56 protein-coding genes (1 of these 56 running past the window's edge) are annotated in these 57671 nt (G+C 38.6%); 50 read left to right on the top strand and 6 right to left on the bottom strand.

Annotated features, from left to right (window positions below; genetic code table 11):
* The 20 genes from flhB to C3945_RS06490 all read left to right on the top strand — a co-directional run.
* Positions 1-413: the 3' portion of a flagellar biosynthesis protein FlhB gene (gene flhB / locus C3945_RS06585; RefSeq protein ID WP_161878902.1), read on the top strand. It extends 658 nt beyond the left edge of the window; 413 of the gene's 1071 nt are visible here — the last part of the coding sequence; the start codon falls outside the window, past its left edge; it ends in the stop codon at positions 411-413.
* A gap of 68 nt (positions 414-481) precedes the next feature.
* Complete coding sequence (gene flhA / locus C3945_RS06580) at positions 482-2524, top strand: flagellar biosynthesis protein FlhA (protein WP_161878926.1); 2043 nt, start codon at positions 482-484, stop codon at positions 2522-2524.
* A gap of 33 nt (positions 2525-2557) precedes the next feature.
* Positions 2558-3274, top strand: coding sequence for a sigma-70 family RNA polymerase sigma factor (locus C3945_RS06575; protein WP_161878901.1), 717 nt, complete (start codon positions 2558-2560; stop codon positions 3272-3274).
* Positions 3267-4043 carry a flagellar hook-basal body complex protein gene (locus C3945_RS06570; protein ID WP_161878900.1) on the top strand — a complete coding sequence of 259 codons (777 nt, stop codon included), beginning with the start codon at positions 3267-3269 and terminating at the stop codon, positions 4041-4043. The genes C3945_RS06575 and C3945_RS06570 overlap by 8 nt, the downstream gene beginning before the upstream one ends.
* Positions 4044-4070: 27 nt before the next feature.
* Entirely contained in the window at positions 4071-4847 is a 777-nt protein-coding gene (locus C3945_RS06565) for a flagellar hook-basal body protein (protein WP_161878899.1), read from the top strand.
* A 26-nt stretch (positions 4848-4873) separates the two neighbouring features.
* A complete protein-coding gene (gene ftsE / locus C3945_RS06560; RefSeq protein WP_161878898.1) occupies positions 4874-5590 on the top strand; it encodes a cell division ATP-binding protein FtsE in 717 nt (238 codons plus the stop codon).
* Between the two features lie 156 nt (positions 5591-5746).
* The gene (locus tag C3945_RS06555; RefSeq protein WP_161878897.1) at positions 5747-7279 is read left to right on the top strand and encodes a methyl-accepting chemotaxis protein; all 1533 of its coding nucleotides are present in this window, start codon (positions 5747-5749) and stop codon (positions 7277-7279) included.
* A gap of 197 nt (positions 7280-7476) precedes the next feature.
* Complete coding sequence (locus C3945_RS06550) at positions 7477-9096, top strand: putative bifunctional diguanylate cyclase/phosphodiesterase (RefSeq protein ID WP_161878896.1); 1620 nt, start codon at positions 7477-7479, stop codon at positions 9094-9096.
* 386 nt (positions 9097-9482) lie between these two features.
* Complete coding sequence (locus C3945_RS06545; RefSeq protein WP_161878895.1) at positions 9483-11072, top strand: sensor domain-containing diguanylate cyclase; 1590 nt, start codon at positions 9483-9485, stop codon at positions 11070-11072.
* Positions 11065-11490 carry a type IV pilus modification PilV family protein gene (locus tag C3945_RS06540; protein ID WP_161878894.1) on the top strand — a complete coding sequence of 142 codons (426 nt, stop codon included), beginning with the start codon at positions 11065-11067 and terminating at the stop codon, positions 11488-11490. Before C3945_RS06545 ends, C3945_RS06540 begins: the two co-directional genes overlap by 8 nt.
* Before the next feature lie 5 nt (positions 11491-11495).
* Complete coding sequence (locus tag C3945_RS06535; protein WP_161878893.1) at positions 11496-11957, top strand: PilW family protein; 462 nt, start codon at positions 11496-11498, stop codon at positions 11955-11957.
* A complete protein-coding gene (locus C3945_RS06530; RefSeq protein ID WP_161878892.1) occupies positions 11935-13461 on the top strand; it encodes a pilus assembly PilX family protein in 1527 nt (508 codons plus the stop codon). Before C3945_RS06535 ends, C3945_RS06530 begins: the two co-directional genes overlap by 23 nt.
* An 11-nt stretch (positions 13462-13472) precedes the next feature.
* A complete protein-coding gene (locus C3945_RS06525) occupies positions 13473-15098 on the top strand; it encodes a GspE/PulE family protein (RefSeq protein ID WP_161878891.1) in 1626 nt (541 codons plus the stop codon).
* Between the two features lie 12 nt (positions 15099-15110).
* Entirely contained in the window at positions 15111-16142 is a 1032-nt protein-coding gene (locus C3945_RS06520) for a type IV pilus twitching motility protein PilT (protein WP_161878890.1), read from the top strand.
* 18 nt (positions 16143-16160) lie between these two features.
* Positions 16161-17366 carry a type II secretion system F family protein gene (locus tag C3945_RS06515; protein WP_161878889.1) on the top strand — a complete coding sequence of 402 codons (1206 nt, stop codon included), beginning with the start codon at positions 16161-16163 and terminating at the stop codon, positions 17364-17366.
* A 202-nt stretch (positions 17367-17568) separates the two neighbouring features.
* The gene (locus C3945_RS06510; protein WP_161878888.1) at positions 17569-17913 is read left to right on the top strand and encodes a type II secretion system protein; all 345 of its coding nucleotides are present in this window, start codon (positions 17569-17571) and stop codon (positions 17911-17913) included.
* Positions 17914-17966: 53 nt separating this feature from the next.
* Positions 17967-18722 (top strand): prepilin peptidase, encoded by a 756-nt coding sequence (locus C3945_RS06505; protein ID WP_161878887.1) that lies wholly within the window; start codon positions 17967-17969, stop codon positions 18720-18722.
* 48 nt (positions 18723-18770) lie between these two features.
* Positions 18771-19826, top strand: coding sequence for a type IV pilus biogenesis protein PilM (pilM, locus tag C3945_RS06500; RefSeq protein ID WP_161878886.1), 1056 nt, complete (start codon positions 18771-18773; stop codon positions 19824-19826).
* Positions 19823-20371: a hypothetical protein gene (locus C3945_RS06495; RefSeq protein ID WP_161878885.1), complete on the top strand. Its 549-nt coding sequence runs from the start codon at positions 19823-19825 to the stop codon at positions 20369-20371. The genes pilM and C3945_RS06495 overlap by 4 nt, the downstream gene beginning before the upstream one ends.
* Positions 20362-20904 (top strand): hypothetical protein, encoded by a 543-nt coding sequence (locus C3945_RS06490; protein WP_161878884.1) that lies wholly within the window; start codon positions 20362-20364, stop codon positions 20902-20904. The genes C3945_RS06495 and C3945_RS06490 overlap by 10 nt, the downstream gene beginning before the upstream one ends.
* 95 nt (positions 20905-20999) lie before the next feature.
* On the opposite strand, the gene C3945_RS06485 is transcribed toward C3945_RS06490, so the two are convergent.
* Positions 21000-21545, bottom strand: a complete 546-nt coding sequence (locus C3945_RS06485) for a DUF6512 family protein (protein WP_237585504.1) — start codon at positions 21543-21545, stop codon at positions 21000-21002.
* A gap of 164 nt (positions 21546-21709) precedes the next feature.
* On the opposite strand from C3945_RS06485, the gene C3945_RS06480 reads away from it, so the two are divergent.
* From C3945_RS06480 to arcA, 12 genes are all read left to right on the top strand, one after another.
* On the top strand, positions 21710-22969 hold the full coding sequence (locus C3945_RS06480) for a tetratricopeptide repeat protein (RefSeq protein WP_161878882.1): 1260 nt from the start codon (positions 21710-21712) through the stop codon (positions 22967-22969).
* Between the two features lie 43 nt (positions 22970-23012).
* Complete coding sequence (locus C3945_RS06475) at positions 23013-23579, top strand: ReoY family proteolytic degradation factor (protein WP_161878881.1); 567 nt, start codon at positions 23013-23015, stop codon at positions 23577-23579.
* Positions 23580-23599: 20 nt separating this feature from the next.
* Positions 23600-23944, top strand: a complete 345-nt coding sequence (locus C3945_RS06470) for a nucleotide pyrophosphohydrolase (protein WP_161878880.1) — start codon at positions 23600-23602, stop codon at positions 23942-23944.
* 54 nt (positions 23945-23998) lie between these two features.
* A complete protein-coding gene (locus C3945_RS06465; RefSeq protein ID WP_161878925.1) occupies positions 23999-25210 on the top strand; it encodes a CCA tRNA nucleotidyltransferase in 1212 nt (403 codons plus the stop codon).
* 35 nt (positions 25211-25245) lie between these two features.
* Positions 25246-28050 (top strand): helicase C-terminal domain-containing protein, encoded by a 2805-nt coding sequence (locus C3945_RS06460; protein ID WP_161878879.1) that lies wholly within the window; start codon positions 25246-25248, stop codon positions 28048-28050.
* Positions 28051-28143: 93 nt separating this feature from the next.
* Positions 28144-28617 (top strand): cell wall elongation regulator TseB-like domain-containing protein, encoded by a 474-nt coding sequence (locus C3945_RS06455; RefSeq protein ID WP_161878878.1) that lies wholly within the window; start codon positions 28144-28146, stop codon positions 28615-28617.
* Positions 28618-28673: 56 nt separating this feature from the next.
* A complete protein-coding gene (gene asnS / locus C3945_RS06450) occupies positions 28674-29969 on the top strand; it encodes an asparagine--tRNA ligase (RefSeq protein ID WP_161878877.1) in 1296 nt (431 codons plus the stop codon).
* A 92-nt stretch (positions 29970-30061) separates the two neighbouring features.
* Positions 30062-30778 carry a DnaD domain-containing protein gene (locus tag C3945_RS06445; RefSeq protein ID WP_161878876.1) on the top strand — a complete coding sequence of 239 codons (717 nt, stop codon included), beginning with the start codon at positions 30062-30064 and terminating at the stop codon, positions 30776-30778.
* A gap of 30 nt (positions 30779-30808) precedes the next feature.
* Complete coding sequence (nth, locus tag C3945_RS06440) at positions 30809-31468, top strand: endonuclease III (RefSeq protein WP_161878875.1); 660 nt, start codon at positions 30809-30811, stop codon at positions 31466-31468.
* Between the two features lie 154 nt (positions 31469-31622).
* Complete coding sequence (locus C3945_RS06435) at positions 31623-32885, top strand: aminotransferase class I/II-fold pyridoxal phosphate-dependent enzyme (protein WP_161878874.1); 1263 nt, start codon at positions 31623-31625, stop codon at positions 32883-32885.
* 21 nt (positions 32886-32906) lie between these two features.
* Complete coding sequence (locus C3945_RS06430; protein WP_161878873.1) at positions 32907-33251, top strand: YtxH domain-containing protein; 345 nt, start codon at positions 32907-32909, stop codon at positions 33249-33251.
* Positions 33252-33375: 124 nt separating this feature from the next.
* Positions 33376-34611 carry an arginine deiminase gene (arcA, locus tag C3945_RS06425; protein ID WP_161878872.1) on the top strand — a complete coding sequence of 412 codons (1236 nt, stop codon included), beginning with the start codon at positions 33376-33378 and terminating at the stop codon, positions 34609-34611.
* Positions 34612-34669: 58 nt separating this feature from the next.
* Here arcA and C3945_RS06420 read toward each other — a convergent pair whose 3' ends face one another.
* Complete coding sequence (locus tag C3945_RS06420; RefSeq protein ID WP_161878871.1) at positions 34670-35101, bottom strand: DUF2188 domain-containing protein; 432 nt, start codon at positions 35099-35101, stop codon at positions 34670-34672.
* Positions 35102-35188: 87 nt separating this feature from the next.
* Between C3945_RS06420 and C3945_RS06415 the strand changes: the two genes are divergently transcribed.
* The 4 genes from C3945_RS06415 to C3945_RS06400 all read left to right on the top strand — a co-directional run bounded on the left by C3945_RS06415 (position 35189) and on the right by C3945_RS06400 (position 39207).
* Entirely contained in the window at positions 35189-36022 is an 834-nt protein-coding gene (locus C3945_RS06415) for a methyltransferase domain-containing protein (protein WP_237585503.1), read from the top strand.
* A 409-nt stretch (positions 36023-36431) separates the two neighbouring features.
* Complete coding sequence (locus C3945_RS06410) at positions 36432-37460, top strand: D-alanine--D-alanine ligase family protein (protein WP_161878870.1); 1029 nt, start codon at positions 36432-36434, stop codon at positions 37458-37460.
* A 30-nt stretch (positions 37461-37490) separates the two neighbouring features.
* Positions 37491-38675 carry a tRNA epoxyqueuosine(34) reductase QueG gene (gene queG, locus C3945_RS06405; protein ID WP_161878869.1) on the top strand — a complete coding sequence of 395 codons (1185 nt, stop codon included), beginning with the start codon at positions 37491-37493 and terminating at the stop codon, positions 38673-38675.
* Positions 38676-38697: 22 nt separating this feature from the next.
* Positions 38698-39207 (top strand): tRNA (cytidine(34)-2'-O)-methyltransferase, encoded by a 510-nt coding sequence (locus C3945_RS06400; RefSeq protein ID WP_161878868.1) that lies wholly within the window; start codon positions 38698-38700, stop codon positions 39205-39207.
* A gap of 245 nt (positions 39208-39452) precedes the next feature.
* Here the strand turns inward: C3945_RS06400 and argS are convergent, their stop codons facing one another.
* Complete coding sequence (gene argS / locus C3945_RS06395; protein WP_161878867.1) at positions 39453-41147, bottom strand: arginine--tRNA ligase; 1695 nt, start codon at positions 41145-41147, stop codon at positions 39453-39455.
* Between the two features lie 318 nt (positions 41148-41465).
* On the opposite strand from argS, the gene argR reads away from it, so the two are divergent.
* Both argR and C3945_RS06385 read left to right on the top strand, forming a co-directional pair.
* Complete coding sequence (gene argR, locus C3945_RS06390; RefSeq protein WP_161878866.1) at positions 41466-41933, top strand: arginine repressor; 468 nt, start codon at positions 41466-41468, stop codon at positions 41931-41933.
* A 169-nt stretch (positions 41934-42102) separates the two neighbouring features.
* A complete protein-coding gene (locus tag C3945_RS06385) occupies positions 42103-43617 on the top strand; it encodes a phosphomannomutase/phosphoglucomutase (protein ID WP_161878865.1) in 1515 nt (504 codons plus the stop codon).
* A 69-nt stretch (positions 43618-43686) separates the two neighbouring features.
* On the opposite strand, the gene zwf is transcribed toward C3945_RS06385, so the two are convergent.
* Complete coding sequence (gene zwf, locus C3945_RS06380; RefSeq protein WP_161878864.1) at positions 43687-45126, bottom strand: glucose-6-phosphate dehydrogenase; 1440 nt, start codon at positions 45124-45126, stop codon at positions 43687-43689.
* A gap of 226 nt (positions 45127-45352) precedes the next feature.
* Between zwf and C3945_RS06375 the strand changes: the two genes are divergently transcribed.
* Positions 45353-46666, top strand: a complete 1314-nt coding sequence (locus C3945_RS06375; RefSeq protein WP_161878863.1) for a DEAD/DEAH box helicase — start codon at positions 45353-45355, stop codon at positions 46664-46666.
* Between the two features lie 123 nt (positions 46667-46789).
* On the opposite strand, the gene C3945_RS06370 is transcribed toward C3945_RS06375, so the two are convergent.
* Positions 46790-47590, bottom strand: a complete 801-nt coding sequence (locus C3945_RS06370) for a DUF1189 domain-containing protein (protein WP_161878862.1) — start codon at positions 47588-47590, stop codon at positions 46790-46792.
* A 184-nt stretch (positions 47591-47774) separates the two neighbouring features.
* Here C3945_RS06370 and C3945_RS06365 point away from each other — a divergent pair, with 184 nt between their 5' ends.
* The 4 genes from C3945_RS06365 to C3945_RS06355 all read left to right on the top strand — a co-directional run bounded on the left by C3945_RS06365 (position 47775) and on the right by C3945_RS06355 (position 51973).
* Positions 47775-48383, top strand: a complete 609-nt coding sequence (locus C3945_RS06365) for a superoxide dismutase (RefSeq protein ID WP_202623311.1) — start codon at positions 47775-47777, stop codon at positions 48381-48383.
* Positions 48384-48537: 154 nt separating this feature from the next.
* On the top strand, positions 48538-48717 hold the full coding sequence (locus C3945_RS11955; protein WP_237585502.1) for a hypothetical protein: 180 nt from the start codon (positions 48538-48540) through the stop codon (positions 48715-48717).
* A 1-nt stretch (position 48718) separates the two neighbouring features.
* Positions 48719-49450 carry an ATP-grasp domain-containing protein gene (locus tag C3945_RS06360; RefSeq protein WP_237585501.1) on the top strand — a complete coding sequence of 244 codons (732 nt, stop codon included), beginning with the start codon at positions 48719-48721 and terminating at the stop codon, positions 49448-49450.
* 345 nt (positions 49451-49795) lie between these two features.
* Complete coding sequence (locus C3945_RS06355; protein ID WP_237585500.1) at positions 49796-51973, top strand: peptidoglycan D,D-transpeptidase FtsI family protein; 2178 nt, start codon at positions 49796-49798, stop codon at positions 51971-51973.
* Positions 51974-52101: 128 nt separating this feature from the next.
* Here C3945_RS06355 and rpmG read toward each other — a convergent pair whose 3' ends face one another.
* Entirely contained in the window at positions 52102-52251 is a 150-nt protein-coding gene (gene rpmG, locus C3945_RS06350; RefSeq protein WP_161878860.1) for a 50S ribosomal protein L33, read from the bottom strand.
* Positions 52252-52503: 252 nt separating this feature from the next.
* Here rpmG and C3945_RS06345 point away from each other — a divergent pair, with 252 nt between their 5' ends.
* The 7 genes from C3945_RS06345 (at position 52504) to C3945_RS06315 (ending at position 57355) form a co-directional block, all read left to right on the top strand.
* Positions 52504-52857, top strand: a complete 354-nt coding sequence (locus C3945_RS06345; RefSeq protein WP_161878859.1) for a hypothetical protein — start codon at positions 52504-52506, stop codon at positions 52855-52857.
* A gap of 45 nt (positions 52858-52902) precedes the next feature.
* Positions 52903-53406, top strand: a complete 504-nt coding sequence (locus C3945_RS06340; RefSeq protein WP_161878858.1) for an endolytic transglycosylase MltG — start codon at positions 52903-52905, stop codon at positions 53404-53406.
* 103 nt (positions 53407-53509) lie between these two features.
* A complete protein-coding gene (locus C3945_RS06335; RefSeq protein WP_161878857.1) occupies positions 53510-53839 on the top strand; it encodes a hypothetical protein in 330 nt (109 codons plus the stop codon).
* A 136-nt stretch (positions 53840-53975) separates the two neighbouring features.
* The gene (locus C3945_RS06330; RefSeq protein ID WP_161878856.1) at positions 53976-54683 is read left to right on the top strand and encodes a rhomboid family intramembrane serine protease; all 708 of its coding nucleotides are present in this window, start codon (positions 53976-53978) and stop codon (positions 54681-54683) included.
* Between the two features lie 19 nt (positions 54684-54702).
* Positions 54703-55689, top strand: coding sequence for an ROK family glucokinase (locus C3945_RS06325; RefSeq protein WP_161878855.1), 987 nt, complete (start codon positions 54703-54705; stop codon positions 55687-55689).
* A gap of 60 nt (positions 55690-55749) precedes the next feature.
* A complete protein-coding gene (locus tag C3945_RS06320) occupies positions 55750-56868 on the top strand; it encodes a hypothetical protein (RefSeq protein ID WP_161878854.1) in 1119 nt (372 codons plus the stop codon).
* Between the two features lie 82 nt (positions 56869-56950).
* Positions 56951-57355, top strand: coding sequence for a rhodanese-like domain-containing protein (locus C3945_RS06315; protein ID WP_161878853.1), 405 nt, complete (start codon positions 56951-56953; stop codon positions 57353-57355).
* Positions 57356-57671: the final 316 nt, after the last annotated feature.

The raw sequence follows: 57671 nt of genomic DNA, 5'->3' as shown, positions 1-57671 counted from the left end.
TGTCTATGCAAGAAATAAAAGATGAATACAAAGAAATGGAAGGGGACCCGCAAGTGAAATCTCAGCGTAAAGCGAGATACCGCAGCATGCTTGCCGGGAACCTGAATGATGTGAAGGAAGCAACGGTTTTGATTACCAACCCGACCCACTTCGCGATTGCCATCAGGTACGATAAAGAAAAAGATCATGTCCCCATTGTATTAGCAAAAGGCCAAGATTTGATGGCTCTGAAAATGAGGGAATTGGCTAAAGAGTCAGCTATTCCCATGATTGAAAACAAACTATTGGCTCGTGCTTTATACAAAGTTGTCGAACCAAATGATCCGATTCCTGCTGAGATGTATCAAGCTATCGCCGAAATATTGGCATTGATCTTCCAGGCAGAAGAACGTAAAAAACATAAGATATTATAAAGAGTAATGAGAAAGTAAAGGTGAAATGCTAAGTGAACAATCAGGCAGTCAATACTAAGGAAACAAAGATGGCCAATTCATTAAATATAGGGATAGCGTTTGTCGTCGTATCCATCATTGGTATTATCATTATTCCGATGCCACCATTCTTGTTGGATATCCTATTAGTTATTAATATCGCTTTAGGTATAACGATCCTAGTACTGACCCTGTTCACTCACTCAGTTCTTGAATTCTTGAGTTTCCCTACGATGTTACTCATTACCACCATGATTCGGTTAGCCCTTAATATCAGTTCAACACGACTGATTCTAAGCGAAGGTGATGCGGGTGCTGTTATTGAAGCCTTCGGTGGATTCGTTGCGGGTAACAACTTTATAGTAGGAGCCGTTATTTTCATTATCATCGTTCTCGTTCAAATGCTTGTCGTTACCAACGGTGCCAGTCGAGTAGCGGAAGTATCCGCACGATTCACCTTGGATGCTATGCCAGGGAAACAGATGGCTATTGATGCGGATTTAAATTCTGGATTGATTAACGAGGATATGGCGAAGTTAAGACGTTCCAATCTAGAAAAAGAAGCCAATTTTTACGGAGCCATGGATGGTGCAAGTAAGTTTGTAAAAGGGGATGCGATTGCGGGTATAGTCATTACATTAGTGACATTATTCGGTGGAATCGCCATACACACTCTTCAAGGCGGTTACACCATTGTTGAAGCCATTAATCACTTTGGACAGTTAACGATTGGTGACGGCTTAGTTAGTCAAGTCCCCTCACTATTAATATCAGTTGCATCCGGTATTTTAGTCACTCGAACGTCTAACGAAAAAGGCTTTGGCGATACGATTAGTGGCGAATTATTCAGTACCCCACAAGTCTTATACATTGTGTCGTTTCTTATGGTGTTGTTTGCTCTAGTTCCAGGCTTTCCTTTTATTCCTTTTATTTTATTGGGTGTGGCTATGGGAGTTAGTGGTTACTTAGTTAATGAAAATCAAAAAACGAGCAGAGAACTAGAAGCTACTATGGCAAGTCAAGCTGCCACTCAAAGAGAAGTGGAGCCGGTTGAAGAAACAGCGTCTTTATTCCAAGTAGACCGCATTGCTGTTGAGATAGGATACGGTTTGATTCCATTGGCAAATGAAGATCAGCAGTCGAATCTAACTGATCAAATCGCTGCCATTCGTAAACAACTATCTTATGAATTAGGCATTTTATTGAATCCGATTCGCATCCGAGACAATTTACAATTAGGCCAGCACGATTATGTGATTAAAATCAAAGGGAACGAAGTAGCGGCGGGGACTCTTTACCCTGATAAGTTTTTAGTGGTAGAACCAGGCGGTATCGAAGAAGAAATTAGTGGTATCGAAGCGATAGAGCCGGCCTTTGGACTGGACGCTTTATGGGTTACTGATAAAAATAAAGAAATCGCTGAATTACATGACTACACCGTTGTGGATCCTTTGACCGTTTTAATTACCCACGTAAAAGAAGTCATGAAAACTAATGCAGACGAGCTACTTGGCAGACAAGAAGTCAAAGAGCTGCTTGAAGGTATTAAAGATAATTACAATGTGGTTATTGAAGAGTTGATTCCAGATATTATGCAGTTAGGTGATGTTCAAAAAGTCTTGCAGCGTTTATTAAAAGAAGCTGTGCCAATCACTGACTTAGTATCCATCCTCGAAACCTTAGCAGATTACGGCAATACGGTTAAGGATTCGGAAACATTAACAGAGTACGTTAGACAAACATTGAAACGCACAATTGTAAAAGAACATATGGATGCTGAAGGAATCTTACATGTCGTCACCGTCCATCCCGATACAGAAGAGAGAATCAGTGCGACCATACAAAAATCTACTCAAGGATCGATCCCTGTTTTGCAGTCCCAAGAAGTGAATCGCTTGTTTGATAGTATTAATGAACAGACTCATTTGATGAGTGCTCAAGGGATTCCTTTTGTTATATTAACGACACCAAAAATTAGACCAGCTATGAAAAATCTTTTGACGTTTAACTTTCCTGAATTGGCTGTCATCTCACTCAATGAAATACCAAATGATGTTGCTATTGAGAGTGTTGGCATGGTATCGATGGCATGATGATAAAGGTTCAAAAAGGAATGGAGGGATAAAATGGAAGATACTCAACGAAATGAAACCATCATGCAGTATATGCCGCTTATTCATAAAGTCGTGCACGGATTAAAAATAAATAACAAAGAATACGATCATGACGACCTAGTCAACATTGGTGTTATCGGCTTAATGAACGCGATTGAACGATACGATGAGACGTTGAATGTCCCATTTATTAACTATGCGTATACACGAATTAAAGGGACCATCATTGACGAAATCAGAAAAACCTCTCGAGTTTCAAGAAACAAGATCAAAGCAGTGAATGATTATTATGCTGCAATTAATACAGTACAACAAACCTTACTGCGCACGCCGACTGAAAAAGAAATTTGTGGTCATATGGGTATTACTGATGAAGAGTTAAGAAAAATATACGAATCAGTCCATTCCTTAGCTGATATATCGTTGGATGATATTCTATTTGAAGATGCTTCGAACGAAAAAAATTTGCTAGAAGTATTAACTGATGATAATGCCATTAAAGCAGAAGATAAGATAATTAAAACCGAGCAACTTGCTTTTATGGAGAAAGCTATTACCCTGTTATCTGAACGGGAACAGCAGATGCTTCAGTTGATTTATTTTGAAGAGTTAAGCATGAAAGAAGTGGCCTATATCTTTGACATATCGACTCCTCGAGTATCTCAAATTCACGGTAAAGCCTTATTAAAACTAAGAGAATCATTTGGAAAGGTGTTTGACAATGATTAGAGGAATGACAACCGTCACTAACAGTTTCAATGTCTTGTCTGAAAAACAGAAGAACTTAGCCGCTAATGCAGCCAATACGCTGACACCGGGTTACAAGTCACAACAACTCGTTTCAAGCACGACACCACAAGTCGCTATACATAATTATACTGAAGGTATTGAAGCCAATAAAAGAAGAGAGGTTGGGGAGCTTGTTTTCTCGAACCAACTAGATGAAGCGGTCAGAGACTTTTCAAGCGGAGGTCTTCAACTAACTGAAAACACGACTGATTTAGCCATTAATGGTGATGCCTTCTTTACAGTGGAGAATCAAGCTGGGGAGCGGTTTTACACTAAAAATGGAAACTTTAGAATAGATGACCAAGGGGGCCTTGTGACTCAAGAGGGCTATCAAGTCCTAGGGATTCAACCTGATGGCACCATTACTCCAATAACGGTAGGCACTGATATGGAGCAATCCTTTACAGTAGATGCTTACGGGTTTGTCCATACAGGTACGAATGCACCTCAATTTTTATTTCTCTCTCAAGTTGACGACCAAGCAGCCTTAACCAGTAATGGAGGATCACTTTTTCAAGGTGGAAATGGTGTACCAGTAGGAGATGGATTCACGATTGAACAAGGCTATATCGAATCATCCAACGTTGATATGGTAGATGTCATGACCAGTATGCTTCAGATATCCAGAGAATTCGAAGCCAATCAGAAAGTGCTTCAATCCGTTAATGATACGTTGACTCGTGCGACTCAAGAAGTAGGACGTACCTAATCAATTTAAATGAAGGAGGGAAAAGGGTTGAGAATACCTTATACGATTTCAAGAAACGCGATGCAAGCACAGCAGAATAAAATGAATACCATCGCTCATAATATAGCAAATGTTAACACAATAGGGTTTAAAGAAAGCACCGTTCAATTCACAGAATTGGTACATAATGCTGCTACAGAACAAGATGTTAGGTTATCTCCCGATGCAAACCAAGCCAGCAATGGCGTTGGTATTCGAATCGGTGAAGCCAAACAAACCCATAGTCAAGGGAGCCTTGTAGAATCTTCTGACCCCTTTCATCTATCGGTTGGAGGCGCAGGATTCTTCGGAGTCAGAAATGACGATAACGAATTAATGCTGACAAGAGACGGTGCGTTTCATTTAAATGAACAAAACCAATTGGTTAACGACCGTGGCGATTACCTTGACATGACTGCTTTTATTCCGGTAGAGCAGTGGCAAAAAGATCAATTAGCTGTCGATAAAACAGGAGAAGTAACCATGGTTATGAATGGTCAATCGGTTTTAGTCGGCCAAATCCCGCTTTATATGCCAACAGATTCAGGTGCATTGACACCGGCTGGTGGAAATATGTATCGACTGGCAGAAGGAGCAAACCTCCTCAATTCAGCTGAGAACCCTGAGTCCTTTGGGCAACTCTTAAGTGGATACACAGAAGGGTCCAATGTTGATTTAGCTCAGAGCTTTACTGACATGATTATGACTCAAAGAGCATACGCCATGAATGCAAAAGTTGTCCAGAGTATAGACGAGATTTACTCACTCATTAATCAGTTTAATTAAGAGTGATGGACTGAAGGAGATAGAAGATGATTCGATTAAAACAAGTCTCAAAAACATACAAAAATAAAGTGACTGCCTTAACGGACATTTCGTTGACTATTGATCAAGGAGAATTTGTTTACTTAGTCGGTCAAAGTGGTTCTGGTAAGTCATCCTTGATGAAGTTACTATATGGGAAAGAATACCCAACTCAAGGTTATGTTGTTGTCGGTTCGCGAGTCGTTAACCAGATAAAGGCGAATCATCTCCATCTATTAAGAAGAGAAGTTGGTATTGTTTTTCAAGAGTTTCATTTATTGCCTCAAAAAACCGTGTATGAAAACGTTGCTTACGTATTAGAAGTAACGGGTCATTCGACTGCATCTATTGAAGAAAAAGTAATGGATGCTTTAACGACTGTTGGCTTAAAACACAAAGCATTGGATTTCCCTTCCCAATGTTCTGGTGGCGAACAACAGCGTGTAGCTATTGCTCGAGCGATAGTCCATCGTCCGGGAATTTTAATCGCTGATGAACCAACAGGAAATCTGGATCCGAAAACGGGTTATGATATGTTAAAGCTTTTGCATAAAATCAATAAAACGGGAACGACCGTCATTATGGCTACTCATGATTACTCCTTTGTCGAGCGGATGCCTTCTCGAGTCATTGAGTTGAATAAAGGAAAAATAAAAAGTGACCGGTCAAAAAATCACACGTTACTTTTATATAGCATGAAAACGGGCGACTACTTTGTCGTCTAATACAATAAACCCAATTACAGGACACAACCTGTAATTGGGTTTATTTGTCTTTAGATTAACTCCTGTCAACTGGATAAAAAATGTAAAGCGCTCTTAATTGTTTAGTTTGTTAGCCGATAATACTAATTAGGAAGTATATTGAAAGGTGGAAATCGAATGAAGCTAGCTGCACTACCCATCCAGACAGAAAAGAGGGTCGAGAAGGGACCTTTATCTCTGAAGGAAAATTACAATCAGAAAGCCACACGTATTCTTACATATTTAATTATTGGCATGGTGATAGCTGCTTATCCCGTTATTTATTTATTCTCAAGGCTCGATTGGCTTACATACGAGAGTTTTATCTCTTTTGTTTCTTATACACTTATCGTTTTAGTTTTACTCTTTCTAAGTCTTAAGCTAACTGGAAAACGACAGTCTGGCAAATTTATTGCGGTTACTTTAATGTATGCTTTACCGTTGATGATAGCTTCGACACTGTATACACAAACAGTTTGGAGTGTCTTGTTTCTTTATGTTATTCTCTCAACGATTTACTTAGACAAACGAATTTTTCTTTTGTCCAGTGTGCTTGGTCTGGCTAATTTAGGAGCCCTTATTGTGTTTAATTTAATGGCTATAGCCAATCCTGTTGAGTATAGCATCATGGGTGTTTTATATGTGTTCAGTTTAGTCGCTACTGGAGTCGTCGTTTTTAATGGTGACAAACTGATTCAACAAATTGAGAAGGCTATATATGAATCAGATAACCAATCCCTAGAGTTAACTCAACTCATTAATACTGCCAGCAGTACGGCCCGTCAGCTACATACTAGTTCAGAAACATTGGAATCAACAAGTACATCAATCGAAGCTGCGTCAAAAGAAGTCACACGAGCCATCGAAGACATGTCCGAATCCACTAGTATTCAAGCAGAAGACACGGAAAAAGGTGCTGAAAAGGTTGTTGAATTAGGTAAATTACTCCAAATTCACTCTAAACATATGGTTGAATTAACGCAGAAAACACGCGAAGCCAATACCTTAAGAGAAACCAGTATGAATAACATGACATCATTGACTGAAAATACTGAACAAAGTATCGAAAATGTCAGAGAAATTGAAACAATGATCCGATCAACTTCTAATTCAGTCGAAAAAATAGAGCTAGCATCTGCTGAAATAGCAAGTATCTCAGAGCAAACGAACCTGTTAGCATTGAACGCATCTATTGAAGCTGCTCGTGCTGGAGAAGAGGGAAGAGGTTTTGCCGTCGTAGCTGAAGAAATTCGTAAGCTAGCGGAACAGTCTAATCAATTTAATGAAGAGATTGTTGATGTCATTAGCAATTTGACCAATCAAGCTAAGGAAGCAGTTGGATCTGTAAACGTCTTGCGGTCTATTACAATTGACCAACAAAATAGTTTGGATGATACAAATAACCAGTTTGATTCCTTATCAAAAGCGATTTTAACCCTGCAATCTGTTATTTTTGCTGTGGCAGAAGTCGGAGACAATATGAAAGAACAGACAGAAGAACTGATTACGGTCATGCAGAATCTTTCAGCGACTTCTGAGGAAAATGCCTCAACCATAGAGGAAATTTCTGCATCACTAGTGACAACGCATAATGATTTCGCCTTAATTTCTAAAGAGCTACATGATATGACTCAACAAGTGATTGAATTGGAAGAGGCTATCGAAAAGTGACAGAAATGAGTATAAAGACACATTTTTTCTAATTACCTAAGTATTTTCTTCTTTAGTATTATATAATGCACTTACTTACACGGAGATAGTGGCTAAGTGAAGGTTTAATATCGGAAGAGAATAACAGAGCTATACAGAGAATGATACTCATAGTTAATGGGTTTCTTTCAATAATTATCTAAGGAGTATTTATTTATATGATAACAGTCCTGATAAATCTAAACCTACCTTTGCACCACTCGCTTAAAGCCAATACTATCATTCAATTGTTATTATTGTTCTTAATCTTGCTGGCTGCTTATCAAGTGAGTCGCATGAGAAACAATGAAAAATACATCCTTGGGCTTTTACCTGTTAATCTTGACTTGACGAAGAAAGATGGACCTGGAATAAAAAAGCCAACTGCTAAATCATGGATTAAAAAGCTTCAAAGTAAATACAGAAAATTGAGTAAAAAAGAAAAAGAGTTATTGGAAGTTGTTAACCGTAAGCAAGAAGAGTTACATCAAGTAACGTATTTTGATATTCTGACTCAATTGCCCAATCGAACGAAAATGACGGAAGAATTTGAAAAACGACTCAATAATCATACAGAATGCTCTAAATACGGAGCGACGGAAGACATTGCTATATATATATTGGATATTGACCGTTTCAGAACGATAAATGAGTTGTACGGAAGACATGCTGGGGATCAAGTACTGATAAAAGTTACAGAGCGTTTAAGAAACCTTCTAGGGGAAGAAGCCATTATAGCACGAGAGAGCGAAGACGAAATATTTATTATGCTTGACTGTGGCACCGAGGCGTCTTGTAAAGAAACAGGTCGAGCGATTGTTGATCTGTTTACCCAACCGTTTAAAGTTGAAGAGTCAACATTTTATGTTACGGCTAGTATAGGTATCAGCCGTTACCCAGACAATGCGCAAGACATGGAAGCTCTTCTCCAACAAGCTGAAATAGCCATGTACAAGGTGAAGCGGTCTGGAAAAAACAACTTCCACTTGTTTGAAGCGAGTGATGCGGCTGCCATTGAAAGAAAACGCCGAATTGAGTTTGGCCTAAAAGAAGCATTAGCCAAAAATGAATTGTATTTGGCTTATCAGCCGAAAGTCATAATGGAGACGGAAGAAATGTATGGCGTCGAAGCCTTGCTTAGATGGGAGCACCCTATTTTAGGGACTGTTCCTCCAATGGAGTTTATTCCTGTAGCTGAAGAAGCCGGGATTATTAATGAAATTGGTTACTGGGTCATACATGAAGCCGTTCGACAAACGAAAGTGTGGCAAGAGAAGAATTTATTTTTACATATTTCTGTCAACGTTTCTGCCTTACAGTTAGAGGATCAATATTTTGGAAACAAAGTTAAAAACGTTTTAGAATTGTACGATCTCGATCCGTCTTACTTTATTGTTGAAATAACAGAGAGTGTGATGACAAAAGGTGAACAAGCTAATCGTATCATTCAAGAGTTACACGGATATGGCATTAAGGTTGCCATAGATGACTTTGGGACAGGGTATTCTTCTTTGAGTGTATTGAATAATGTATTAGTTGATATGGTTAAGATTGATAAATCTTTCATTGATCACATTGCCAGCAAATCAAATACAGCTTCTTTGGTAAAAACAATGATTCAAATGGGTAAAAGTTTAGATTTTAAAATCATTGCCGAAGGTATTGAAACGATTGAGCAATTAGACTTTCTTAGAGAAAATCTTTGCGAGTATGGTCAAGGTTACTATTTCAGTAAACCTGTTACGCCATGTGAAATTCTCAATCTATCTGCTGATAATAACGCTATGAAGATGATTTAATCTTCATAGCGTTATTTAGCCATATTAGTGAACAATTTATTACAAGTTATTATGAATAAATACTCACTTAATACAATTAGCATTAATTAATACCCTAACCTGTATATAGTGTACAAAAAGACCTGAAACTGGTGACGAAGCTGAAAATATCTCTAATTACGAATAATTGACTATGCCTAAAAAGAACTATAAACTAATAATAGAACTTAAATTCTAATTAATTATTCATAAAAGTGGTGGAGGCAAAGACAATGGTGTCAGAAAGAAAAAAAAGAAACGTATGGCTTACATATTTAATCATTACTCCAATAATTTATTACTTATCATACACTTTAGCCCCTCACACTCATTCTTTATTAACTATTGAGTTCGGACTGTTTTTGCTGATGGGAATACTTGTAGCTTGGTACCCAATTAAAACGGAGCACTCGATTTTGTTCTTAATTAACGGCGTGTCAATAGCTGCCTTAGTCGTTTTCGGACTAGTTGGTGAAATCATTGTCTCCAGCTTTTCATTGGTGGCACTTATGATTAAAAATGATATTAAAAGAGATGAACATTACCGTTATCCATTAAATTTGCTCATGTTTCAATTTATATCTGTTTTTTCGGCCATAGCCTATTATGTTGTAGATGGATTAATATCGGATCCACTATCTAATCGAATTAGTTTTATGGCAATCGTCGCCTATATGATAGCTGATATAGTCGCTAATCAAATCGCTATGTACTTAATTGAAAGTAAATTTTATAACAAAGAAACGGTCACATTTATTGATGAAGATTTTCGCTTCGCAATAATTACCAGCATGTTCATTGTGCCATTATCCTTTATATTGATTTATTTATATCAAGAACTAGCTATTAATGGTATTTTAATTGGTTCATTGCCCTTCATCACGGTAACGATAGGTGTCAATATCTACTCAAAAAGTAAGGAGAGTAACAATTATCTAAAAGAAGTGAATAAGTTCTCTCAATCTTTAAATGAGAAGAAAAATGTTAATGAAGTCATTGATACCTATTTATACTCGTTGCTTTCTGTCTTTCCTTCTGACGGCTTATCCTATTTCTCTTTAACAAGTAAGGATGAAGCTGTTCGTGAACGCTTATATTCAAAAGAGCATGGACTACAGTTGGTAGAGGAGCTCTTTCCTATATCGGACAAGTCAATTATAAGTAGAGCAGCAAGAAGCAGCGAGATACTTTGTTTTGACAGAAGTTCAGAATGGAAAACAAATTGTTTACGAGACATTGACTATATTGCTGAAAGTGCTTTAGTTTTGCCTGTGAAAAATCAAGATCAAATAGTCGGTATCATTTTATTAAGCCATAAAACAAAGAATATGTATAGCGAGTTAATCGTTTCTCTAATTAACCTTTTTCATCAATATTTTACAGTAGCCTTAGATAATGCATTTCAATATGAAGCCCTTGAAGCACATGCTGAAACGGATTACTTAACCGGCCTGGCTAACCTCAAAGGCTTTGCTAAAAAGCTAGAAAAAACAATGAACAGCGATTCTGTGGAAACATTCTCTCTTATTGTCTTAGACTTGGATAAATTTAAGAAAGTTAATGACTGTTACGGTCATCAAGCAGGAAATGAAGTCTTAACACAAGTATCTAAATTATTGGCTACTTATATGACTGATGACACCTGTGTTGCCAGATTTGGAGGAGAAGAATTTGTCATTCTCTTGCCGAATTATACGAAATTACAAGCTTGGGAATTTGCGGAAACCTTAAGAGCGAGACTGGAGCAGTTACCCTTGACCATCAAACAATCCATTCATTCCACTGAAGAAGTCACTCTTTCAGTCACTGCGAGTTTCGGTTTATCTAATTATCCAACAGATAGTAAAGATACAGATGTGTTACTCACCTTAGCTGATAGAGCAATGTACATCGGATCCAAACAAAAAGGAAGGAACCGAGTCACTGCAGCCCGCAAAGGGGGCAGAGAATATGCATAAACAGTTAATTGAAAATGAAGACGGCGTGACATTGGTAGAGCTGCTAGCCGCTCTGGCCATATTAGCAATCATCGTGACATCCTTTTTAGCCTTCTTTATTCAATCCGCTAAAACATCTAGTCAAGCGAGTGACGTTAACGAAGCTACTTTTTTAGCCCAACAGCAAATGGAAGAAGTGGTTTATTATTCATCTAACTTTACGTTTAAAGAAACCGAGAGTGGGTTAGGGTTGTTAACAGATTCGGGTATTTATTTTAAGAAGACATCTGTTGATGGCTACTTAATTAGAACGGAACTATCTAAAGATAATAGCGAAACGTTTAAAGATGCAGAGCTTTACAAAGTACTCATCACAGTTTACGAAGGAAGCACATTGAGAGCTCAGATGGAAAACCGATTGCCATTCAATAAGGAATGATAAAAATGAAGCGATACTTGAAAAAAGAAGATGGCATTACCTTAATTGAACTATTGGCCAGTATAACCATATTGTCTGTCGTTATACTATTAGTCGGCTCTGTTCATCTGTTTGGGCAAAGGCAATTCGTGAGCCAGACTGAATCCAATAGACAAGCCAATGACTTAAGGTATAGTTTAGCGATGATATCTAGGGATGTTCGTTCAGCAAATGACTTTGAACTTGTGGCAAGTCATCATATTGTAGTAGATGAAGTCAGTTATAAAAAAGAAGGCTCAACTTTACTGAGAAATGGTTCAATTCTAAGTAATCGTGTCGGACAATTTGAGGTCGTTCCAAGTAAGGATCAAACTGATACCTATGTCATTACCATTGCAAGCAGTTCAAATGATTTAAACCAAAGCGAAAGATACTCCACAACCATTTACCTCAGGAGGGGTTCAAATGTTCAAGCGACTGAAGAATAGATTCTTACATGACGAAGAAGGCAGTGGTTTAATTATAGCCCTCATGACACTCATGGTACTTTCAGTGCTAGGAGTGTCATTAGGGACGATAACGATTAGCGGTTATAAGATGAGTGACACGAACCGCGATTCATCATCAGCTTATTACATAGCAGAAGCAGGAGCTAATATGGCTTATGAGGAGATGGTAGAACTCGTTAATGAGGCATATCCAATAAGTACTTCTAAAGAATCTTTCTTTCTGTTATTAGAGAAAAAAATTAATGAGAAAATTAATGGGAACAAGTATACAGATTTTGCTAAACAGTTCGGTGAAAGTCCTTTGGCATTGATAGAATTAGATGGATTAACAGGCGATAATCCAAGAACTGTAAAAGTATTATCAACTGGAAAAGTTGGAAATAATACCCGATTAGTAGAGAAAAAAGTTGATATAACTTGGCATGATAAAAACACTGGAATTAGTTTTCCCCCAATACCGTTAAATGCTGCAATAGTGGTGAAAAATAAGCTAGAATTGACAGGTGGAGCATCTATACATGGAGATGTACATATCGACTCTTTAAGTTCTGAAGCTATTTATATCGACGGAGGAGCGAGTATTTATAATGGTGCAACTTTTCATCACCCGTCAGCCAATGGAAACAGTTTATTCCGCTTGCCAGATCATTATGGACGTAAAGATCAATTGATAATAAATAGTAGAGCAGCACCTTTACCGTGGGAACAATATGAAAATATTAGCAATCAGTTTCCCGAAATACCCATATTTCCTTATATATCTAATAAAAGTATATCCGATACAAGGGGACACAATCATCATCAAGTTCAAAGAAATGGCGATCTTCGTATAAATAATTATTTAGCAAATGGTTATCCTTTTAATAAGGAAAATAATTATAATAATGTTTCAATAAGGACAATGACAATTACAGAGAACAATAGGTTGAAAATAAATACTAATGGGAAAGATTTATCAATTGTTGTTGAACATTTTGACATTTCTAACGGACATATAGATATTGTAGGAAACGGATCAGTCACGTTTTATGTGACTGACAAGATATCTTTTGGATCAGGTAGTACTATAAATAAAGACGGCAGAGAAAATCAAGTAAAAATATATTATGCTGGTAGTCATTCTGTAAATATGGGAGGGTCTCAGCATCTAAATGGATCGATATTTACGAAAAGATCTTCTATAGATATAGGAAGTGGAGCGAGCGTCAAAGGCGTCATCGTAGTTGGAGGTAATTCTGTTAAGTTCAGTGGAGGAACACATTCTAATACTTTCTTGATTGCTCCTAAAGCGAATCTAATAGTTGAAGGTGGAGCAACAATATCTGGAATTGTTATTTCTGAGAAGGCTGTATTATCCGGAGGAACAAAAATTGAGTATAAAGCTTATGATTTTAATAAGTTTCCATTTACAATCAGCAATTCTAGACCAGAACCTGGTGAGAGTGACTTGATTAGCTCGCAACCCACTATAGAAGCAAGATAAGGAGGGACAACATGCCTGTACAAAAACGAAAAAAACTAGGTGATTTACTCAAAGAATCCGGTTTAATCACTGAATTCCAAATTGTTGAAGCTCTTGAACAGAAAAAAGATAATCAAAAATTAGGCGATGCATTGGTTGAACAAGGGTACATTACTGAGAAACAATTACTTGATGTTTTAGAAATTCAATTAAAACTACAAAGTGTGTCTCTCTACCAGTATCCAATCGATCAAACCTTAATCGAATTAGTTTCAAAAGACTTTGCACGCTCGAATTTACTATTGCCAGTTAGAAAAGAGAATGCTCGATTAATCGTTGCGATGCATGACCCTCTGGATTTCTTTGCAATAGAAGATTTAGAATTATCAACTGGATACTCTGTGCAGCCGGTTATTGCGGCAAAGGACGACATTTTACAGACGATTAACCGGTTGTACGATAGCAACGATGTAAATGTGGAAGACATTGCAGGTGAAGATGCACCGGCAGTCAGAATATTTGATCAATTGCTTGAAACAGGCGTAGCGATGCATGCATCAGATATCCACTTGGATCAACAAGAAACTACCGTAACAGTAAGGTACCGGGTAGATGGCGTTTTGAGAAATGACCGCACGTTACCTAAATCATTGATGAGTTCCTTAGTCGCTAGAATTAAGATTTTAGCTGGTTTAAACATTACCGAAACGCGTTTGCCACAAGATGGACGGATCAGTACTGTAGTGATTGATAAGAAAATTAACTTACGTGTAGCCACACTTCCAACGGTATTTGGTGAAAAAGTAGTTATACGAATTCTTGATATGTCTAATGTCTTCAATAAAGTAGCAGATATTGGTTTACAGGAAGACACCTTAAAAGCGTATCAACAATTAATTGAACAACCTTCTGGTTTGATTTTAATTACTGGACCTACTGGGTCGGGTAAATCATCAACCTTATACGGTTCAATCAATGAGTTAAACAGTCCCAACATTAACATCATTACGGTGGAAGATCCGGTTGAGTTCCAACTGGAAGGAATCAACCAGGTTCAAGTAAACAGCGCCATTGGCTTAACCTTTGCGACAGGTCTACGTTCCATCTTAAGACAAGACCCGAATATTATTATGGTCGGAGAAATAAGGGACAGAGAAACAGCTGAAATTAGTATTCGGGCCTCGTTAACGGGGCACTTAGTATTTAGCACCTTGCACACAAATAGTGCAATCGAAGCGATTCCTCGTTTATTCGATATGGGAGTTGAACCGTATTTGGTTGTCTCGTCTCTTAGTGGAGTCATGGCTCAACGATTGGTTAAAACTGTCTGTAAGGATTGTGCAGAAACACGTAAAGCAAGCCCAATTGAAAAGGAAATCTTTGAGAGAAGACATCAGACGATTGAAGAAGTGACCGTTGGCAAAGGTTGCGACCGCTGTAGACACACCGGTTATCGTGGCCGTATGGCGATTCACGAACTAATCGTTGTAGATGATTCAGTGAAGCAACTCATGATGGAGCAAGCGTCTATGCAAAAAATTAAACAGCACGTGAAAGATAAAGGTGTTCGGTTTTTAATTGATGACGGCTTAGAAAAAGTTAGACAAGGTAAAACAACCATCGAAGAAGTGCTCCGAGTGGCTTCTTTAGATGAATAGAGGAGCACGTATATGGAAAGATTAAATCAACTGCTTATTGCGGCCAATTACAAAGATGCGTCAGATGTCCATTTAGTCGCTGGCTCTCCTCCAGTTTTTCGAATTAATGGAACCTTAACTCCGCAGAAGCAAGACAAACTGATGCCGGAAGATATTTATATAATGGCCAAGGCTATATTAAATGATAAATTGTGGGATCATCTGCAAGATAAACGTGAAGTGGATTTGTCCTACGGTATAGCTGGAGTTTCTCGTTTTAGGGTAAACATTTTTTATCAAAGAAACGCCTTATCTATGGCTTTTCGAGTCATCCCTCGAGAGATTCCATCATTAGACAGCTTAGGGTTGCCTAGGCAACTAAAAGAATTGGTTGGAAAACCACATGGCTTAATCTTGGTGTCTGGACCAACAGGGAGCGGCAAAAGTACTTCGCTCGCTTCGATGATTGACTACATGAATCAAGAGATGAATCGACATATTATTACATTGGAAGACCCCATTGAATACTTGCATTCACACAATAAATCGATTATTGAACAAAGAGAAGTCGGTTTTGATACCTTATCCTTTAAAGAAGGACTAAGAGCGAGCTTGCGACAAGATCCTGATGTTATTTTAGTAGGAGAATTAAGAGACTTTGAAACAATTTCAACGGCTATCACAGCTGCAGAAACGGGTCACTTAGTTTTAGGAACCTTACATACTCAAGATACGACTGGCACGATTGACCGAATTATTGATGTGTTTCCTGCTCATCAAAAGAACCAGATACGTTCCATGCTAGCGAACGTCTTGCTTGGTGTTTTATCTCAACGTCTTTTCCCAACCATTAACCGTACCGGGAGAGTCGCTGCAAGTGAATTACTAATTAATAACCCTGCGATAAAGAACTTAATTCGCAATGAAAAAATGCATCAGATTCCAAATATCTTACAAACAGCAAGAGACCAAGGGATGCATACGATGGAAATGAGTATGAAGCAATTGATTCAAGAAGGGCAAATCAGTCAATTGGAATTGCTGCCTTTCATTAGCGGGCTATAACCGGAAAGGAGCATGTCTGTGGCAACTTATGCATATAAAGCAAAGTCTAAAGATGGGAAAACCATTAAAGGACGGATCGAGAGTTATTCAAAAAAAGAAGCATTGAATGAGTTAAACCAGATGAATTTAATTGTTTTTAATGTCGAACCGTTAAACTCCATCCTATATAAAGATATTGTGATTGGCACACCGTTAAAGCAAAAACAATTTGTTCTGTTCTTAAGACAGTTTGCGACCTTGATTGAAGCAGGTATTTTGCTAGTGGACGCCATTGTCTTACTAGCAGAACAGACCGATAGTAAACCTCTAAAAGAAGCTTTAGAAACCCTCTCTGTTGATTTACAAGAAGGGATTCCTTTATCAGAAGCGATGAAAGCATATCCTAAACTGTTTCCAGATTTGCTGGTTCAAATGATTCACTCCGGAGAAGTGAGCGGACAGTTAGAAGATGTATTGGACCGCATGGCTACTTATTACGAGAAACAGCACCGTATTAAACAAAAAGTATCAACGGCTTTAACGTATCCAATAGTGGTAGCAAGTTTTGCCATTATTATAACGGTCTTTTTGTTAATCGCTATTGTTCCAATTTTTGGTGATATGTTTGCTTCCTTTGGATCGGAACTACCACTGATTACTCAATTAGTACTAGGCTTAAGTCAATTCATCCAACGATTTTGGTGGATCTTTGTCCTCTTACTCATTGCTTTAGTGGTTACTTTTAATTATATGAAGAAAAAAGAGCATACAGCCTATTACTTGGATAAATTAGCTTTAAAAATTCCAGTTATAGGTGTCTTCATTCAGAAAGCCACAATGGCTCGAATGACTCAGACTTTAAGCTCCCTAATCAGTAGTTCTGTCCCCATACTTCAAGCAGTAGATGTTACCAGTCAAGTGGTTGGGAATAGAGTGGTAAGAGAAGTGCTTGATGAAAGTAAGAAGTCTTTAGAACAAGGCGAATCTTTAGCAAAACCAATGGAAGAACACTGGGTCTTTCCACCCTTAATTAGTCAAATGATTCGAGTGGGGGAATCGAGTGGGGCACTAGACGACATGCTCAAAAAAGTAGCGGACGTCTATGATCAAGAAGTCGAAGAAGCGTCTGACAAACTTCAGTCACTAATTGAACCAATACTCATCATTTTCCTTGCAGTTATCGTTGGTTTTATCGTCTTATCTATAGTCGTTCCAATGTTCAGTTTATTCGACACAATTCAATAAAAATACATGAAAGTTGGTGATAACGTATTGTAAGAAGATTCGTTTAGTATTATAATTATGCCAGTAGGAGATGCTATAAACGCTTTAAGTTAGTACATATGCATCAAATACTAATTGTAGACATGTAACTTTATTCATGTTTAGAAACATCATTATGTGCTAAATAGAGAATAATCGACTAATATCAAGGAGGAAAAATCAAATGAGAAACAAATTGAAGCAACTGATGAATAAAGAAGAAGGATTTACACTGGTTGAGTTACTAGCCGTAATCGTTATTTTAGGAATTATTGTGGCCATTGCTATACCAGCTATAGGTAATTTAATAAGCGGCGCAACGACTGATGCTCAAGCTGCAGACGAAGCACTTGTGTTGGATGCTGCAAGATTGTATAGAGTTGATAATCCGACCGCTAGTGAAGTGAATGAATATCAATTGCAAGAGGCTGGTTTTTTAGAAACAAGAAACGGTGAAGAATTAACTTCTACTGAGACAGGTAGAACAATTACCTTTGACACAAATGGAAGAGCAACTTTCAAGGAATAATATAATTTAAGGCCCGCTTGCGGGCCTTTCATTCTACATAGGAGATTAAACAGATGACAGGACTTTTTAGCTTTTTCTTTTTCATATACGGACTGGTTTTCGGATCGTTCTTCAACGTGGTCGGCTTGCGGGTTCCTAGTAAGACGTTGTTTTCACAGACGCGGTCTTATTGTGACACGTGTAACCGCACGCTTAGGTGGACAGAACTGATACCGGTTGTGTCGTATGTTTTTCAAAGAGGAAAATGCCGAACGTGTCATCAACGGATCTCACCGCTTTATCCGATTATGGAGTTATTGACCGGTCTTTTATTTTTCATGACGTATTATTATTATGGCATATCATGGCATATGGCTTTGGGCTTACTGTTGATTGCCCTCATTATTCCTATCACCGTTTCAGACATTGTTTACCGTAAAATCCCTAATCAACTCTTGCTTCTGTCTGTACCCATATTTTTCATATACCGTTTTTTCTTTCCTTTAGTCCCTTACTGGTCTTCCTTTCAAGGCGCATTATTAGCCTTTGCCTTAGTCTTTTCGATTATTTTGTTATCAAAAGGTGGAATGGGAGCAGGGGATTTGAAATACTTTACCTTGCTGGGCTTTATCTTAGGTTGGCAGCAGTTTTTACTTTTATTTTTCTTGTCCACTCTATATGGAGCTTTGTATGGTTCTTTAATAATGGTAATCAAAAAGGCTTCAAGAAAGTCACGAATCCCATTTGGTCCCTTTATCGGCATGGCAGCTATGACCGTTTACTTTTATGGTGAGCCACTCATTAATTGGTATTGGAATTTATTTAGTTAATGTTACTCGTATCCCTGTCTCTCACGTCTGTTGTTTGGAGGAACTATTATGTTATTCAAAGCTAAACCTCATTTATATTTGCGCTTTTATGAAAAAAGTATCAGCTACTTGTCTATTGATCCTCAAAAACGGACAATCGTGGACAAGGGCTATTTGATATTTGATACACCCCTTCTTCAAGAGGGAAAGGTTACCAATCCGATTTTGATTAAAACGAGATTGGATGCTTTGGTTAAAGAGAAAAAGTGGAAGAACACGAAGGTATCTATTTTACTTCCGGATGATTTTGTGACGATTCGCTTTGAAAAAATCCCTAGTCAATTGGACGGCTCTGAAGTGAAAGATTATTTGGATTTACATATTAATACATCGATTCGTCTGCCTTTTGACCATCCAAAAGTTGATTTTGAAATTGTTGAAAAGACGGAAGAGAATCAAACGGTTTTATTGGTTGCCTTTCCAGGCGAGGAAGTTAGAATTTATCTGGATTTACTACAAGATATTGGATTAAAACCAGAAGTCGCGGATATATCATCCCTTAGCGTTTATCGAGTGGTAAAAGAATTGGACACGCTATCGATTAAGTCATCAGATCACGTCATGCTTTTACAATGGCACCCTTTAGATCTGTCTATCACCGTATTTAACAATGATATTCCACAGTTTAACAGACAGACTCGCTTGTCTCGACTGTCTGATTCTTGGTCCATGACTGAAGATGGCATATGGACTTGGAAGCAGTCTAAAGACCTGTTACAGGACAATTTAAATGATCAACTAAATGGCCTTGAACGCTTTATGGAATTTTACCGCTACTCTGTTTTAAATGGAGAAGGGACAATCGATTCCGTTGTACTCACAGGAAGCTATCCTCATTTAGATCTAGTTAAAGGCTTATTAGAAGAGCGATTCCCTCTAGAAGTGCATACACTCTCGATGCCTGACCAATTAACGCCAACTGATGCAGGTTTATATGGCTTATCTTTAAAACAAACTAAAAAAGAAAAGTCAGTAGTTAAGTCAAAAGAGAAAAAAACTCATTCATTTAAGAAGCCTTTCGCCACTCTTGAGCAAACGCAAGTGAAGGAGGAGGGCGAAGGATGATTGAAGTTAACTTTTTTGAAAAGAAAGAGACGAACGTTCTCCCGTACTTAATTTTGTCTGGATTCGTTGTAGGCGTGATAGTACTGTTAACCTACTTTCTTTTTCTATCCGCTCATTATAATCGAGTCGATGCTCAAAACGTTCAAATCATGCAGCAACAATCTGAACAAGTTGCCTTATCTAGAGACATTCAACAGATTGAACGCTTAACGACTCAAAACAGAGAAACAATAACGATTCTTGATGAACAAACCTTTCCAGTAGCTTTTGCCACGGAACACGTGTCGTCCTTTATACCGAATGAAGACACCCAATTAGTGATGTTGAATGTGACGACCACAGGGCAAATCATGTTGAATCTAGAAGCTGTAGGAGTTGAAGAGAGTGCTTCGATTATTGAAGAATTGGAATCAGTCTCTTATATTAATCGAGTGAATGTCACTCGACTTCAGCAAACATCGTCAGAAGAAGGCTTGTATGAAATTGATTTAACCATTGATTATGATGAAAGCTTATTGAAAGAGGAGGCTCTTTTATGGCAATAAAGTGGAATAGAGAATCCTTTATAGTCTCTTTATTAACCGTTTTGATATTAGTTGCTGTTGGTTACTACGGTTATCATGTGCTCGTTGCCCCGTCTCAAGCTAGTGCTGAAAGCTCCACTCGCATTGTGGAGGATCAAACGCGATTGCTAGAGCAATACCCAGCTGAAGAAGCAGTTTTAGCCGACTATCAGGAAGCATACGATGAGACCACTCGATTTTTACCTGACGTTGAGGCAATAAACGAAGTTTTAGTTATTTTAAAAGCAACGGCTGATCGTTACGAGCTTGAGTTAATGCACACGAATCGAGTTAGCGACAGGGAGCCTATAGAAAACGTTGTGGATGACTTTGTCAAAACCACCTATCAAGTGGAAGTGACGGGTAGCTCACCAGAAGCCATTAGGCAATTTATTGAGTCGTTAGAGACTGAAGACCGCATGTGGGCTGTGACTAATGCGACGATTCAAAAAAGCGGAGAAGAGAGCTACACCGGTTCATTGATGACTGATTTAATGTACCGCTTGTCAGAATAGCGACGAAATAGACCAAACGCCCGAGTTCTTTACAGGCGCTTGGTCTCTTTTTAAATACCATTGTAACGATTTAATCTATACCTTTTACAATCTAATTAGCCACTAGGAGGAATGAAAAACGGGACATCTGGTTGATTAAAGGTAAACCAGACGAATAATCCAGCGAGTGCTAAAAGGATGCCAATTGAAAGCAATAAGTATACCACTCGTGGTTGCACGGCTTTATAGACATGAATCGCAATAAGCTGAGCAATAGGAACAGCAATAAAAAGAGAGCCAACATCAATAATAGACGAATGGACATCAAACGCTTCTGTCCATGTGTAGTACCAACCCACGATAAACACCATGCTAATAATTATAGAAACAAGTGCGGCAGTAAACCATTTTGAGATGGATAATGACTTTCTATCACGGAAGATTAGAAAACCAACTGTCCACCATAAAAGCAACGGCCAATAAACGAGTTTGAGATGCTCCCAAATGCTTTCATTGATAGGAGTAAAGATTCCCGCCAATGTATTCTCTCCTGTCCATTCATAGACAAAGTGTAAAGGAATGGATGCTAAACAAACAACGACAATTCCTATCCAGTGATAATGCTTAACAAATGGGGTATCTCTATTCATATTCAGTTTCATCACCGATTCATCAGTCCTGTCTCTTCTTTAGTCTATTTTAAAAGAAACGTGATAAAATGACAGCGAAAGCCATTTTAAGTAAAGCTCATAAAATCTAACATGACGTTAACCCTCGTGTATGATAAGATAAAAGAAACATGAACGAAGAAAAAGGAGCTTGTCTCGTGTCATACTCAAATAAAATGATTGAGGCTATTCAAAACGAAGATTTGACTAAAGCGGCTGATTATTTACACTTAGCTTTAGAACATGATCAAACGGAAGAGTTGTATGCATTAACTGAAACACTCTTTGATTTAGGTTTTTTAGAAGAAACAAAGACAGTTGCGCTTCATTTGCTTGAAAAAGAGCAAGATGATGCAATGAAGTTGACGTTGGCGGAGTTAGCCATTGAAGAAGGTAAAGAATTAGAGGCTTTTGACTGGATTGATCAGGTCGAGAAGAACAGCCCATATTATCCGCAGGCACTACTTGTATCAGCCGATTACTATCAAGTACTCGACTTGCCTGAAGTATCTAGACAAAAACTGAAAGAAGCAAAAACACTCCTTCCTGAAGAACCGGTCATTGATTTTGCCTTAGGTGAATTGTATTTCTCATCTGGCGAATACCGGGATGCCATTACGTCTTATGAAGAACTCTTGATTAAGAATCACACTGAATTTGCTGGAATTAGTATTTATAGCCGTTTAGGCAATGCCTACGGAGCAATTGGTGAATGGGAAGAAGCAGAAGATTATTTAAAAGAAGCCATTGAGTTGCAGGAAACAAGTGACCACTTATTCCAGTTGGGCTACATTTACTTCCAACAAAAGGAATACGATAAGGCCAATGATTTATTTTTGAAAATCAAAGAATTGGATCCGTCTTATACTTCGGTTTATGTCTTTTTAGCAGAAGGTTATATTCAGCAAAATAAAGAAAAAGAAGCACTGGAAATAGTGAAAGACGGCCTGTATTACGATAAAGAGAATGCATCGCTTTACAGTATGGGGGCCGAAGCAGCTGTTAAATTGGGTGACGAAGAGGCGGCTGAGGACTACTATGGTAAAGCTATCGAACGTGATCCGGAAAATATCTCTTTGGTTCTTCACTTAACGAATTTGCTTTTAAGTCAAGATAGACATGAGGATGCTTTAATCTGGCTTGAGGATAAATTAAACAGTGGTGAAGAGGACCCTCAACTCTATTGGAATAGTGCCTTGGCTTATAATGAAACAGAAGATTTCAGCAAAGCCAAAGAGTATTATGAAAAAGCGTATCCGTATTTAAAGGACAATGCAGGCTATTTAAAAGACTACGCTTTGTTTTTAAGAGAAGAAGGCGATCAAGATGCCTTTAGGAAAGTAGTTCAAAATTACCTCGAACTGAATCCATCCGATATTGACATGATTGAGTTGATTAACAATGAAGAAAACTGGTAAATTTGCTATACTATAAGTAGCAAGAGAAGAGGGGGGAGCTGCAATGTATAGTCGAGTACAGTTAAAAGAGAAAAAGAAATTCTTGAAATGGTTTCTACAACGCTACCAGATGAAACGCAGAGAATCGATGTGGATTTTAAACTATTTACTCAACCATGACATTGTGTTAAACAAGACACGCTTTGTCGAAGATGTGGAACACACTCCTCGCGGTATTAGAATGGCTACAGTGGGAACAGAAGACGAACCGTTTCGGTTTTTTAAAGACGGACAGGTATTCGACCACCCGGAACAGGCTTTTCACGAAGTGAGATTAAATTGGCACACTGATTTATATATTGAGTTGGTATTTCAAGATGCCATATTGTCTCCGGAGTATGCAGCTGTGTTAGAGGATAATCCGTTTTCCAAATGGAACGACCGGATACCGAAAGAAGTTGACCAACAAGTAGATGAAGCCATTGATTATGTTTACTTGCAAGAACAAAGACAGCTATTAATGGATGACATCGATAAAGCATTAGAAACAGATAACCGAGACCAATTTTATACATTGGCTAAAGAACTGAGTGCATTAGAACGCCAGTTAGAAAATGGTGTATCATCCTAAATCATGACAGGAGTGGAGTAATGACTGATTTAAATGAGATGCAAAAACGGGTCGATGACTACATTAGTCAATTTAAAGCAGGTTATTTCTCTCCTCTTGGTCAATTAGCCAGATTAACCGAAGAAGTCGGCGAGCTGGCTAGAGAAATCAATCACACTCATGGTGAAAAACAAAAGAAGTCGACTGAAGATGATAAGGCCTTGGAAGAAGAATTAGGAGATGTTTTGTTTGTCTTAATCAGCTTGGCAAATTCTTTAGATATTGACTTATCCGAATCATTCAATTTAACAATGGATAAATTTACAACACGTGATCACTTTCGCTTTGAACGAGTGGATGGTCATCACTCGACTGAACCAAACTGAGACCGCTCATAAAGGAGAGACAGGGTGACAGAGCTATTCTGGTCACCCGTTGTTATGAAAAAAAAGTTACCCATTACTGGGGAGTTTAAACGTGCTTTGCCAGTTGTCAAACGAATCAAAGAAGCGGGCTATGAAGCCTATTTTGTCGGTGGCAGTGTCAGAGATGCCTTGCTCGGTTTGCCGGTGAATGATGTCGATATTGCGACCAGTGCTTTTCCTGAAGAAATAAAACATCTTTTTAAAAAGACTGTAGATGTGGGCATCGAACATGGAACGGTGATGGTGCTACTCGATGATGACAGTTATGAAGTCACGACTTTTAGAACCGAATCGGCGTATCAAGATTTCAGACGACCTGATTCGGTTACTTTTGTGCGCTCTTTAAAAGAAGACTTGAAGCGCAGAGATTTGACGATTAATGCCTTTGCTATGGACGAAGAAGGGAATATCCAAGATTTCTTCGATGGTGCCAAAGATTTAGACGATCAAGTGGTTCGTGCGGTTGGAAAAGCTGAGGAACGATTTAATGAAGATGCCTTAAGAATGATGCGTGCAGTCCGCTTTGCTTCTCAGCTTGGTTTCCATTTAGAAGCAGATACGTTCTATGCGATTGTTGTGAATGCTCATCTACTGGAAAACATAGCAGTGGAGCGTATCCGAGTTGAATTTGAAAAAATGGCAAAAGGAACATACTTATTCCAGGGCATGGAAGCGTTTGTTGAAACAGGCTTATACAGCTATTGTCCGGGCTTGAAACACACTAAACACGATTTGAGACGCTTTGCCAACTTACCTAACCAACTGACTAGTAACCGACAAGTCTGGACATACTTAATGTACTTTCTAGAGATGAATAGCAGCAAAGAGGCAGTCGCTTTTATGAAAGGGTGGAAATTATCCAATCAAGTTATTCATGAAAGCACTCGCTTACTTGAATTGATAAGGTGGAGACAGCATTCGTCTTTCACTGCTATTCAACTTTACGATTACAGTCCTGAACTGGCTTTAGAAACAGAACGGATGATAGCTGATTTAGGCTTTGAAGCATCAATTAGTCATGTTGAAGAGATGATTGACCACTTACCCATACGGTCACGTCAAGAGTTAGCCATTAACGGTAAATACTTAATGAATGTGACAGGCAAAAAAGGTGGCAAGTGGTTAGGCGAAGCCATCCGAAAAGCTGAAGAAGGCGTCGTGATGGGTCACATTGATAACGAGACAGATAGTATTATCAACTGGCTAAACTTAAAAAATGAGCAATGAGTTGTTATTTTTAGACAGTAGGAAGGAGGAGACGCATGAAAAAAGACCAGCTGTACGCCATTGTGGATATTGAAGCAACGGGAGCCAGTATTGGCCGAGATGAGCGGATGATTCAATTTGCGTGTGTATTAATGAAGAATAATGAGATCGTGGAAACATTTGATACCTTTGTCAACCCTTCCCGAAAAGTAAATAAAGTCGTCAGAGATTTAACTGGCATCACAGCAAAAGATTTAGCGACTGCTCCTTATTTTGAGGATGTTGCCTTAATTATTCATACCCTTTTAGAAGATACGATATTTGTGGCACATAATGTTGGTTTTGATTACCAATTTCTAAATGAATGCTTTGGGCGGGCAGGTTTTGAACCCCTGTCTATTCCCGCTATTGATACAGTAGAATTGGCTCAAATACTCTTTCCTACAGAGGACAGTTACCAGCTCAAGGAATTGACCTCTTCTTTAGGTTACACGCTTTTAAATGCTCACAATGCCTTATTCGATGCAAAAGCGACTGCCTTTCTTTTAGAGAAATTAAGCAGTAAACTAAAGGGACTTCCTTTGGTGACATTGGAATCACTCAGCCGATTGTCAGGCGTTTTGACGGCCGATACAGGACTCTTTATTCGTCATGCACTTGAAGAGGCTCTAGCCAGTCCAACCGATTTGCCAAGTGATAGTCAAGTGGTGAATGGTTTAGCCATGAGAAAGCCAGAATACGTTGATGAACAAGAAAATTATAGACAGTTGCCATCTTATCCGTTTAAAGAAGATGACAAAGAACAGGTGATGCAGTCACTTGGCTTACATAAAAGAGAAAGTCAAACGGCCATGATGAATGAGGTCTTTGAGTATTTCAAAACAGATTCACCAGATTATGTGCAATTTATTGAAGCTGCTGCTGGTTCTGGAAAAACGTTTGGGTATTTATTACCGTCCTTTTATTTAAGCACTAGGGATAATAAATTACTGATTTCCACCTATACTAAACTTCTTCAAAAGCAGATTAGTGACGAAAGCATTCCTTTATTAAATAGCCGGCTGCCATTTAAACGGACTGCGGCTCTATTAAAAAGTGCGTCCCACTATTTATCATTAGCAGGTTTTTCGACAAAATTAAAACAAGTGACTGCTGATGAAGTGGATGCTTTGTTTTGCATGAAAATACTGGTTTGGCTACTGGAAACTCAAGAAGGTGACTTGGAAGAAATGGGTGTGGGTACACGGCTAACTCATCGGTTTTGGGAAGAAGTTAGAAGTCATGCCCACATGCAACAGGAAACCAATGCTTTTGAATCAGTGGATTTCATGAATAGACGTCAAAAGCGTTTGGATCATGCATCCATTATTGTAACCAATCATGCTTATTTACTAACCGAATGGGGAAGACAAGAGGATAAACTATCTGAATCCCTTGATGCCAATCGTCTAATCATAGATGAGGCGCATCACTTGCCTGATGTGATAGATGAGCGGTCAACTGTGACGCTACGAACGAAAAACGTCAGCAATGACTTAAAGGCATTAGGCTCTATATTAAAAGACGACACATTGTTATATTCTTTAAATGAATTTCCTGATTCATTCATTAAACCTTATCAGCTAACCACTCTCGAATCTCTCGTCCAAGTCTTGCTTGAAGAATGGGAAGACTGGCTAAGAAAATGGATAGACTGGATGAAGTCTGTCGATCAATACGACGACCGAGTCATTGAATGGAAAGAGACGAGTGTCTCTAACGCCAAGCTACCCATGGATTTGAAACGTGATTCTAAGTTTATTAAGCATCATTTAAGTGATTTGCTTTATGTAGGCAGACAAATCAAAAAAAGTGTCCAAGGTAAAACCGACGAGTTATCCAAAGAAAATAAACTGACCTTATCTGCTTTTAATGAAACAATCGATTCTATTGAAAAAGATTTAGCTGTCTTGGATTATATTTTCTTTGAAACAGATAGTAAAAGCCCTATGGCTATGCGTTTTTATACGAAAAGCCCCATCAATTCGCTGTCTTTTTATAAGTTTGACAGAGACAGAAAAGACACCATGCTAAAGGCAGTCACGCAATACGAACATGTCTTGCTAACAAGCAGTACCTTGTCAGTCAATGGTTCAACGGACTATTTACAAGATGCTCTTTCGATTAAAAAAGCGGCATTAGCTTCTTATGAGTCACCTTATGATTATGCGAAACAAGGTCGTTTATTTATCCCAACGGAGGATACAACGGAATCGGCCAGAGGCGGACTCATTCCTTATGCGACCACCTTAACGAATCAGATTGAGGCAGTTGTCAGTCAAACGGACGAAAACTGTTTGGTCTTATTCCGTTCGCAAGAAGTTATTCAAGAAGTCTATAGATTAATGAAAAAAAGGCGTTCCCTGCAAAACAAAACGATTCTGGCTCAATATGTGTCAGGGACCCCAGTGAAGATTTCCAAACTGTTTAAAAAATCGAGTCAAAGTATTGTTCTTGGTTCAGATAGTTTTTGGGAAGGCGTTGACTTTCCTGAAGACGAGTTAAAAATGGTTGTTATGACACGGTTACCGTTCGACTCACCAGAAATGCCATTAGTCAAAAAACGCCATCAGGAATTGACCCAACAAGGGAAAAATCCTTTTGTACATGATTTACTGCCACGTGCAGTAGTCAAATTCAAACAGGGTATCGGCCGATTGATTCGCTCACCTGAGGATAAAGGGATTTGGGTTGTGTTGGACCGCCGAGTAGTGGATGCGAGTTATGCTCATGTCTTTTTAAATACACTGCCCAGTACGTTACCCATCGAACAATTACCCATTGGAGAAATTAAAGACGAAATCGTCAAATTCTTTGAATAAAGACGGTCGAATGTGGAATCATTATTTATTTCTTCACCCCCATTTGCTATACTGAAAGAGTTGAGTAGGAAAGATAGGGAATGAGGGGTCAGATTGAAAAAGTTTGTCATTGGACTCGTTCTGCTTTTGAGTGCAGTGATCGTTGGTGCTATTTATGTGTACCAACAGTCTCATAACCCTTATGACCGGGTTGAGGCTGAAACGATCGCATTCGTCTCTGAGCGAACAGACTTAAATCAAGCCGAGGATTTTTACTGGTACAATGGGACAGAAACCTATTTAACGGTAAGAGGCTTCAATGAAAATAATGAAGAGAAATTATATATAGTCAGGCAAAATGGCGGTAGCATTATTGAATTAGCTGCAAATGAGACAGTATCCAGACAAGAAGCGATTCAACTAACTCGTCAAGCAAGGGAACCTGATGCTATTTTAAATGCACGGATAGGTGTGATAAACGATATTCCTGTATGGGAAGTCAGTTACCGAAACCAAAACGAACGACTAGGTTATTATATTATTGATTTAAAAACCGGCGAATGGCTTCGAACCATCGATAATATATAAGCCTCATTATAAAGATAAATAAAATAGGCAATTGTCAGCTAAAGGAGATAAAGAGAGTGAAAAAGATACAAATTAGTCATTCAAAGGATTATGTTGGAAAAGAAGTAAAAATAGGTGCATGGGTTGCGAACAAACGCTCAAGCGGAAAGATTGCCTTTTTAAATTTACGTGACGGATCTGCTTTCTTTCAGGGAGTCGTCGTCAAAAGTGAAGTATCCGAAGAGGTCTTCCAAACAGCTAAAAACTTAACTCAAGAATCATCCATTTGGGTAACAGGAACCATTCAAGAAGACACGCGTTCTAAATTTGGTTATGAAATTCACGTAAAAGATATTGAAGTGATCAACGAAGCGGTTGATTACCCGATTACACCAAAAGAACACGGAACAGAATTTTTGATGGATCACCGTCACTTATGGTTGCGTTCGTCTAAACAACACGCTATTATGCACGTAAGAAATGAAATTATTCGTGCAACTTATGAATTTTACAACAAAGAAGGATTCATTAAAGTTGATCCACCGATTTTAACAGGTAGTGCAGCTGAAAACACAACAGAACTTTTCCACACGAAATACTTTGACCGTGATGCCTTCTTAACTCAAAGTGGTCAATTATACATGGAAGCTGCAGCGATGGCTTTAGGTAAAGTGTTCTCATTTGGACCGACTTTCCGCGCAGAAAAATCAAAAACGAGACGTCACTTAATTGAGTTTTGGATGATTGAACCTGAGATGGCCTTCATGGACCAAGACCAGTCACTAGAAGTTCAAGAACAATACGTTGCTTATTTGGTCCAAAGTGTCTTAGACAACTGTGACCATGCGTTAGACGTATTGGAACGTGACAAAGAGTTGCTTAAATCTTACACACAATTGCCTTACCCACGTATTTCATATGATGAAGCTGTCGATATGCTTCAGAAAAATGACTTTGATGTGACATGGGGAGAAGATTTCGGTTCACCTGAAGAAACATTTATTGCGAAACAATATAACACGCCAGTATTCATTTTGAACTATCCAAAAGATATCAAGCCATTTTACATGAAAGAACACCCAGACAGAGACGACGTTGTCTTGTGTGCGGATATGATTGCACCTGAAGGATACGGTGAAATCATTGGTGGGTCTGAACGTGAAGACGACTATGAGAAATTAAAAGCTCAAATTGAGGCCTTTGGTTTAGACCTTGAAGAATACAACTGGTACTTGGAACTTAGAAAATACGGAAGTGTCCCACACTCAGGTTTTGGACTTGGTTTGGAACGTACCGTAACATGGTTAAGTGGAACGGAACACATCCGTGAGTCTATTCCTTTCCCACGTTTATTAAACAGAATTTATCCGTAAGCGTATAGTTAAATTGATAATAAAGAGGGTTGGGAACGTAAAATCCCCAATCCTCTTTTCTTCTCAATAGAAGGATTAGGAGGAGAAAATAAATGAAAAATGAACTGCTTTTAAAGTGGATGAAGTTGGGGCAAACAACTTTACCCAATTGTCTACTCGCTTATTATAAAGACTTGAATATGACAAATGATGAGTTAGTTACCTTGATTCAACTGCTTTCTTTAGCTGAACAAGGTCAAGGCTTCCCAGATACGCAGATACTCTCAGAGCGTTTAGATGTGTCAAAAGAAGACGCCTTTAAAGCTATTTATGCTTTAATCAGCAAAAAGTTAATTACGATTGAAACAACTGCAAATGAAGAAGGCAAAACGGTTGATACATTGTCTTTTGATTTACTTTATGAAAAGCTGTTGCTTCTTCTTGAAGATAAAAATCAAGAACATGTCGCTATCCAAACGACTTTGTCAGCCAAAGAGCTCTACAACTTGTTTGCAGAAGAATTCGGCAGAAGCTTGTCAGCTATCGAAATTCAAACCTTAGAGATGTGGCTGGAACAAGACAAGTACAGTCCTGAATTAATACAAATGGCTTTAAGAGAAGCCGTATTGAATCAAGTCTACAGTTTAAAATACATTGACCGGATTCTTTTAGCATGGGAAAAGAAAAATATTCGAACAAAAGAACAAGTGGAAAAAGAATCAAAGCGGCACCGCATAAGCCAAAGCCAAGCGGTCATCAATAAAGAAAAGTTAGCTTCAGATAAGCCCGTACCGATGTATAACTGGTTGAAAGATAAGTTAGAAAAATAAACAAGTAAATGGTAATAAAGGAGCATATAAGTGTCTGAACAAACAGTATTATTAAACGCAGAAGAAACGACTCGCCTCATTGAAGCTATTGGGGTATTGTATCCAAACGCTAAAGCAGAATTGACTCATTCGAATGCTTTTGAATTGTTAATAGCTGTCATATTGAGTGCTCAAACAACAGACGTAGGGGTTAATAAAGTGACGCCATTATTATTCGAGACCTACCCTACGCCAGAACAGATGATGGAGGCAGATTTGTCCGATATTATGGATAAATTAAAAACCATTGGGCTTTACCGAAACAAAGCAAAATTTATCAAACAATGTGCACGTGAACTAGTCGAGCGCTTTAATGGAGAGGTTCCTCGCACACATAAAGAATTAGAAAGTTTACCAGGGGTAGGGCGTAAGACAGCCAATGTGGTCATGAGTGTGGCGTTTGACGAACCGGCTATAGCGGTCGATACTCACGTCGAACGTATTTCCAAACGATTCAACATTTGCGATCAAAAAGCAAACGTGAGACAAGTAGAAGATGCGTTGATGGAAAAAATACCTAAAGACTTATGGAGTGTGGCTCACCATCGCTTGATTTTCTTTGGCAGATACCAGTGTCCAGCCCGATCCCATAATCACGACGACTGTATTCATAAAGTTAAAGAAGCCATGACGAGCTTGGAAATAAAGTAAAGAGAGAACAAAGAGTGATTGTATCGTTTTCAATCTCTCTAATCTTCAGTTATAATAAGAAGTATGACATCACGTTGATCTAAGTATAACGGTGGGGTAGCTTCACGTTAGGGCTGACCTCTCTTCATACATAGACAATAGAAGGGAGTAGGAGATGAGTCAAGAAGAACAAGAGACACGTCTGGAGCAGTTGCAGGAGCAATATGAAAGATACAAGCAGCGCCCACTTGATTTATCACTCGCTCGTGGAGTGCCTTCTTCCGAGCAGCTAAAGTTATCTCAGGCATTAATCAACGACACGCCCATTACTCAATGGTTGAGTGACGATGAGATAGATATTAGAAATTACGGTGGGCTTTACGGTATTAAAGAAGCCCGAGAGTTATTCGGGTCATTAATGGAAACGAGCGTCGAAGAAACCTTTATAGGAGGAAACTCGAGTCTCCATTTAATGTATGCTGTGTTAAATCATTTCATGTTCACAGCTGAAAAGCCTTGGTCACAAGACGCAACCGTGAAGTTCTTATGCCCAAGTCCTGGTTATGACCGTCACTGGTTTATGCTTGAACAGTTAGGTATTGAAATGATTTCGGTTCCTTTAACTGGTAAGGGTCCAGATATGGATACTGTTGAAACGCTAGTCTCTCAAGATCCAGCTATTAAAGGGATGTTTGTCGTTCCGACTTATAACAATCCAACAGGCGAAACGGTTTCTGACGAAGTGGTTGATCGACTAGCCGCTATGACAACCGCTCACGACGATTTTTTAATTATGTGGGATAACGCTTATGTCGTCCACCATTTATATGAAGAAAGGGAAGTAGTTAAAAATATTTTAGAAGCTTGTAAATATGCCTTGAACCCCAATCGTGTGGTTCAATTTGTATCAACGTCTAAAATGACTATCCCTGGTTCAGGTGTATCAGCTATAGGAGCCTCCGTTGACCGTATGCAAGAGATTGCTAAAGCATTCAGTAAGCAAATCATTAGTTTCGATAAAATCAATCAAAAACGTCATGTTGAGTTTTTAAAGGATAGAGAAACGATTGAAGCGCATATGGAAAAGCACGCGGAAATTTTAGCACCCAAATTCGAATGGATCGATGCTATTTTACATGCCTTCTTCGGTGAAGAAGAGCGCAGTCATTTTGTAGAATGGACGCAGCCAAAAGGTGGCTACTTCGTTCACTTAACGACACAAGATGGGTGTGCAGAAGAAGTTGTCAGACGCATGAAAGATATCGGTGTTCATTTGACTGATGCGAATGCAGCTTATCCGTATGGAAATAACCCAAGAGACAACAGTATTCGTTTGGCACCAAGCAACGCGAAGCTTGATCATTTAGAAATAGCGATGGAAGCTTTATGTGTCTGTATAGAATTAGTTACACTTGAAAAAATTGAACTGACAAACTAGAAACACTGGGAGGAAAAAATCATGTCTAAAAGAACATTTGGTTTAGGAGTCGCACTAGGAGCATTAACTGGAGCAGCTATGGCATACTTGTTTGCACCTCAGTCTGGGGAAGAGTTTCAAAAAAAGGTTCAAGAAAAAGCTAAATCTGCAAAAGAAAAAGCTGTGCTTACTATTGACGAAGCCATGCTTGAAGCTGAAAATTGGTATGAAACGAAACGTGCAGAAAGCGACGATGTCGTTGAACCGATTCGTTACGAACGCACCGAGAAAAACGTCGCACCAGCTCCTGAGTACGCTGAAGCACCGGAACCCGTTTTATACGTTGACGATGAAGAAGAGCCAACTGAAGAAGATGTATTATACTAAGAACGAAGTGAAGAGGGGAAAGATTAGTCTTTTCTCTTTTCTTTTTAACATGATTAGGATATTTATACTAAATTTTGAATAAAAACAACTATAAGATAGACCGAATACACTACAGGAGGATAACATGAATCAAGCATTAAATATCACATCGGAAATAGGATCTTTGAAGCGAGTGCTACTCAGAAGACCAGGTAAGGAAGTGGAGAATTTAATCCCTTCAACGATGGAAGAGTTATTGTTCGATGATATTCCGTACCTTCCGATTATACAAGAAGAACACGATGCCTTTGCGACTGTCTTAAGAGATAATGGAGCTGAGGTCGTCTACCTTGAAAATTTATTAACCGAAACCCTAAAAGAAGAGAAAGTGAAAGACCAATTGATTTCTCAACTGATTAAAGAATCTGGTATTCACGTCGATGAGGCAATACAGGCGGTTAGTGAGTACTTTTATTCAATGACCGACCGAGAGATGGTGGATAAAATGATGGCGGGCGTTCGTATGGATGAACTGTCTATCAATTCGACATCCTTGTCGTGGTTAACCGACGATGAAAGTAAATCATTATTCCTGATGGATCCCATGCCAAACCTATACTATACAAGAGATATTGCGTCCGTATTGGGAGAAGGAATATCAATTAACCAAATGACTTATCCCGCTCGTAAAAGGGAATCATTATTCATGGAAACGATTGTGAAACACCATCCTAATTTTAAACAATCGGACATAAAAGTTTGGCGTGACAGGTACTCTCAGACTTCTATAGAAGGTGGAGATATCTTAGTTTTAAACGATGAAGCGCTGGCTATAGGTGTGTCTCAACGAACATCAGGCCGTGCAATAGAAGAGATGGCTCGTTCGTTATTTTCCAAAAATAGCACCTTTAAGAAAGTAGTGGCCATTGAAATTCCTAGAGTCCGTGCGATGATGCATTTAGACACGGTATTTACAATGGTTGACCATGATGCCTTTACGATTCACCCAGAAATTCAAGATATTAATAAGCAAATGTCTATTTATGTCTTGGAACCGTCATCCGTTGAAGGTGAATTAAATGTTAGCCACCACAGTGACTTAGGAAAAGTATTAAAAGATACTTTGAAACATGGCGAAATCAATCTGATTCCATGTGGAGATGGCGACCCGATCGCTGCTCCTAGAGAACAGTGGAATGATGGTTCAAATACATTGGCCATTAAACCTGGAGTCGTCGTGACTTACAACCGAAACTTTGTATCCAACGAATTACTAAGAGAAAACGGCATTAAGGTGATAGAAATCCCGTCAAGTGAGCTGTCCCGTGGTCGGGGCGGTCCTCGGTGCATGAGCATGCCTTTACTCCGTGATTCACTGTAAAACAAAAGCCAACACTCACCTTGATGTGGGTGCTGGCTTTTTTGCTTTTAAAGGTAATTCAGTCCTGCTTGTCACCGTCTTTTGTATAAGACACGACGTTTGACTCCTTGTTTTCAGCGATTTCTTTCGCTCGATTTAAAGCATCTTGCTTTTTATTATGAGTTGAGTCAGGCCGTTTGGCGTCTTTAGTGCGCACAATCCAATGGTCGTCTTCAAAGTAGACTAGCACATCTTTATCAAGGAGGTCAGGATTGGAGCTTTGATCGTGTGAATCATCTTTTTTAGGCGACTCACCATATTTGAACGCATTCAACTCATCTTCTGAAGCATTGCTCGCCCATTCCTTTGCTTGATCAATCGCAATCGGTATGGCTCGACTGTCATCGTAACCATTCGATTCAAGGGCATTAGCAATATCAATCGCTTTTTTTCGGACAACATGATCTAGATTCTTAAAAGAATCCGGGTAATCAGTCATATCCCAAGGCATACGTATTCATCCTTTCATCTTTAGTGATTTCGTTATATCATGAAGAAAGGAAAACGTCCAGATATTGCATTTGAAACGAGGAACAGAATGATGAAAAAAATAGAAAAAGGCAAGGCTTTTATAGAAGACCACTTGGATACCTTTCAGTGTCCAGTCTGCGCCAGTCCTTTCAACACACTAGAGGGCTATCAACTGACCTGCTTAAAGCACCACCAATTTGATTTATCCAAGAAGGGTACCCTCCACTTTTTACTAAAGCCTGTGCAGTCTGAATACACGAGAGACATGCTCTTATCAAGACAACGTATCGCTCAAAGTGGGTTTTGGCATCCTTTGCTCGATACTATTTACGAGCGAATAGTAAAACCGGACGGCTTCCACTTGGATGTAGGAAGTGGGGAAGGATATCATAGCCATTATTTAAAAACGGCTGGTTTAAGTGGTCCCATTATTGCTTTTGACATATCCAAAGAAGGCGTAAATCTAGGAGCAGCAACTTACGACGATCTCTTCTTCATGGTAGCGGATCTCGCTCAATCTCCTTTTGCTCCGGACTCATTCGATACGATTTTAAATATCTTGTCGCCATCGAACTACCAGGAGTTCAAGCGGATACTTAAACCGGGTGGGCAAGTGATAAAAGTCGTTCCCGGTAAAGACTACTTGAAGGAATTAAGGCAACTTGTGAAATCTGAAGACAAAGACTATTCTAATGAGCGAGTCGTGCGTAAGTTTGCTGAACACTATCCTAATTATCAAGAGATACCTGTGCGTTATTCAGTCTCACTAGATGACTCTCAAATAGAAGACTTTGTGAACATGACACCGCTTGGATGGCACCTTAAAGAGGATGCTTATATTAAACATATGTTACAAACTATTACAGTCGATTTAATCATATTGGAAGGGATATCCGATTAGAAATGTTAAAATATTCATATGTTTATATTTTCACATGTTCTTTTTTTTGTCAAAAAGACCTTTGACTTCGTACCATTTTTTTTGAAACCCTTGTGTTTATCTATAGGGGATGTTATTATACTACCCATAAGCTCATTTGATTCATTTGTTTTTATCAGTCAACCCATCAGAAGCTGATAAAAATTAGTGACATATCAAAGGCTTCACTAACGTATCGTTTCGCAGTGCTGGACACCGAAGCGATACGTTTTTTTGCGTTTAAATCACAGAAACGTAATATATTAACTTTTAAATGACACAAATGTCATGGGCCTTGAATTTCCTCGAAGGAACGGGAGAAATTGGCTTATTGTGTTCTGAAAATGCCTGTCTTGGTGTATAATACAAGAAGAGTATAGGAGGAATGAATATGGATATCGTTGTATTAGCGGGTGGCTATAGTCATGAAAGAGAAGTGTCACTCAGTTCAGGTAGTTTAATTGCCAATGCATTAATGAAAAATGGGCATCGAGTCATTTTACTGGATCTCTATTTTGGCACGAAAGAAGCGAGCAATTTTGAGGACGCCTATGAAAAATTAAATAAAGAGTCTTACTACTATAAAGTTGAAAAACAAATACCCGATTTGAAAGCACTGAAAAAACAAAAAGAGAAACCAGAAGAAATGATTGGGGATAATATCATTCCGATTTGTCAGTCAGCCGATTTGGTCTTTTTGTCTTTACATGGAGAATTAGGAGAAAATGGTCAACTGCAAGCCGTTTTCGATTTATATGATATTACTTACACAGGTTCTGGCTACTTAGGTAGTGCCGTAGCAATGAACAAGATTTTAGCTAAAGAAATTATGCGACAACATAATATTTTAACACCGGACTGGGAAGTGTTGGAAGGTGGACAAACCGAACCAACGATGAGTGTGCCTTGTGTGGTTAAACCAAACGCAAGTGGGTCGAGTATTGGTGTTTACCTAGTCGATAACCAAGATGATTTAAAACAAGCGGTGGAATCGGCAAAAGAATACGGCGAGAGTGTCCTCATCGAGGAGATGATTGACGGACGAGAGTTTTCAGTTGGTGTGTTAGACGGTGAAGGCCTGCCAGTTATAGAAATCATTCCTAAAACAGGATTTTATGATTATGAAAACAAGTATCAAGAAGGAGCCACTGAAGAAATTTGCCCAGCTGACATTAGCGAAGAACTAGCTGAGAAAATGAAACAAGCGGCTGTTGATGTGCATAAAGCCTTAAGGTTAGATTACTATTCACGATCAGATTTCATGGTTTCAAGTGATGGGAACATTTATTGTATCGAAGCCAATACATTGCCAGGAATGACTCCAACGAGCCTGTTTCCTCAAGAAGCAGCTGCTATGGGTATCAGTTATAACGAATTGTGTGACAAGCTGGCTAACCTTGCGATAAATAAGTCTAACTAAGCATTCAACTAGGAGAAAGAGAGGCATGAGATGAACCAAGCCCTTAAAGAAAGAATTATCGAAAAAGCTAAAGAGATTGGGATTAATAAAATAGGATTCACTCATGCTGAACCTTTTTATTCATTAGAAGATAAACTGAAGAAACAACAGGAGAAAGGCCATCATTCAGGCTTTGAACACAAAGTCATCGAGGAACGCATTTACCCTGAGAAAATTTTTGACGAACCAAAATCAATTATTGCGATTGCTTTAGCGTATCCATCAAAGATGACACAAAAACCTGAACGGGTAAAAGGTGAACGTCGGGGAGAATTCGCCCGAGCATCATGGGGAATTGATTACCATGACATATTGAGAGACCGTATGGATCGATTGATTGACTACATCCGTTTAGAAGCAAGTCAAGAAACGGGATTTGAGCCTGATTTTAAGCCGATGGTGGACACCGGTGAACTAGTTGATGTCGCTGTTGCTCAACGAGCTGGACTGGGCTTTATTGGACGAAATGGGCTACTTATTACAGAAGAGTATGGTTCCTATGTCTATTTGGGCGAAATTATCACTAATTTACCTTTTGAATCGGATGAAGAAGTGCCCTTTGGTTGTGGGGACTGTATGCGTTGCGTCGATGCTTGCCCGACTGACGCTTTACTCGGTGACGGGAGAATGAATGCGCAGCGCTGCTTGTCTTATCAAACGCAAACAAAAGACTACATGCCTAAAGAATACAGACGAAAAATGGGTCATGTCATTTATGGCTGTGACATTTGTCAAATTGTCTGTCCATACAACAAAGGGAAAGATTTCCACTTTCATGAAGAGATGGAGCCGGAACCTGAAGCCACTATGCCGAAGTTGAAATCATTATTGACTATTTCAAATAGGGATTTCAAAGAACAGTTTGGTGATTTGGCAGGGTCTTGGAGAGGGAAGAAGCCTCTACAACGAAATGCGATTATAGCACTGGCGAATTATAGGGACTATACTGCTGTCCCTGACTTATTGAATGTGATTGAAAAGGACCCTCGTCCCATGATCCGTGGAACTGCGGCTTGGGCCATTTCAGTTATTATGGCCAAACGACCAAATGAAGAAGTGATCGAGTTTCTTGAAGAAGCTTTAGCAAAAGAAACGGAAGCAGAAACGATTAACGAATACAAAGAAGCCATTAGAGAGTTATATGACGCGCTAGAAAAAAAGAAATTAGTTGATTGACGAGAACTTAGGAGGAAAAGGGTTGCCGAATCACATCGCTTTATTCGAACCATTAATTCCGGCAAATACCGGAAACATTGCACGAACCTGTGCAGGAACCAATACCAGTCTCCATTTGATTGAGCCACTTGGCTTTAAAACAGATGACAAACAGTTAAAACGCGCCGGACTGGATTATTGGAATGATGTCACTATTCATTATCATAAAAATTTAGACGCGTTTTTGGAAGTAGTAGGAGAAAGTCCCTTGTATCTAATTTCCAAGTTTGCAGAAAAAGTATACAGTGATGTCGACTTTACAGATACAAAAAAAGACCATTATTTCTTATTTGGAAAAGAAACAACGGGTCTGCCTGAAGCATTCATGAAAGAGAATAGAGAGAAAGCATTACGCATACCAATGGATGATACCCACGTGCGTTCGTTGAACTTGTCTAATACAGCGAATATCTTAATTTATGAAGCTCTCAGACAACAAGGTTTCCCGAATTTAGAATTAACCCACACTTATGAAAATGATAAATTAAAATAGAGAAAGCATGAGCCGATTATGGTTCGTGCTTTTTCTATTTTAGATGGAAAATGAGTTGACTTGCTTAGAGACGCCTTCTCTGAGCAAGTCAGCCAATTTTTTTGTGCTGAGTTGCGTAGAGGCTGACTCTCTAAGTAGTTCGAACGTCGATAGCTGATTGAGTTGCGTAGAGAACCCTTCTCTAAGCAACTCGACCAAGAAAAAGAGCCAGGCTCATAATGAACGCGGCTCAATCTATACTCGTATTACATTTCGTCAGGTGCTTGAACGCCTAAAATTCTCAAATCTTCTTTAAGAACTTCTGTGACAGCGTAAACCAATGCCAGACGAGCGTCTTTTTCTTCGTGTTCATCCAATACACGGACATTCGCATAAAACTTATTAAAGGTCGATGCTAAGTGTAAGGAATGTTTAGCTATAATAGAAGGTTCAAAGTTATCATAAGCTCGCTTAATCGTATTTGGGTATTCTTGAAGCAGTTTAATAACTTCCCAACTGTAATCATCGCTCAAAGCATAAGTGCCGGATGCATCAAAGGAAGACACGCCAGCTTTTCTTAAAATACTCATGGCACGAGCACGAGTATATTGGACATACGGTCCGGTTTCCCCTTCAAATTGAACCACTTCTTCAATGGTAAAATCAAAGTTGTTTAAACGATCATTTCTCAAATCGTGGAAGACTACTGCGCCAACACCAACTTGTTCGGATACACGTTCTTTGTTTGGTAGGTTCGGGTTCTTCGCTTCGATTTGATCCAAGGCTTGCTGAGTCGCTTCATCCAATACTTCCTCAAGTAAGACCACTTTCCCTTTACGAGTAGACAGCTTTTTGCCATCCTTAGTAATCAAGCCAAACGGAATGTGGTGGATGTCTTCTGCCCAGTCAAAATTTAATTCTTTCAAAACGGCTTTTAATTGTTTAAAATGATTGGACTGTTCTTGTCCAACAACGTATAATGATTGAGAAAAGTCATAGGTTTCTTTTCTGAAAAGAGCAGCAGCCAGATCTCTTGTCATGTAAAGAGTAGCGCCGTCCGACTTTTTAATCAAAGCAGGGTTAAGGTCATATTTATCCAAGTTAACAATGTGAGCCCCTTGATCAACGGTCAATAGGTTATGCTGATTAAGTAGGTCAACCACACGGTCCATTTTATCGTTGTAGAAAGCTTCACCGTTATATGAATCAAATTCAATATCTAAACGTTTGTACACTTTTTCAAACTCTTTCAATGATTCATCCCTAAACCACTTCCACAAAGCAACAGCCTCTTCGTCACCATTTTCTAATTTTCTAAACCACAAACGGCCTTCATCTTCTAGAGACTCATCTTCCTCAGCCTTTTCATGGAATATCACATACAGTCTGAGCAGTTCTTTAATTGGTTCCGCTTTGACATCTTCTTCAGATCCCCATTTTTTATAAGCAGTCATCAATTTACCAAACTGAGTACCCCAGTCACCTAAATGATTAATACGAATAGGTGTGAATCCAACTTTAGTTAAGATGTTTGATAAGGCATTTCCAATAACTGTCGAGCGTAGATGTCCCATAGACATTGGTTTAGCTATATTTGGAGAAGACATGTCAATAGGGACTTGACCTTTGTTTCCAAATGTTTGATTGCCATAGTTTTCTTTTTGCTCAATCACTTGCTTTAGAATGTCATTTGATACCGTTTCTTTATTTAAAAAGAAGTTGATGTAAGGACCGACCACTTGAGACGATTTAATAATGGGTGAGTTAATCTTAGAAGCTAAATCCTGAGCAATTTGAGCTGGATTTTGTCTGAAAAGCTTGGCTAATTGAAAGGTAGGGAAAGCAACGTCCCCATAATCGGTATGTTTAGGTTTTTCCAAAAGGTGTTTAATTTCATTTAATTCCAAATGTTCGTTCATTTCATTATGGATTGCTTCAGCAATCAGTTGTTTATAGTCCAAAAAAAGACCCCCTGTAAGTTTTCCTTTAAATTAGTTATTCCATCGGTTAATCATATGCATAAAAAAAGGGCTGTTTTGAAAGTATCAATAGCCATTGTTTTCCTTTATTCATAATGAATAGCACTTGTATTATAGCAAAGCTGACTCTCTCTGGCAACTTAATCCCGATCGACTATCATTATTTATGAAAATTGTTTTAATATTTTTCAAATTCATTATAAAATAGATGAATGTTTATACGATAAGGAGTATACTCAATGTGTAGATATTCCAGTTAGACTCATATAAAACGCAAACCAATAAAAAGGGGTGGTAAAAATGAAAAAAACAGAAAGACAGATGGTCATTAAACAGATTATATTAAATCAGAATGTCTCTACTCAAGAAGAATTGTTGAATCATTTGCAAGAAAAAGGGGTAAAGGCAACTCAGGCGACTATTTCTAGAGATATTAAAGAATTAAATTTAGTCAAAACGAGTAACTCTGAAGGTGGCATGAAATATACTATCTATCAAAACAATGAAGTGACTTTAGAAGATAAATTGGAATCAACGTTGAGAAGTGTTGTCATGAACTATACACGTGTTCAGTTCATGATTGTGGTCAAAACACTACCAGGGAATGCCCATGTGATTGGGGCGTTGATTGACGATATAGAGTTTCCTGAATTAGTCGGAACCGTTGCAGGAAACGATACAATTCTTCTTATTTCAAAAACACCAGAAGAAGCGGAGCACATGTATAATTATTTAGATAGAATCATTGGCGAGACATTGAATGACTAACTAGTATCTGCATGTCTTTAAAGCGTATCACTTCTATTCAGTTAGAAGGATACGTTTTTTTGTGCCATAGCGAGTATTTAATAGGCAGTCTGTTTTAAACATGGTAATATAAATAAGACGGATGAAAGCCGTTTCGATTTCTCAACATGTATAAAAGGAGAGAGGCAAAATGAAAAAAGAGGATATATTAGCATTGCAAAACGGCTCTGATATTAGAGGGTTTGCATTGGATACTGAGGTACATAAAAAGAATTTAACAAAAGAAACGATTCAGCGCATCGCTAGGGGTTTGTTGCAGTGGTGGAGCAAGAAAGAGCTAAAGGCGTTGTCTGAGTCGACCATAACGATTGGACACGACAGTCGATTAACTGGTCCAGATATTAAGTCTTGGCTTATAGAGAGTTTTGTAAATAGTGGGGTTAAAGTCATCGATGCCGGTATGGCAACCACGCCTGCCTTATTCATGGCAACTCAATATGAGGACTTTTCATCAGATATTGGCATTATGATTACAGCCAGTCACTTACCGATGGAATATAACGGTCTGAAGTTTTTCACATCGGAAGGTGGGCTTGAACATGATGATATTGAGGACATGTTGACTTATGCGGCTAATGAGACCGCTTTTGAAGCAGAATTGAAAGGGACGGTCGTTCAAAAAGACTTAGTTAGTGCCTATGCAGCTGACTTAGTTCAGAACATTCGTCAAATGATTGGTGCTTCAGAGGATAGTAAGCCTCTTGAAAACAGAAAAATTATAGTGGATGCTGGAAACGGCGCGGGCGGCTTCTTTGTGGAACACGTTTTAAAACCGTTAGGGGCTAATACAGAAGGCAGTCAATTCTTAGATCCAGATGGAACCTTCCCGAATCATGAACCAAACCCGGATAATAAAGAAGCGATGAAGAGTATTTCCGATGCGGTTTTAAAATCAAAAGCAGATTTAGGCATTATATTTGATACCGATGTGGACCGCTCGGCTATTGTCGATAAAAAAGGACAAAGTATTAATAGAAACAATTTGATTGGACTTATTGGTGCGATTGTACTAGAAGACCATCCTGGCACAACCATCGTTACCAATTCACCTGTTTCCGATCATTTAATTTCGTTTGTAGAATCCTTGGGCGGTAAAGTTGACCGCTATATTTCGGGCTATAGAAATGTTATTAACAGAGGAATCGAATTAAATAAAGAAGGCATCGACTGTGAATTAGCTATTGAAACCAGTGGACACGCTGCTTTAAGGGAAAACTACTTTTTAGATGACGGCGCTTACCTTGCGGCTAAAATTATCGCTAAAGAAGCGGAAATGGCGTTAGAAGGGAAGAGTGTCACTGATTTAATTGATAGTCTTGACCGACCTGCCGAAACGGAAGAAGTCCGTTTTGTCATTCAAGCAGATGATTATAAAGATATCGGTTTTGCTATACTGGACCAATTTGCCGAGTGGCTTACGGAGACGGAAGGTTTCACCTTACTTTCAGATAACTTAGAAGGAAAAAGAAGTCAAATCAGTGCCCCTTATGGCAGAGGCTGGTTGTTATTACGCATGAGCTTGCACGAACCGAAACTAGTATTGCAAATTGAAAACGACTTAGAGGGAATGATTCCTTTAGTCAAAGAAAAATTAAAAGAATTCTTTTATGCTATTGAAGTCTTAGATAATAGTAAATTAAACTAGTATAATGATAAGAAAAAGAGGCAGCTTAACCTTAATAAGCTGCCTCTTTTTCTCTGTATTTTAAAAGGTTTAAGGATTCCAAACCCATTGACGTCCGTCTTTTTCAAGCAGTTCAAATGCTTCTTTAGGGCCCATGGATAAAGCAGGGTAAAAAGCAATCGGGTGATTTGTATCTTCCCAAAGTCGTTTGATCTGGTCAATAAATTTCCAAGACTCTGATACTTCTCCCCAATGAGCGAAGTGCGTTTCGTCACCACGCAACACATCCAAAATAAGTTTTTCATAAGCTTCAGGACTATTTTCAATCGTTTCTTCTGAACGAAGAGAGCCGAGTGTCATCGGTGTTAAGTCCATCCCTGGGCCTATTTTTTTATCATTTAAGGTTAATTCAAATCCTTCAAAAGGATCCACGTGGATGGTTAAATGGGTTGGTGTGTCATTAAATATGTTATTCTCACTTTGTTTAAACACAATATCGATACGTGTTGATTTTTTTGTCATGCGTTTGCCGGTTCGAATGTAAACAGGCATCTTGTCCCACGTGTCGTTATCAATGACGATTTTACCAGCCACAAAGGTGTCTGTTGTTGAATGAGGATTCACTTTATCTTCTAGACGGTAAGCAGTAACTGATCCGTCTTCAGATTCACTGTATTGACCACGGACAAAGTCTGTTACAACTGGTGTTTTCAAAGCTTTCAGCACATCAACCTTTTTATTTCGCACCTCGTTTGTGGTGTAAGATTTAGGTGCATCCATAGTCAAAAGAGATAACACTTGCATCACGTGATTTTGAACCATATCTTTTAAGGCACCACTTTTATCATAATATTCGCCACGTTCTTCAACACCTAACTGTTCACTTAAGGTGATTTGCATGTGGTCAATGGCGTCTTTGTTCCAACTATTTTCAAACAAACGGTTGGCGAAACGAAGGGTCAAAATACTTTGAATCATTTCTTTTCCAAGGTAATGATCGATTCGATACAACTGGTTCTCGTCAAAGGATTCTAAAATATCGTCGTTTAGTGCTTTAGAGCTCTCATAATCCGACCCAAAGGGTTTTTCAATAATGACCCGATTAAACCCATTGTCAGAGATCAATTTCTCTTGTTTTAAATGATCCGTAATGGTTCCAAAAAAGCTAGGTGACATGGATAAGTAAAAGACTCGATTGCCATCTAAGTCGTACTCCGAGTCTAACGTGTCCGCTAGTTTTTTCAACGTCACATAGTGTTCAGTGTCTTTAACATTATGAGATTGGTAACGGAAATGCGAAGCGAATGAACGTCCATGTTCTTCTGACTCAACACTGTCTTCAATGGCATCCATGACCACGTCTTGGTAATAGTCGTCGGACCATTCTCGTCTAGCTGTTCCAATGACAGCAAATTGCTCGGATAAAAATCCTTTTTTATATAAACGGTATAAAGCCGGATATAATTTGCGGTGGGCTAAGTCCCCAGTGGCTCCAAAAATAATAAATAAAGCTTTGTTTTCTTGAGTCATGATTATCCTCTTTTCTAAAATGACAGTTGCCGTCACTTACTACTGTTTTCTATTTTACTTTTATTTAGTAAATGATTCAACTATTCAGTGAAATCAGCAACGAAATCAGCAACTCGTTTTAATATTTCGGTGAATGTGATTGGCATCCATTAATTAAAAATAAAATGATAGCTTGTGGTCTCAAGCTTTGGTACAATATAGGGTAGAAAAGAAATGAGGAATTTATATGACACATCCATTTGAACGTTTTAACTTAGATAATTATTTAATAGAAGCCATCTCAGACATTGGATTTAAAGAACCGACAGACATTCAAGAAAAAGTGATTCCAGAAATTAAAAAAGGAAGAGACATTATCGGGCAGTCACAAACAGGCTCCGGTAAAACACATGCCTTCTTACTGCCTTTATTTAATACAATTAAGGCGGAGCACCAGCAAGTGCAAGTGGTCGTGACAGCTCCAAGTCGTGAATTAGCTGAACAGCTTTATAATGCTGCTGTACAGTTGGCATCATTTTCTCCTGAAGAGATTGTTGTGCAGTCTTTCATCGGTGGGACAGATAAAATCCGCCAGCAAGAGAGATTAAAAAACAGACAACCACACGTTGCTATTGGGACACCAGGTCGTATGCGTGACTTAATTGAAAATAATTTCTTGCTGACTCATACAGCTCCTTATATGGTTGTCGATGAAGCGGACATGACTTTAGACATGGGCTTTTTGGAGGATGTTGATTTCATAGCGTCTCGATTACCTGAAAAAGGACAAATGTTGGTCTTTTCAGCAACAGTCCCCCAAAAACTACAGCCGTTTTTGAAAAAGTATATGAAAAACCCAATTATTATTGAAGTTGAAAGCAAGACAGTGATTGCCGATACGGTTGAGAACTGGTTGATTTCAACGAAGGGTAAAAACAAACATGACTTGATTTACAAATTATTAACGATTGGTCAGCCGTATTTGGCATTGGTTTTTGCGAACACGAAAGAACACGTTGATGAGATTGCCTCATCACTTAAAAAACAAGGATTAAACGTTGCGGTTATCCATGGTGGCATTCCTTCTAGAGAACGTCGCCGTGTGATGAGACAAGTTCAAAACTTGGAGTATCAGTATATCGTTGCAACGGATTTGGCTGCTCGAGGTATTGATATCGAAGGGATTTCTCACGTTATCAACGCAGAAGTACCACAAGATTTGGACTTCTTCGTCCACCGTGTTGGTCGTACCGGTCGTAACCAATTAAAGGGTACAGCTATAACACTGTATGGTCCTGATGATGAAAAAGATATTATTGAGATTGAAAGCAAAGGGATCACGTTTGAGCCTAAAGATATTAAAAACAATGAAATCGTCGATACGTATGATCGAAACCGACGAGACAAACGTAAAAATACTCATCAAACTGAAGCTTTCGATACAGAGATTCATGGTTTAACGAAAAAACTGAAGAAAAATATTAAACCAGGATACAAGAAAAAAATCGAGCGTAAAAAGCAAGATAAGAAAAGAAGAGCCCGCCGTCTTAACAAAGACTAAGGGAACGAAAAATAACAGCGACGGTTGTGTGATAGCAACCGTCGCTGTTATTTTTTTATCAATTTGTTAACTCGCACGGGTTAGTGCAAGTGAGTTAGTAAAGAAACATAAAATGAATGTTAACTACTTCTCTTTAGGTTCTTTTTTTGGAGCAATCTCTTTAAATGATTGATATAAAAAGAAGATGCCAAACAGTAATTTAAATTCAAAAGAAAAGGGAAGATAGAATCCAAATGCTTCAATGACTGAAATAGCAAGCGTTGGAATAGAGAGACTTAAAAGTGCCATCCGAGCATTTTTTCGAAACGGTGAATTCACACGCAACAATAAGGCAATCACATTCGCAAAGAGAGCTAAAATTAACCAGTTATAAGCTAAGGTAAACATACTTGCTACATAACCAATAAGAAAGATAAGCAGTAAAACGATAGGTGAAATGGTTCCTATTTGTATAAATAATTGACTGAGACGCTCATTATTAAAACCATCTAACTGATCGTAAGTAAAAGGCAATTGTCGACCACTCATACCAGCAGCTGGGATAGCTAGGTACATACTATTTTCAAGAAGAGCAACGCCTATAGGAACGTTTAACCTTTCCAAGTTACTATCAATTTCTTCAGGAGCGATATCTCCATTGGGATCAAAGAAGAATAAGAAAGAATTGGTTTGGTGAATATATGATTCTTGCGATTCCTCGGTGACCAGGCTACCGTCAACTATTTCAAAAGCTGGGATTCGTGTTGCGATTTCTTGTCCATCTTCTCTAAGACCACTCATAATGGTTGTAAAAATAGAGGTAAGCGATAGAGTGACAATGAAAGCCAGTAAGGCGAAATAAGCAAAAACTTGCTTTCTGTTCATTTGTCTTGCTTTAATTAATTGGGTAGGATTTAAAAATCCCATAGCTATATATTTAGACAATAATCTCATTCCTCACTTAACACGTTATAAAGTTAGTTTACTTGTTGGGTAGGGAAAAAGCAATGAGAGAAAATTCAAATACGGTAAGGGATAGGTACTGTGTATCAGAGATTATATTTGCTAAACCGTTTATACATGATAGAATAGTAGTGTACGATAAAAAGTAATAGGAGGAATGTTGATTATGACGTACACGTTACCTGATTTACCGTATGCTTATGATGCACTGGAACCCCATATTGATGAGGAGACTATGCGTCTGCACCATGATAAACACCATGCAGCGTACATTACTAAAACGAACGCAGCCTTGGAAAACCACCTAGAGCTAGCAGAACTTAGTATTGTAGAGTTGATGGAAAAATTGGATTCTGTTCCTGAAGATATCCGCACAGCAGTAAGAAACAATGGTGGTGGACACGCTAACCATACACTATTTTGGGAAGTTCTTTCTCCAAATGGCGGAGGACAACCTTCTGGGGACTTAGCAAAAGCGATTGAAGATGCTTTCGGTGGCTTTGAAGAGTTTAAAGAGAAATTCAATGAAACAGCTGCTGGACGCTTTGGTTCAGGTTGGGCATGGCTTGTTGTATCAGACGGAAAACTTGAAGTAATGGACACATTAAACCAAGATTCCCCTCATACAGAAGGTAAAACACCTGTTTTAGGTTTAGACGTGTGGGAACATGCTTACTATTTAAATTATCAAAACAAACGTCCTGATTACATCCAGGCTTTCTGGAATGTCGTTAACTGGGATGAAGTTGAAAAACGTTTCAACGAAGCTAAATAAGTTAAATAAGTTAGACGAGAATCACGTATCTTCATGAGATGCGTGATTTTTTTCTATTATTTCTATTCTATGAAGGATTTAAGCGTCACAGTAGCCCTATGTACTAAATAATTGTTATAATAAATGTACAAATAAGGTTGTGGGGGTCTTTTACATGATGACAATTCACTTAATATACGGCGGGATAAGTGCAGAACATGATGTGTCTGTTCGCTCAGCCTCATCTTTTATTTCGGGGGTGAATTTCTTTTCTTATTCTGTAGCATTGTTGTACATCACAAAAGACGGTCAATGGCGAAGATGGGACTATTCAAGGCTTGTTAGAAGTGATTAATATGCCTTATATCGGTCCAGGAGTCACAGCATGTGCTTCCGGAATGGATAAGATCATTTCAAAAGACCTCTTTAGTCAAGCGGGCATCCCTCAAGCGCCTTATATGCCAGTGTCTCTTTATGACTGGAGACAAAGCGAAGACGATATCGCTGAATCGATTATGAAAGAATTTGACTTTCCTCTTTATCTCAAACCAGCTAATATGGGATCGAGTGTGGGGATAACAGAAGCGAACACTAAAGATGAATTAATAGAAGGCATCCGTACAGCGTTTAAATACGATAGAAGGGTCGTTGCGGAAAAAGGCTTGAAAGCAAGAGAACTGGAAATAGCTGTGATGGGTAACGAAAGGGTAGAAGCATCCATCATAGGAGAGATTATAAAAGAACCGGGGTTATTCAATTATGAAGACAAATATGTATCGAAAAAGTTTGAGGAACAATACCCAGCTGATCTGACAGAAGAACAGAAGAAAAAAATAACGGACTATGCAATCGCCGGCTTTAAAGCAATTGACGGAAATGGTATGGGTCGATGCGATTTCTTCTTAACTGAAGAAGGGGATATTTATTTAAATGAAATCAATATGATTCCGGGGTTTTATGAAGATGGCGTGTTCTCGAAACTGTGGGAGGCTTCTGGTTTACATTATGAAGAGATGATAGAAAAAGTCATTCAGTTAGGTTTGGAGCGAGCGGCTTTGAACCAAAAGTTAACGAATGTGAATCCTTAACATGGGAAATAAATAACGTTTAAGGCAGCAATGGAGATAATAAACTCTATGCTGCTTTTTTTTTTATCTATATAAGACAAAAACACATTAAATAGTCACAAGATTTTCATGTCTTTCCCTTAACTGATATGGTAATTTAGTATGGCTTTTGGTAAACTAGTACGAGGTTATCGACCTGAAAACAAAACATATGGCTAAAAATTGTGAAAATTTTAATTGTATGATAGAACATATAGGTTGACTAGTCATAGTTAAAAAGGTAGAAACCATTAACAACAATCAACTATAAATGAGATGAACCATCTGGTTTTCTTTACTTATACCATAAACACAGGAGGGAATGTAGTGAAAACACCAACTCAAAAAAGAAAAGACAAGAAAAAATCCCATATCCCTTTTAGGTTAAACTTACTATTTTTCGTGGTTTTTTTAATCTTCTCCAGTTTAATCCTGCGCCTTGGGTATTTACAAATTATTCGAGCAGATGATTTTCGTGCTGAAGTCGAACGGACAGAACGGACGACGATAACAGGGAGCGTACCGAGAGGAGAAATTTTTGATGCCAATTTGAGACGATTGGTTGGAAACGAAGCACGTAATACCATCACGTATACAAGAGGACGAAATGTTCCGGCAAGTCAAATGGCCGAAGTAGCTTATCGTTTGGCTGAACACATAGACATGCCTACAGCGACACCTTTTAATGCAGAAAGAAAATTTGACTTAACGATAAGGGATTTAAAAGATTACTTCATAGCCACCAACCAAGAGGAAGTCAGAGAACGATTATCTGATGAGGAATTAACATTAAGTGGCAATGAGTCTTATCAAGTGATGCTTGACAATGTAGATGAAAGTGAGATTGAATCCTTATCCCAGCGTCATTTAACGTCTGCGGCTATATTTAAAAAAATGAATGCTGCTTACTCTTTAAGTACCGTTAATATTAAAAATGAAGAAGTGACTCAAGAAGAAATAGCTCGTGTGAGTGAAAACATGGAGTCTCTTCCAGGTATTGGCACAGGAACAGACTGGGTAAGGATTTATCCAGAAGGGAACATGCTAAGAAGTATATTAGGTAGTGTATCGTCAGAAGCGCAAGGGGTACCTAGAACGGGGCTTAAAACTTACTTGGCCCAAGGGTATTCCAGAAATGACCGAGTGGGAACAAGTTTCTTAGAACAATACTATGAACCCGTTCTTAGAGGAACCAAGTCACGCTTAGAAACAGAAACGAGCAGTCAAGGCGATATCATCAATCAAGTTGAGCAGTACCATGGTAACAAAGGAGATAACTTGATTTTAACTATCGATATTGACTTTCAAGAAACAGTCGAACAAATCGCTCTAGATTCATTAGAGCTCAGAGAAGGGTTAAATGACAGTATTTATATTGCGGCAATGGATCCTAGAAACGGAGACATTTTGGCATTGACCGGTAAAATGATTGGTGAAGATGGCCAGCCCGTAGATGACGCCCGTGGAGTATTTCAAAAGAACTTTGTAATGGGATCTTCCATAAAAGGCGCGAATGTGTTAGCCGCTTATATGGATGGGGTTTTGACAGCTGAGAACAATGTGATTGTCGATGAACCGCTTTTCTTTAGACAATCTCAGCCTATTCGGTCTCTATACAATCAAGACGGCCGCGATCCGGTTAACGATATACAGGCTCTGGAAAAATCGTCCAACGTTTATATGGCAAAGCTAGCGATGAGAATGGGTGGCATTTGGTCTTATGAGCCGGGTTCTTCCTTACCGTTGGATGGGAGAAGTGTTCTTGAGAAACAACGACATTATTTCAATCAATTCGGCTTAGGCGTTGAAACGGGGATTGACTTGCCCTATGAATCAACTGGTTTAGCTGGTACAAATACAGAGGCTTCTCAGCCCTTGTTCCAGTCTTTTGGTCAGTATGACACCTATACGACTCTTCAATTGCTTCAATTTATTTCTACGATTGCTAATGGCGGGACAAGAATAGCACCAAGATTAGTGTCAGAAATTCGAGGCACTGATCCTGATACGGGTCAAGTGGGGCCACTAAAAACGGAAATCCCACCTAAAGTGTTGAATCATGTGAATGTGGATCCGAATGCAATGGAACGTGTCCAACAAGGTCACTATGCAGTGGTCAATGGAGACCGCGGGACAGCTCGAAGTGTCTTTGCAGGAACAAATTATACATCTGCTGGTAAAACAGGAACCGCTCAGGCTGGTTATTGGGATGATGAATTAAAACGCAACACAGCTTCGGTTGTTAACTTAACCTATGTAGGTTATGCGCCTTACGACGATCCAGAAATTGCTATTGCGGTGGTTGTTCCTTATTTGCCACTAAGAGATAGCCAGCGGTCCAATAGAGAAAACACGCGTGCCGCACGTCGAGTACTGGATGCTTATTTCCAAGAAGGCGAATTTGCTCCTAACCTAGCCAATCAAGAAGAAACAGAAGATTCTGAAGGGGACGGTACAGAAGCAGAGTCGGAAGAAGATAACAATCAAGAAACAGATCAAGACTAGCAAAAAAAGACTAATCATCAAGAAGAGTGCCAAACTCAGCTGATGATTAGTCTTTTTTAATTGAAAACAAAAACAGCTGGCCCATATGTCAAATGAAATTGACATGATGTTCCAGCTGTTATGCTAAATTATTTAGTTTCACGGTGCAAAGTGACTTTACGTTCACGTGGGCAATATTTTTTAACTTCCAAACGTTCAGTGTTATTTCGTTTATTTTTTGCTGTCAGGTAGTTGCGTTCTTTGCATTCTGTGCATTCTAATGTAACGTTTACTCGCATGATTGTCCCTCCCAATATTCAGGTATTAAAGGCTGACCAGAAAAGATAGGTGTCTAGCCTTTCGCCTTGACTAGAATACCACGTTTTTAAAAAAAATGCCAATCTTTTTTGTGATTCAAGAAGAAATAGACGAAGAGTTCAGAAAAATTGTCAAATTGAAATCATAAAGTAATAAAGTTACCCTTTTCGCCTATCGAAATATGTGCTACTATTTTTAAAGATTGAATAAATACTCAGAGAGTAGGAATATTAATGGAAATATGGATGATTGCGGGCATACTTTTTGTATTGGCAGCAGTTTTGTTCGGCTATTCAATGATAAAGAAAGAAGAGAAAGACTTGGCGTACATAGAATTAGAAGAGTTTTCTTTAGCCGTAACAAAAACAGTTTTTGAATTAAATGGCAGAGTTCAGCAACTAGAAAAAGAGTTAAGCATACCTTCTGTAGAAAAGGAGCGATTGAGTCACATCACTCGATTATCCAAAGATAATGTCATCACGCTTTTTACAAAAGGGGAAAGCGCGGAAACGATATCTAGCCAGTTGGACCTGTCATTATCTGCCGTACAGGAAGTGGTTGATACCTATATTACTGAAGGACTTTAAGTTAAAAAAATACAGAGCATGTTGAAAAATGAAAGGAAGGGTGACATGTCTAAAAAGAATATACGCTTGATGGCTCTAGGATTCTTCTTGTCTGGCTTATTACTGCTAATGCTTACAGCTTTACCTTTTTCTAATGAGCAGAGTGACAATGAGCAGACAGCTGAAGCTATCGAGTCTGAATTACACTATCTTGAAGAAAAGCTAGTGTCTTTGGAATTGGAAAACGAAGAATTAATGAAAGCTTTGGAAGCTACTGAAGGGGGTTCGATCGAGGAAGAGGAACCTGAAGTAGAGGTTGAAGTAGAAGCCGAGGTAGATGAAGAGGAAGAGGTTGAAGATACTGTTCAAACCTACACTGTAGTCGTTCAAGAAGGACAACCCAGCAGTGTCGTTGCCAATCAGTTGGAAGAGTTTGGCTTAATCGAAGACCGTCATGCTTTTAACACCTATTTAGAAGAATCCGATTTTTACAAGAGGGTTCGAGCAGGTCGCTACACCGTTACGTCTGATATGAACAGAGATCAATTGGTCCAGGCCATCATTAATTAATCGAGCAAAACCATCTAAGATAGACGAGCCAATAAGGTATAAACGTTGTATATTTTTCTGATTACAGTAAACTATAAGTATCAAGGATGGAGGAGCGAGAAAAATGTCGAATCAATCTAGATTGTTTTTATCTAACGGAAAGTCCTATACTTTAAAGGATTCTGCAGACTCAATAGTGAAAGGTCTGTCTGATTCAAAAAAAGAAGACGAATTACAAATGCATCAGTTAACCCTATCAAATGGTCAGTCGGTTTATGTGAATGCGTATCATGTTATAGCGATTGAAGCAGGCGATACTGATGATGCTAGTTACGATTCAGATCACTCAGCTACAGATAACAGAAGTGAAGAATCAAAAGAACATAGCCATGAAAAAGAAAATGTAGCAGCAGCAAAACAATTTAAAGAAGATCTGGATGGCAACATGGATTAAACCAGATGCAGTATTTAAGGGGTGTCTTTATGTGATGACTCTCCTTAAATGCTTTTTTTGTGATTTTATTCTAGCTGATTGGGTCAAATGAATGGAATGTGCTATACTAAAAAGAAAGCACTAAGGAGCTAAAGTAGTGAATTATAAAACTCAAATGAAATGGCGTCGGTTCAACAGAAAACCCTTTATTACCTATGCCTTACTTGGCATCACGGCTTTAATGTTTTTGCTTCAAGAATTTCTTGGAGGCAGCACCAATACCTTTGTGTTAGTGCGTCTGGGTGCCAAAGTAAATGAATTGATTGTTTTGGGCGACTGGTATCGATTAATTACCCCTATGTTTTTACATATCGGACTGACCCATTTGATATTTAATGCCCTTGTTATCTATTTTTTAGGTATTCAATTGGAAACTGTCTTTGGACATTGGCGCTTTTTACTTCTGTATATCTTAAGTGCCTTGGCTGGAAATGTGACTAGTTTTGCGTTTAATACGAGTATTTCGGCAGGTGCCAGTACAGCATTATTTGGCATGTTCGGTTCTACTATTGTTCTAGGCAAACTCTTTCCAGGTCAGCCGCAAATTAGAGCCATGTCAAAAAACTTTTCGCTTTTAATTGTGATGAACTTACTCTTTGGCTTATTTAGTCCAGGTATCGATATGGCTGGGCACCTTGGTGGTTTAGTGGGTGGTTTCATTATTTCTTACGCCTTATCTGCACCAGGAGCTTGGAAAAGAGATAAAAAGCAACAACTTATTTATGCAGTGGGATTCGTCTTGCTCGTTATTGTGTTATTTATTATTGGCGTTAGCAGGTATATACCCTTATCTGTCTTATTTTAATTAGTGGAGGAACAAAGTTATGAATGAAAAGAAAATCATAGGTGTCGATTTAGGTGGCACATCTATTAAATTTGCAGTGGTTACACAAACGGGTCAAGTGATTGACCAATGGAATATGTTAACCGATGTTTCCGATCAGGGAAGCCGCATTACCCCTTCTATTATTGAAGCGATTAATAGCTATATGCAAGCAAATGGCTATGGACCAGACGACTTTATTGGGATTGGCATGGGGACACCGGGAACGGTTGATCGTGAACGAGGAACAGTCATTGGTGCCTTTAATCTAAACTGGAAAACGGAACAACCGTTAAGAGAATTAATCGAAGCCGGCACGGGTATTCCTTTCTATTTAGATAACGATGCAAACGTAGCGGCTTTAGGTGAGCAATGGGTTGGTGCTGGAAATAATGAACCGGACGTTGTTTTCGTTACGCTTGGAACAGGTGTTGGCGGTGGCGTTATTATGAATGGTCAATTATTGCATGGCGCTGTTGGGGCTGCTGGTGAAATAGGGCATATGACAGTAGATCGAAACGGCTATTTATGTACATGTGGTAATGTCGGCTGCCTTGAAACAGTGGCAAGTGCGACAGGGATTGTTAGAGTAGCAATGGATGATGCGGAATCTTTTGAACAGGCAACACCACTTAGAGACCGAATTTTAGCAAAAGAAGCAGTCGATACAAAAGTTGTGATGGATATGGCGAAAGAAGGCGATGCCTATGCTTTATATGTCGTCAACAAAATCAGTGAACACCTCGGCTATGCTGCTGGCAATATTGGGAATATTTTAAATCCATCCACTATTGTTATTGGTGGTGGCGTGTCTAAGGCAGGGGAATTCCTAGTTGACTATATAAGAAAACACTTTGATGTTTACGCTTTTCCTACAGTGAGAACAAGTACAAAGATTCGTCTCGCTCAGTTAGGTAACGATGCGGGTGTCATTGGAGCCAGTTCATTAGTTTTAAATGAATCACTTCAAGAGCGTTTCAGTAAATAAAAGTAGACTCATGTGGTAGACTAAACGTATAGAGATTACTGAAATAAAGAGGTGAGCAGCATGAGGAAAAAGACAGCTCAATGGATGAGTATACCTCTTTTTTTCATTGCTTGCTGCCTCTTTTTACTTGCCTGCACCTCCTCAAATGGAGCGGTAACAGAAGAGCCTGTCAATGAAAATACTTTAGAGGCTAGAGACATTGTTCCAATGGATATACCCTATGACCAATTTCAAAAAGTAGTTGGTTGGTTATCCGGTGATACGATTTTGGTTCACATTGGGGATACGGATACGCATAGTTTGCAACGGTATGATATATTTACCGGCGAATTGAGTCCCGTTTATGAAGAAGAAAGCTTTATTTTGACTGTTGTCATCCATCAATCAAAAAATAAAATAATGTTTCAGGAAGTAAAAGATGAAGATGTTTTGTTGACCGTCATGGATCTTAATGGAAACGTGGTGCAAACAACTTCTATTGATTATAGTGGTTATGTTAATTTGAACTGGAATCCTACAAATGACAATTTAGTGTTTGTATCTAACTACGTCTACGATGAAACAGAGGAATCAGAATCACTGAGTGTTAAACTATGGAATATCGAGGACGATACGTTTGTTGAACAACCGCTAAATTACGCGAGTCCGAGTTGGTATTCAGCTAATGTTTATTTATATGTGGACTTATTGGAAGGGACTCATCTGTATATTGGTGATATCAGAGAATCAGAACCTGCTATGTTAATTAATCGGAATATACATGATTTCTTTTTGCACGATGACACCTTTATTGGTATGTCGGTTTCCGATATACGAGAAGATCAATTGTATTTGTTTCAAGAGTATCCATTCTTAGTAAGTGGTAACGTCATACCCGTTCCAAAAGTAACCATGAATAATCAACCGCTACTACCACATATGACTCAATCAACTAGAAATGGCAAAGTATACGGTGTTTTGTCAAAAGAAGCTATCGCAATTGAAGAGGATGTTGGAGAATTTCAGCTGTCTCATTTAAACTTTGAAGACGAAACAGTTCATAACATATTAGACCTTCCTTTTGATGCTCCCATAGCTCTGTGTCCAAATGAACGCTATATCTTATATGGTTGGCGTTATGAGTACATTATTGATTTAGAGTCAGAAGAGATGCTGTCTTTGCTCAAGGAAATGATTTAAGGCCTAGTGAATAAGGACTAGAATTTTTTCGCTTTCTAATGTAAACTAATATAGGAAAGAATTAGAGAGAGGAAGTACTTTTTTGGATATTTGGACAGTTGTAACGATATTACTCTGGGTATTTATTATAACTTGGGGAGTTTGGGAGTTAATTCAGTATTTCAGAAGAAAAAATGCTGCAACAGCGCTGGAAAATGATGAGTTTAGACAAAATATGCGTCGCGCTCAAATCGTAGATGTTAGAGGAAAAGACGATTATAATGTTGGTCATATTCTAGGTGCCAGAAATATTCCTTATATGCAGTTAAAACAACGCATGGGGGAATTACGTAATGACTTGCCTGTTTATTTATATGAAGATAAAAAAACGTTAAGCTACCGTGCTGCTTTGATACTTAAGAAGAACGGGTTCGAACAGCTGTATGTCTTAAAAGGCGGATACAGTGAGTGGGACGGCAAAATCAAGAAAAAGAAGACCATTAACTAGCATACCAACGAACTTGAACTCAATTATTATATTTGTTACACTAATAAAGTTGAAAGAAAAGGGAATCGCATCGGTTTCCTTTTTTAATTTGTCCAAATGAAAATGACACCTTGTCATTTTCAAAATAAACACGATTTAAACTATTATAAGGAGAAGCACTAGTGTTGCATAAAACTAGAAATCACTGTTGATTGCAGTTTGTTAATTAAATCACAATTAGTTTTCTTTAAAATTTTCAAAAAAGTCAAATGCTGGCGCAGCGGATGACTTTTTCCAGAATTTTTTTGACTTATTCAGTTGTGGATAAATCGATTTG

The organism is Alkalibacterium sp. MB6 (genome assembly GCF_009935905.1).
Taxonomy (GTDB): Bacteria; Bacillota; Bacilli; order Lactobacillales; family Carnobacteriaceae_A; genus Alkalibacterium.
Note: the sequence above shows the minus strand (reverse complement) of the source record. Positions and strands in the feature narration are given on the sequence as shown.

What these genes read in the sequence shown, in the direction of transcription:
- ftsE (WP_161878898.1), top strand. Translation starts at nt 4,874, where the DNA reads ATGATTCGATTAAAACAAGTCTCAAAAACATACAAAAATAAAGTGACT.
- C3945_RS06445 (WP_161878876.1), top strand. Translation starts at nt 30,062, where the DNA reads ATGAAAAATGAACTGCTTTTAAAGTGGATGAAGTTGGGGCAAACAACT.
- C3945_RS06510 (WP_161878888.1), top strand. Translation starts at nt 17,569, where the DNA reads ATGAGAAACAAATTGAAGCAACTGATGAATAAAGAAGAAGGATTTACA.
- C3945_RS06470 (WP_161878880.1), top strand. Translation starts at nt 23,600, where the DNA reads ATGACTGATTTAAATGAGATGCAAAAACGGGTCGATGACTACATTAGT.
- rpmG (WP_161878860.1), bottom strand. Translation starts at nt 52,251, where the DNA reads ATGCGAGTAAACGTTACATTAGAATGCACAGAATGCAAAGAACGCAAC.
- C3945_RS06530 (WP_161878892.1), top strand. Translation starts at nt 11,935, where the DNA reads ATGTTCAAGCGACTGAAGAATAGATTCTTACATGACGAAGAAGGCAGT.
- C3945_RS06525 (WP_161878891.1), top strand. Translation starts at nt 13,473, where the DNA reads ATGCCTGTACAAAAACGAAAAAAACTAGGTGATTTACTCAAAGAATCC.
- argR (WP_161878866.1), top strand. Translation starts at nt 41,466, where the DNA reads ATGAAAAAAACAGAAAGACAGATGGTCATTAAACAGATTATATTAAAT.
- C3945_RS06545 (WP_161878895.1), top strand. Translation starts at nt 9,483, where the DNA reads ATGGGAATACTTGTAGCTTGGTACCCAATTAAAACGGAGCACTCGATT.
- C3945_RS06345 (WP_161878859.1), top strand. Translation starts at nt 52,504, where the DNA reads ATGGAAATATGGATGATTGCGGGCATACTTTTTGTATTGGCAGCAGTT.
- C3945_RS06385 (WP_161878865.1), top strand. Translation starts at nt 42,103, where the DNA reads ATGAAAAAAGAGGATATATTAGCATTGCAAAACGGCTCTGATATTAGA.
- flhA (WP_161878926.1), top strand. Translation starts at nt 482, where the DNA reads ATGGCCAATTCATTAAATATAGGGATAGCGTTTGTCGTCGTATCCATC.
- C3945_RS06375 (WP_161878863.1), top strand. Translation starts at nt 45,353, where the DNA reads ATGACACATCCATTTGAACGTTTTAACTTAGATAATTATTTAATAGAA.
- C3945_RS06410 (WP_161878870.1), top strand. Translation starts at nt 36,432, where the DNA reads ATGGATATCGTTGTATTAGCGGGTGGCTATAGTCATGAAAGAGAAGTG.
- C3945_RS11955 (WP_237585502.1), top strand. Translation starts at nt 48,538, where the DNA reads ATGATGACAATTCACTTAATATACGGCGGGATAAGTGCAGAACATGAT.
- pilM (WP_161878886.1), top strand. Translation starts at nt 18,771, where the DNA reads ATGTTATTCAAAGCTAAACCTCATTTATATTTGCGCTTTTATGAAAAA.
- C3945_RS06360 (WP_237585501.1), top strand. Translation starts at nt 48,719, where the DNA reads ATGCCTTATATCGGTCCAGGAGTCACAGCATGTGCTTCCGGAATGGAT.
- C3945_RS06495 (WP_161878885.1), top strand. Translation starts at nt 19,823, where the DNA reads ATGATTGAAGTTAACTTTTTTGAAAAGAAAGAGACGAACGTTCTCCCG.
- C3945_RS06320 (WP_161878854.1), top strand. Translation starts at nt 55,750, where the DNA reads ATGAGGAAAAAGACAGCTCAATGGATGAGTATACCTCTTTTTTTCATT.
- C3945_RS06535 (WP_161878893.1), top strand. Translation starts at nt 11,496, where the DNA reads ATGAAGCGATACTTGAAAAAAGAAGATGGCATTACCTTAATTGAACTA.
- C3945_RS06335 (WP_161878857.1), top strand. Translation starts at nt 53,510, where the DNA reads ATGTCGAATCAATCTAGATTGTTTTTATCTAACGGAAAGTCCTATACT.
- C3945_RS06420 (WP_161878871.1), bottom strand. Translation starts at nt 35,101, where the DNA reads ATGCCTTGGGATATGACTGATTACCCGGATTCTTTTAAGAATCTAGAT.
- C3945_RS06365 (WP_202623311.1), top strand. Translation starts at nt 47,775, where the DNA reads ATGACGTACACGTTACCTGATTTACCGTATGCTTATGATGCACTGGAA.
- C3945_RS06550 (WP_161878896.1), top strand. Translation starts at nt 7,477, where the DNA reads ATGATAACAGTCCTGATAAATCTAAACCTACCTTTGCACCACTCGCTT.
- arcA (WP_161878872.1), top strand. Translation starts at nt 33,376, where the DNA reads ATGAATCAAGCATTAAATATCACATCGGAAATAGGATCTTTGAAGCGA.
- C3945_RS06415 (WP_237585503.1), top strand. Translation starts at nt 35,189, where the DNA reads ATGATGAAAAAAATAGAAAAAGGCAAGGCTTTTATAGAAGACCACTTG.
- C3945_RS06430 (WP_161878873.1), top strand. Translation starts at nt 32,907, where the DNA reads ATGTCTAAAAGAACATTTGGTTTAGGAGTCGCACTAGGAGCATTAACT.
- C3945_RS06520 (WP_161878890.1), top strand. Translation starts at nt 15,111, where the DNA reads ATGGAAAGATTAAATCAACTGCTTATTGCGGCCAATTACAAAGATGCG.
- queG (WP_161878869.1), top strand. Translation starts at nt 37,491, where the DNA reads ATGAACCAAGCCCTTAAAGAAAGAATTATCGAAAAAGCTAAAGAGATT.
- C3945_RS06505 (WP_161878887.1), top strand. Translation starts at nt 17,967, where the DNA reads ATGACAGGACTTTTTAGCTTTTTCTTTTTCATATACGGACTGGTTTTC.
- C3945_RS06570 (WP_161878900.1), top strand. Translation starts at nt 3,267, where the DNA reads ATGATTAGAGGAATGACAACCGTCACTAACAGTTTCAATGTCTTGTCT.
- C3945_RS06485 (WP_237585504.1), bottom strand. Translation starts at nt 21,545, where the DNA reads ATGAAACTGAATATGAATAGAGATACCCCATTTGTTAAGCATTATCAC.
- C3945_RS06340 (WP_161878858.1), top strand. Translation starts at nt 52,903, where the DNA reads ATGTCTAAAAAGAATATACGCTTGATGGCTCTAGGATTCTTCTTGTCT.
- C3945_RS06325 (WP_161878855.1), top strand. Translation starts at nt 54,703, where the DNA reads ATGAATGAAAAGAAAATCATAGGTGTCGATTTAGGTGGCACATCTATT.
- zwf (WP_161878864.1), bottom strand. Translation starts at nt 45,126, where the DNA reads ATGACTCAAGAAAACAAAGCTTTATTTATTATTTTTGGAGCCACTGGG.
- C3945_RS06575 (WP_161878901.1), top strand. Translation starts at nt 2,558, where the DNA reads ATGGAAGATACTCAACGAAATGAAACCATCATGCAGTATATGCCGCTT.
- C3945_RS06555 (WP_161878897.1), top strand. Translation starts at nt 5,747, where the DNA reads ATGAAGCTAGCTGCACTACCCATCCAGACAGAAAAGAGGGTCGAGAAG.
- C3945_RS06435 (WP_161878874.1), top strand. Translation starts at nt 31,623, where the DNA reads ATGAGTCAAGAAGAACAAGAGACACGTCTGGAGCAGTTGCAGGAGCAA.
- C3945_RS06460 (WP_161878879.1), top strand. Translation starts at nt 25,246, where the DNA reads ATGAAAAAAGACCAGCTGTACGCCATTGTGGATATTGAAGCAACGGGA.
- C3945_RS06540 (WP_161878894.1), top strand. Translation starts at nt 11,065, where the DNA reads ATGCATAAACAGTTAATTGAAAATGAAGACGGCGTGACATTGGTAGAG.
- C3945_RS06475 (WP_161878881.1), top strand. Translation starts at nt 23,013, where the DNA reads ATGTATAGTCGAGTACAGTTAAAAGAGAAAAAGAAATTCTTGAAATGG.
- C3945_RS06465 (WP_161878925.1), top strand. Translation starts at nt 23,999, where the DNA reads ATGAAAAAAAAGTTACCCATTACTGGGGAGTTTAAACGTGCTTTGCCA.
- C3945_RS06490 (WP_161878884.1), top strand. Translation starts at nt 20,362, where the DNA reads ATGGCAATAAAGTGGAATAGAGAATCCTTTATAGTCTCTTTATTAACC.